Here is a 55,455-nt window from a genome sequence, read left to right as displayed (position 1 = left end):
CCTCGACGACCTCGAGCCCGGTCATGCGCTCGACGGCGACGATCACGTTCTCCCTGACGGCGCGCGCGGTGTCCGCGATCGACACGCCGTACTCGACGACGATCTCCAGATCGAGCGCCGTCTGTACTTCGCCGACCTCGGCCTTCACCCCGCGCGACACGGACTTGGCGCCGCCGGGGACCCGGTCGCGCACCGCGCCGAACGTGCGGGAGAGTCCGCTGCCCATGGCGTGGACGCCCTCGACGTCGCGCGCCGCGAGGCCCGCGATCTTCTCGACGACGCCGTCGGCGATCGTGGTCCGCCCGCGGTTCGCGGCGTCGCCGCCGCCCCGCTTGGTCACATTGGTCTTGGCTGCGGCCGGACCGGGCGTCTCGCCCGGCTTCTGCGCGGTGTCACTCATCGGGCCGTCCCCTCGGTGAGGTGGGATCTCGGTGGGGTGCTGCTTTCTTTTGCCCACATTAGGTCCAGTAACAGGAAGGCGCGCTCGCTATGGGGCAGCCTGGGGCAATGACGGGTGATCGATGGACACAGGCAGTGCGTACGCAGCTGGGGCTCGGCAGACTGCTGCCGCTCGGCGGGCCGCAGGACGGCGCGTGGCTGACGGAACCGGCGGCGGCGGAGGCGCTGCGCCGTGCGGTCCAAGGGGTGCACGGGGTGCGACTCGGCGCGCTGCGGCTCGGTCTCGCGGACCCCGACACGGCGCCCGAGCCCGCGGTGCCGGCCCCGCCGAGCGCGCTGTCGCCGGGGCCGTTGCGACTCACGGCGGACTGCGCGGCGACGGCGGAGGAACCGCTGCCGGTTGCCGCCGATCGGCTGAGGGAGGCGCTCGCGGGGGCGGCGGAGTGGGTCGGCCTGGAGCTGGCGGAGGTCGACCTCCAGGTCACGGCGCTGCTCGATGAGGCCGATCAGGTGGCGGACGCGGATCCCGGCTCCGTCGGGGAGCCGGATCCCCCCGCCCCGAAGCCGTCCGCTCCCACCGGGGACGCTGGCCGCGCCGCCGAGGCCGCGCTCGCGGTGCCGGGCGTGAGCCGGCTGACCGGGGCGCTCGGCGGCCTGGGGCGCGCGATCCACATCGAGGAGCAGTCCGGCGATGCGGCTCTGCCCCGTCCGCACGTGCGGGTGGAGCTCGCGGTGTCCGCTGGCACCCGCCCGATCGAGGTGACCGGGGCCGTTCGGGTGGCCGTGGCGAAGGCCCTCCCGAACAATCCGACCGTCGCGGTCCTGGTCACGGAGCTCACGACGTAACCGGACCCTCGTCCTCGCACGCCGGACGGGCCGGAGCGGCGCGTCAGTCGCCGATGCCTGCCAGGTCTCGCAGCCTGCGGCCCTGGGCCGCCCGCTCCGCGGCGCGCTGGTCGTCGAGAGTACGGTCGCCCGCCCCCTGGAGCAGCGCCTTCGTCTCGATCACGGCGTCGCGGGGCGCGGCGACGAGGGCCGCGACCAGGTCCTTGGTGGCGTCGGCCAACTCCCCTGCCGGTACGGACACGTTGGCCAGGCCGCTGCGTACGGCCTCGTCGGCGTGGACGTAGCGCCCGGTGACACAGATCTCGAGGGCGCGCGCGTATCCGACCAGCGAGACGAGCGGATGCGTGCCCGTCAGGTCCGGCACCAGGCCGAGGCTGGTCTCGCGCATGGAGAACTGCACGTCGTCGGCGACGACGCGCAGATCGCAGGCGAGGGCGAGCTGGAAGCCCGCGCCGATCGCATGGCCCTGGACCGCGGCGACCGACAGGATGTCGCTGCGCCGCAGCCAGGTGAAGCCGTCCTGGTACTCGGCGATCGCCGCGTCGAGGACGTCGTCGTCACCGCGTGCCAGGTCGATGAAGGACGGCTCGCCGTCGAAACCCTCGGGCGTGAACGCCTGACGGTCGAGGCCCGCGGAGAAGGACCTGCCCTCTCCGCGCACCACGACGACCCGCACGGACCCCGGCAGGGCGCGCCCGGCCTCGCCCAACGCCCGCCACAGAGCGGGACTCTGGACGTTGCGCTTGTCCGGGTTGGTCAGGCTGACCGTGGCGATCGCGTCGTCGACGGTGAGCCGGACGCCGTCCTTGTCGAGCAGCGGTGCGGGCAGGTTCATCTGGGCCTCCGGGTCTGCGCAGTCGTGAGCAACGCAAGAGCGTAAGTGACTGCACAGTAACCACCCGGCCGGACAGCGGACCGACCGGGTGGTCAGTTGGAGCCAGTGAGCCGGACGAGCCCAGCGAGGGTCAGGCCGACGTGGCCTTCTTGCCTCGCGTGGCCCCGCCGCGACCCCGCAGCGTGACCCCGGATTCGCTCAGCATCCGGTGGACGAAGCCATACGAGCGACCGGTCTCCTCGGCCAATGCCCGAATACTCGCACCGGAGTCATACTTTTTCTTCAGGTCTGCCGCGAGCTTGTCGCGCGCGGCGCCGGTTACCCGGCTGCCCTTCTTCAGAGTCTCGGCCACCCGTGCCTCCTCGTGGGAAGTGCGCTCTGGATTTCCCATGATCACCCCTTGCGGGCTTCCTGGCCACCCATTCGGCAAGGTCCATGGACCCCCAATTCCGGGTGCGACGGGGATCCACACGAGTGGAATCAAGAATTCCGGCAGGGTTTCGCGGCCCTGAAAAGTGCCTGCCCTGCAGAAGTGGCAGGTCAGCCACGGCCCAGGCGCCGCAAGGGCGCCATGGACGACGCGGCCCCGAATTCCGTGCACGACACACCTGGGTACGAGGCGATCTCACCCAGATGAAGGATCACGGATCGGCCGAATGATCCAGACGGAGTGGATCATTCAATGGATCAGCCGGCGAACGCCGACCGGATCACCGAGTCGATCACCGAGTCGATCACGCGAGGGCGACGAGATCCGCGTACGTCTGGCCCCACAGGTCCTCGATTCCGTCCGGAAGCAGAATGATCCGCTCCGGCTGCAGGGCTTCCACGGCGCCCTCGTCGTGCGTGACGAGGACGACGGCGCCCTTGTAGGTGCGCAGCGCGCCGAGGATCTCCTCGCGGCTGGCCGGGTCGAGGTTGTTCGTGGGCTCGTCGAGGAGCAGCACGTTCGCCGACGACACGACGAGCGTGGCGAGCGCGAGCCGGGTCTTCTCGCCGCCGGAGAGAACCCCGGCCGGCTTGTCGACGTCGTCGCCCGAGAACAGGAACGAGCCGAGCGTCTTGCGCACCTGGACCAGGTCGAGGTCGGGGGCGGCGGAGCGCATGTTCTCCAGGACCGTGCGCTCCGGGTCGAGGGTCTCGTGCTCCTGCGCGTAGTAGCCGAGCTTGAGGCCGTGGCCCTCGATGACCTGGCCCGTGTCGGGCTTCTCGGCGCCGCCGAGGAGCTTGAGCAGGGTCGTCTTGCCCGCGCCGTTGAGGCCGAGGATGACGACGCGCGAGCCCTTGTCGACGGCCAGGTCGACGTCCGTGAAGATCTCCAGGGAGCCGTACGACTTCGACAGGCCCTCGGCCATGAGCGGCGTCTTGCCGCACGGCGAGGGCTCGGGGAAGCGCAGCTTGGCGACCTTGTCGGACTGGCGGACCTCTTCGAGGCCCGCGAGGAGCTTGTCGGCGCGCTTGGCCATGTTCTGCGCGGCGACGGTCTTGGTCGCCTTGGCGCGCATCTTGTCGGCCTGCGCGTTCAGCGTCGCGGCCTTCTTCTCGGCGTTCTGGCGCTCGCGCTTGCGGCGCTTCTCGTCGGCCTCGCGCTGCTGCTGGTAGAGCTTCCAGCCCATGTTGTAGACGTCGATCTGGGAGCGGTTGGCGTCCAGGTAGAAGACCTTGTTGACGACCGTCTCGACCAGTTCGACGTCGTGGGAGATGACGATGAAGCCGCCGCTGTACGTCTTCAGGTAGTCGCGCAGCCAGATGATCGAGTCCGCGTCGAGGTGGTTCGTGGGCTCATCGAGGAGCAGCGTGTCCGCGTCCGAGAAGAGGATGCGGGCCAGCTCGATACGGCGCCGCTGACCACCGGAGAGCGTGTGCAGGGGCTGGCCGAGCACACGGTCGGGGAGGTTCAGGGCGGCGGCGATGGTGGCGGCCTCGGCCTCGGCGGCGTACCCGCCCTTGGTGAGGAACTCCGTCTCCTGGCGCTCGTACTGCCGCAGGGCCTTGGCCTGTGTGGCGCCCGAGCCGTTCGCGATGCGCTGCTCGTTCTCGCGCATCTTGCGGATCAAGGTGTCCAGGCCGCGGGCGGAGAGGATGCGGTCGCGGGCCAGGACGTCGAGGTCGCCGGTGCGCGGGTCCTGCGGGAGGTAGCCGACCTCGCCGGAGCGCGAGATGGTGCCGCCGGCCGGCATGCCCTCGCCCGCCAGGCACTTCGTGAGGGTCGTCTTGCCCGCTCCGTTGCGGCCGACCAGGCCGATGCGGTCGCCCTTGGCGACACGGAAGGTGGCGTTCTCGATGAGGATGCGCGCGCCGGCGCGCAGTTCGATGCCCGATGCGGTGATCAAGGGAGGTACTCCAGGACGGGATTAACGGCTGGTTGACAGGGCGGGGGCCAATCAGCGCCGCTAATGCACCCAGAGAAGGAACGTCATACGAACCAGTTTACCGGTGACGGGCAAGCGGTTTTCCCATGGCTTCGCGTCCCCCGTTCGGCCCTCGGATCCGACCCCGCTGACCAGGGGCGTAACAGGATGAAGGGTCGATGACCGGCGAGAAGGCGGTGCGCATGCAGTTCGACGACGACGCGCGTCTGGACACCTCCGAGGTCCAGGACGTACGCGGCAGCCGCCTTCCCGGCGGGAGGGCGACCATGGGCGGCGGCCTGGTCGGCGTGATCGCGCTCGTCCTCGGGCTGCTCTTCGGCACGGACCAGTTCGGGCTGTCCGCCGAGGACACCGGCGCCCCGGCGGCGACGATGTCCAGCGAGGCGCAGGTCCAGGAGCGGTGCCGCACGGGCGCGGACGCGAACAGCAGGCAGGACTGCCGGACGGTCGCCGTGGTCAACAGCGTGCAGGACTTCTGGGCCGCGGAGTTCGGGCGCAGGAGCGCCACGTACACGCCCGCATCGACGGTGTTCTTCACCAACCAGGTCGCCACCGCGTGCGGCTCGGCGACCTCGTCCGTCGGGCCGTTCTACTGCCCCGGGGACCGGCGGGTCTATCTCGACCTCGGCTTCTTCGACGAGCTGCGGACGAAGTTCGGATCGAGCGGCGGACCCTTCGCGCAGGCGTACGTCGTGGCGCACGAGTACGGGCATCACGTGCAGAACCTGATGGGCACGCTGACGCGCGCCCAGGACGGGCGTACGGGCGAGAACAGCAACGCGGTGCGGGTCGAGCTCCAGGCGGACTGCTACGGAGGCGTGTGGGCGCGGCACGCGACGAGGACGCCCACCGAGTCCACCGGCAGGCCGCTGATCACGAGCCTGACCGACGCGGACATCCGCGACGGCCTGGACGCCGCCGCGGCGGTCGGCGACGACCGGATCCAGGAGCGGTACCAGGGCCGGGTGACGCCCGAGACGTGGACGCACGGATCGGCCCAGCAGCGCCAGCAATGGTTCTACCGGGGTTTCCAGAGCGGCGACATGGCCCAGTGCGACACCTTCCGGTGAGGCCTGAGCCACTGGGCCGCTGACCTTTTACGCGCCGCCCGTGTGGACCTGGAAGGCCGCCCTGCGGACCGCCTTCGCGAGGGCCGGGTCGGGGTGCGCGGCGGCGAGCGCGACGAGCACCTGCACCGTGCGCGGGTGTCCGACGGCGCGCACCTCGTCGATCAGCGCGGGCACCGTGGGCTGCACCGCGGCCTCCAAGTGGCGTACGAGGAGGGGGGCTTCGCCGTGGTCGGCGACGGCGGCGGCGGTGTCGACCCACAGCCACGTCGCCTCCTCGCGGCTGAGCACCGTGTGCACGTCCTCGGGGTCGGCACCCTCGTGCTCGGCGAGCCACAGCAGCGCGTAGGGGCGCAGGTGCGGGTCGTCGGCGGCGCGGCGGACCTCGTGCTCGGCGGGGGCGCCGACGACGCGCAGCGCCTCGAAGGCGAGGCCGCGCAGCAGGGCGTCCTCGCCGCGGGCGGCGTCGAGGAGGTCGGTGACGGCGGTGCCGATGTCGCGGGCGGCGAGCCAGGCCCGGTACTCGTCGCGTGCGGCCTTCGGGCGCAGGCGCGCGCAGCCGCGCAGCATGTCCTCGGCGGACACCTCGATGTTCCCCGCCGGGGACTGGGCGGCGACGCAGATCTGCTCCAGCTTGACCCACACCGCCCAGCTGCCCAGCGGGGTGAGGGTGGCGTGCCCGTCCTCGTACGTGAGCGCTCCCACCGCTGCGAGGCCGCGCAGGGACCAGTCGAGCAGCGGGAGGAGCGGGGTGTCCTGCGGCGCGGTCGGTTCCGGCTGGGGCCCCGAGGGGATCTCACAGCGTTCCGTGCGCAGTTCCGTGACGCGCTGGTCGAGGAGGTCGAGGAGCTGGGTCGCGGCGACCCGGTCCGCCATCAGCTGGAGGAAGCTCAGCAGCTGCGGCACCGCCTCGACGACCTCGGCGACCGCGGCGGGGCCGACCTCCTCGGGCGCAGGGTGGACCAGGGACCAGGCGTCGAACAGGGCGACCCAGCCGCGCAGCACGGCGGTGTCGTCGCGGTCCCAGGCGCGCAGCCGCCAGCCGGGCCGGGCACTGGCTCCGTGCACCTCGACGAGGCCGGCGAGGCGGGCCGTGTCCCAGTCCGCGCGGACCTGATCGACCGTCAGCCCGAGCTCGTCCGCGGCCCGGAGGGCGGTCGCCTCGGAGAGGGTGCCCTTGCCGTCGCGGGCGGCCGTGTTGTTGCCGGGGCCGATCCTGGTGTCCGCCCAGCGGGCCACGCGGACGGCGTCGGCGAGGTCGCGGCGCGCGGCGCGGGCCAGCTCCGCGGGCGGCGGGGTGCCCTCCGGTGGGCGGGGTGCGGGACGGCGTGCGGCGACCGGCCGCGGGGTCGGGGCGGCCAGGGGCTGGCGGCGCGGGCTGACGAGTCGGAGCCGGGAGTCGCGCGGGGTACGGGACGTCACGAAGGGCAGTCTCGCGGTTGACCCCGCCAATTCCCAAACGGGCGCCCTGCGGAGCCGTTGCGACGGCGGCTACATCAACGGCGTCAGGAACCTTCTCAGCGCCTCCTCGTAGCCCTTCGGGTCCGCGTTCCACATCGCGTTGTGCGGGGCGTCGGCCACCTCGTGGAGGGTGACCAGATCCGGGCGGCGGTCCGCCAGGCGGCGGGAGAGCGCCCACGGGGACACCTCGTCGCCGGGCCCGTGGACCAGGAGCGTGGGGACCTTGAGGGAGCGCGGGTCCGCGGCCTCGGTGAGGCGGTCGCCGGTCAGGCCCGTGCGGCCCTGCGCGGCGCGGACCGCGAGCGGGAGCAGCGGGCCCGGGGTGCGGCGGGCGCGGGCCAGGGCGCGCAGCGTGGTCTCCCAGCTGAGCACCGGCGAGTCGAGGACGAGGCCCTTGATCCGGTCGCGCAGCGCCGAGTGGGCCGCCGCGTGCAGGGCCATCGCGGCCCCGGTCGACCAGCCGAGCACGATGACGTCGCGGGCTCCATAGCGCACGGCGTAGCGGATCGCCGCGTCCAGGTCGCGCCACTCCGTCTCGCCGAGGTGGCCGAGGCCGTCCGGGGAGCGGGGCGCGCCGAGGTCGCCGCGGTAGGCGAGGTCGAGCACCGGGAACTGGTGGTGGTGCAGGAACTCCATGAGGTTCATGGGGTGTTCGCGGGTGGTGCCGAGGCCGTGCACGGCGATCACCCACGTGTCGCGGGTGTCGGGCAGGAACCAGGCGGGCAGTGGGCCGAGTTCCCCGGGCACGTCGATGTCGGCGTGGTCGAGGCCGAGGGCGCCCTTGGGGTCGCCGATGTGCACCTTGGGCGTGAGCCAGGCCTTGGCGCCGGGTTCCAGGGTGCCGTGGGTGACCCGCTCCAGGCGGCGTACGACGGTGTCGGCGGAGGTCGTGGCCGATTCGACGACCGGGCCGACGACCGCGTGGTAGCCGTCGCCCTGCAGCCCGTACGTGCCGGGGCGCAGCGAGGCCAGGTCGCGGGTCAGGGTGACCTGGCCCGCGGCGGTGGCGTGGACGGTGAGCCGCGGCTCGGTGGGCAGTGGGCGGCCCGAGGGCGCCTTCAGCGCCGCGTCGCTGGCCAGGCGGCCCGCGGCGATCGCGGCGGCCGAGGCCCCTAGGACGGCGGTGACGGCAGCGGCCGTCGCTCTGGCGGTGCGCACCCGTCCAGTGTCGGGGCCCGCGCCCTCCCCGGCCAGTGGGGCGACGGCTACGGGTGACGCGAACGCCGAGGACCGGTCATCGGGCGCCCCGCTGCCCGTATCCGCTCAGCCGCTCCCCCACCTCCCGCAACTGCTCCTCGTCGAGCAGCGACGGGGTGAGGCCGGGGACGGAGTGGGCGGTGAGCCACAGGCGGCACATCCACTCCAGTTGGGCGGTGCGGTCGTAGGCGGCGGCGAGACTGTCTCCGTATGTGAGGGCGCCGTGGTTCTGAAGCAGGCATCCCGTGCGGCCGGACAGCGCGAGCAGCACGTTCTCGGCCAACTCCCGGGTTCCGTACGTGGCGTAGGGGGCGACGCGGACGGGGCCGCCGAGCGCCGCCGTCATGTAGTGCACGGGCGGGAGTTCGGGGACGAGCGTGGAGACCGCGGTGGCGTGCACGGCGTGGGTGTGCACGACCGCGCGGGCGTCGGTGTGCCGGTAGACCGCGAGATGCATGGGGAGTTCGCTGGTCGGCTTCAGGGTGCCGGCCCGCTGATTGCTGTCGAGGTCCACGACGACGAGATCGTCGGGCCCGAGCTCGTCGTACGGGACGCCGGTCGGGGTGACGAGAATCAGGTCGCCGTCGTCCCCGCCCACCCGTACCGAGACGTTGCCCGAGGTTCCGACGACCAGGCCGTCGGTCACCGTACGACGGGCCGTCAGCACCAGTTCCTGCCAGGCCTCGTCGAGTTCCTGAAGCTGTGTCATGGCGCGCATCCTGCCAGCCGCGCGGAGCGGCGGCCGGAGCGGATCGGTGCGGAGCGGATCGATACGGAGCCCGACCCTCCGGAATACCCCATATGGGGATTGAATACTCTCTGACGTTATTTGGCTGACCTTGACCGGGTAATTGATGATCTCCCGCTACTCTCTGGGAGTTCCCTGGGGATTTGTCATGCACGCCGTCACTTTCGGGGGTACATCATGGCTCGCAGCCGCACAGCGTCCCCGCGCCGCCACCGCGCCGCCGCACTCGCGTCCGTCGCCGCACTGACCATCGGCGGCACCCTGGCCGCGGAGCTCCCGGCCCAGGCCGCGGGCAAGCCGCGCGGGCACGACGTCTCGTCGCACCAGAAGAACGTGAACTGGCAGAAGGCCAGGAACAAGGGCGCCCGGTTCGTCTACGTCAAGGCGACCGAGTCGACCGATTACCGCAACCCCTACTTCTCCCGGCAGTACAAGGGCGCCCGCAACGCGGGCATCGTGCGCGGCGCCTACCACTTCGCGCTGCCGCAGAAGTCCTCCGGCAAGGCGCAGGCCTCGTACTTCGTGCGCAACGGTGGCGCCTGGCGGCGTGACGGCTGGACCCTGCCGCCCGCGCTCGACATCGAGTCCAACCCGTACGGCAAGGGCAAGCACCCCTGCTACGGGCTGCGAAAGTCGACGCTGGTGTCGTGGATCCAGTCCTTCAGCAACGAGATCCTGCGCAGCACCGGGCGCCGTCCGGTCATCTACACCAATGCGCGATGGTGGAAGCAGTGCACCGGCGACAGCAGGGCATTCGCCGCCAACCACGCCTTGTGGCTCGCCCGGTACGACGAGCGCGCCGGCGCACTTCCGGCAGGCTGGAGCTACTGGACGTTCTGGCAGTACGAGGAGAAGGGCCGGCTGCCGGGTGACCAGAATCTCTTCAACGGTTCGATGACCCAGCTCAAGCGGTTCGCGATGGGGTAGCCGAAGGCACGGAGCGACGGCCCTCCGGATCGGGTCACCGGGGCGCCCGACCCAGTTCATCTTCCGTTCACTCGGGCTCTTTACGTTCCAAGAACTACTGACGTCCAACCGAAGCCTGGGTAAATGGAACACATCACGCTGCTCCTAGCGATCGTGATCGTTACCGCGCTGGTTTTTGATTTCACCAACGGTTTCCACGACACCGCCAACGCGATGGCCACAACCATCTCGACCGGCGCTCTCAAGCCGAAGACGGCGGTGGCCATGTCCGCCGTGCTGAACCTCGTCGGAGCGTTCCTCTCCGTCGAAGTCGCCAAGACGATCTCCGGCGGCATCGTCAAGGAGGACGGCCTCAGAACAGAGGTCATCTTCGCGGCGCTGGTGGGCGCCATTCTCTGGAATCTGCTGACCTGGCTGCTCGGCCTGCCGTCCAGTTCCTCGCACGCCCTGTTCGGTGGCCTCATCGGCGCCGCGGTCATGTCGATGGGCTGGTCCTCGGTCAACGGCGGCACCGTCGTCACCAAGGTGCTGCTGCCCGCGGTGGCCGCGCCGCTCGTCGCCGGCATCGCCTCGATGCTGGCCACCCGCCTCACGTACCGCATCAGCAAGAAGACGGACGAGCGGGCGACCGCCAAGGGCTACCGCGCCGGGCAGATCGCCTCCGCGGGTCTCGTCTCCCTCGCGCACGGCACGAACGACGCGCAGAAGACGATGGGCATCATCACCCTCGCCCTGATCACCGGCGGCGTCATCGCGCCCGACGCCGACCCGCCGATGTGGGTCATCATCTCGGCCGGCATGGCCATCGCCCTCGGCACCTACCTCGGCGGCTGGCGCATCATCCGCACCATGGGCAAGGGCCTCACCGAACTCGCCCCGCAGCAGGGCTTCGCGGCGCAGACCAGTGCGGCGACCGCGATCCTCGCCTCCTCGCACCTGGGCTTCTCCCTCTCCACCACGCAGGTCTGCTCCGGCGGTGTGATGGGCGCGGGCCTCGGCCGCAAGGGCGGCGTGGTCCGCTGGTCGACCGCCACCCGGATGTTCATCGCGTGGGGCCTGACCCTGCCGGCCGCCGGTCTGGTGGGCGCGGGCGCCGAGTTCCTGACCAAGCAGGGCCCGTGGGGCGTCGGCCTCACCGCCGCGCTGCTCCTGGCCGGCTGCGCGGTGATCTGGAAGCTGTCGCGCCGCAACTCCATCGACCACACCAACGTCACGGCGGACGAGCCGCACGCCGAGCCCGTGCAGGAGGCTCCGGGTGTCGTGACGGCCGCGATCGCCTCGGTCACCCCGCCGCCGGCGGGCACGGTCGAGCCGGCCGGGTCCGAGGCGAAGATCCCCGCCCAGCCGAAGGCCGGAGCGGTGAGCGACCCCGCGCGCCCCGCCGGCGTCACGCTGTAGTCAGCGCTGTAGTTCAGAAGGAAGCAGGGCAGGAATGAACATCGACTGGGCGGCCCTCGGCACCGTCTTCGGCGTCTCTCTCGTGGTCACCGTGGCCCTCGTCGGCCTGTTCACCCTCGGCATCGTGGGACTCTCCAAGCGGGAGTCGGCGGGGCGTGACGGTGGCTCGGCGGCGGTCGCGACGTCCGGGGCGTATGTCTGCTTCGCGCTGTGCGCGGCGGCCGTGGCCTACGGGATCTATCTGATCGTGGCCTGACCCGGCACAGGGCACGGCGCACGGCTCACGAAGGCGGGGTGCGGGACGTTCGGCGTCCCGCACCCCGCCTTCGTACGTCTCAACAGCAAGTTGACGTGCCAACTCGGAGCGTGGTGGACTTCCCCCGCCATATACGGCAGCAGTTGAGGAAGCCGGTGCGAATCCGGCGCGGTCCCGCCACTGTGAACCCCCGGCCGACAGGCCTCGGGTGAGCCAGGAACTCTCGCTGCCGGTCTCGTCGAACCAGGGCGTGGACACCCTGAGTGAGGACACTTAACCGCCATGTTCGCCCCGCGCGGCGCCTGGCGGCACGAGCGCGTGTACGCGTGTGGTGCCGCCGCCGGAATGCTCGTCGACCTTCTTCTTGGCGATCCGCGCCGTGGGCACCCCGTCGCCGGATTCGGTCGCGCCGCCGCGGCCGTCGAGCGTGGGCTGTGGCGGGACCACCGTGGCGCGGGCGCCCTGCACACCGTCGTGTGTGCCGGTGGCGCCGCCGGCCTCGCGGCTGTCGCCTCCCGTCTCGTACGCCGCTCCCCCGCCGCCTCCGTCGCGCTGACGGCCGCCGCCACCTGGGCCGTCGTCGGCGGCACCTCGCTGGGTCGCGAGGCCCGTGGCGTGGCGGCCGCGCTCGAGGCCGGGGACGTGGAGCGCGCGCGGGAGCTGCTGCCCCGGCTGTGCGGCCGTGACCCGCAGGGGCTCGACGCCGACGGGGTCGCGCGCGGCGCCGTCGAGTCCGTCGCCGAGAACACCTCCGACGCCGTCGTGGGCGCGCTCGTGTGGGGTGCGCTCGGCGGGGTGCCTGGCCTGGTCGCGTTCCGCGCCGTGAACACGCTCGACGCGATGGTCGGGCACAAGTCCGTGCGGTACCGGCGGTTCGGCTGGGCCTCGGCCCGCCTCGACGACGTGGCCGGCTGGCCGGGGGCGCGGCTGACCGGCGCTCTCGCCGTGGTCGCGGGTGGCCGGCCCCGCGAGGCGCTCGCCGCGTGGCGGGCGGACGCCGGGCGGCATCCGAGCCCGAACGCCGGTGTCGTCGAGTCCTCCTTCGCGGGGGCGCTCGGGGTGCGGCTCGGCGGGACCTTGGCGTACGGCGGGCGGGTCGAGCACCGGCCGGTGCTGAACGCGGCGGGGCGGTCGGTCGAGGTGCGTGATGTGGATCGGGCCGTGCGGCTGTCACGGCGGGTGTCTCTGTTGGCGTTGGGAGTCTGTGTGGGTGCGCGACTGGTACGGGGCCGGGTTCTGGCTCGGGGGCGTCGATGACGGGCGGGGGGCTCCTCGTCGCGGGGACCACCTCCGACGCCGGGAAGAGTGTCGTCACCGCGGGGATCTGCCGGTGGCTGGTGCGGCAGGGCGTGAAGGTGGCGCCGTTCAAGGGGCAGAACATGTCCCTGAACTCGTTCGTGACCAGGGAGGGCGCAGAGATCGGGCGCGCGCAGGCGATGCAGGCGCAGGCCGCGCGGGCGGAGCCGAGCGCGCTGATGAATCCGGTCCTGCTCAAGCCGGGCAGCGACAGGAGCAGCCAGGTCGTCCTCATGGGCAAGCCCGTGGGCGAGTTGAGTGCGCGGGGGTATCACGGAGGGCGTCAGGCCGCCCTGTTGGACACCGTGGTCGGGTGTCTGGAGGAGCTGCGGGCCACCCATGACGCCGTGATCTGCGAGGGCGCCGGATCGCCCGCCGAGATCAATCTGCGGCGCACCGACATCGTGAACATGGGGCTCGCGCGGGCCGCGCGGCTGCCGGTGCTCGTGGTGGGCGACATCGATCGGGGCGGGGTCTTCGCCTCGTTCTTCGGGACGACCGCGCTGCTCGCTCCCGAGGATCAGGAGCTGCTCGCCGGGTATCTCGTGAACAAGTTCCGCGGCGATGTGAGTCTGCTGGAGCCCGGGCTCGACATGCTCAAGTCGCTTACGGGGCGCGCCACTTACGGCGTGCTGCCGTTCCAGCACGGGCTCGGGATCGACGAGGAGGACGGGCTCCGGGTGTCCCTGCGTGGCGCCGTGCGGGAGTCCGTCGTCGCGCCGCCGGTCGGCGAGGACGTGCTGCGGGTCGCCGTGTGCGCCGTGCCGTTGATGTCGAACTTCACGGATGTCGACGCGCTGGCCGCCGAGCCGGGGGTCGTCGTGCGGTTCGTCGACCGGGCGGAGGAGCTGGTCGACGCGGATCTCGTCGTGGTGCCGGGGACGCGCGGGACCGTGAAGGCCCTCGAATGGCTGCGGGAGCGCGGGCTCGCCGACGCGCTTGCCCGGCGGGCCGCGGAGGGGCGGCCGGTCCTCGGGATCTGCGGCGGCTTCCAGCTGCTCGGCGAGCGCATCGAGGACGAGGTGGAGTCGCGGGCCGGCGTCGTGGACGGGCTCGGGCTGCTTCCCGTACGGGTGCGGTTCGCGGCCGAGAAGACGCTCGCGCGGCCGGTCGGCGAGGCGCTCGGAGAGTACGTCGAGGGGTACGAGATCCATCACGGGATCGCCGAAGTGACGGGCGGCGAGGCCTTCTTGGACGGGTGCCGGGTCGGGTCCGTGTGGGGGACGCACTGGCACGGGTCGCTGGAGGCCGATGGGTTCCGGCGGGCGTTTCTGCGGGAGGTCTCGGCGGGGGCCGGGCGGCGGTTCGTGCCGGCGCCGGACACGTCGTTCGAGGCGTTGCGGGAGGAGCAGCTGGATCGGCTCGGGGATCTGATCGAGCGGCATGCGGATACGGGGGCGCTCTGGCGGTTGATCGAGGGAGGCGCGCCGGCGGGGCTGCCGTTCGTGCCGCCGGGGGCGCCGTGATGGGAAGTCGCCCCCGCCGCCCCTTCCCGTCCCGTCCCCGGGGGCTGCGCCCCCGGACCCCCCAACAGACTGCGCCCCTATCGATGGAGGTACGTTTTCGATGAGTGCTCCCTATCCGTTCACTGCCCTTGTCGGGCAGGACGATCTGCGGCTTGCTCTGCTGTTGAACGCTGTGTCGCCCGCTGTGGGCGGGGTGCTCGTGCGGGGGAGAAGGGGACCGCGAAGTCCACCGCCGTACGTGCCCTGTCCGCGCTCATGCCAGGCGTCGATGTCGTCCCCGGGTGCCGGTTCTCGTGCGAGCCGGGGGCCGTCGATCCGCAGTGTCCGGACGGGCCGCACGGGGACGCGCCCGGCGCCCAACGGAACGCGCGCATGGTCGAGTTGCCGGTCGGCGCGTCGGAGGATCGGCTCGTGGGGGCGCTCGACATCGAGCGGGCGCTCTCCGAGGGCGTGAAGGCCTTCGAGCCGGGGCTGCTCGCCGATGCGCATCGCGGGATCCTGTACGTGGATGAGGTCAATCTGCTGCATGACCATCTCGTCGATCTGCTGCTCGATGCCGCCGCCATGGGCGCTTCGTATGTCGAGCGTGAGGGTGTGTCCGTGCGGCACGCGGCGCGCTTCCTCCTCGTCGGGACGATGAACCCCGAAGAGGGCGAGCTGCGGCCGCAGTTGCTCGACCGGTTCGGGCTGACCGTGGAGGTCGCCGCGTCGCGTGAGCCGGAGCAGCGCGTGGAGGTCGTCAAGCGGCGGCTCGCCTACGACGACGACCCCGAGGGCTTCGCGGGCCGGTGGGCCGACGACGAGGCCGACGTACGGGCCCGGATCGTCGCCGCGCGCGAGCTGCTGCCCCAAGTGCGGCTCGGCGACCGGGCGTTGACGCAGATCGCGGCGACCTGCGCGGCCTTCGAGGTGGACGGCATGCGCGCCGACATCGTGATGGCGCGCACGGCGACCGCGCTCGCCGCCTGGGCGGGGCGCACGGACGTGCTCGCGGAGGACGTGCGGCAGGCCGCGCTGCTCGCGCTTCCGCACCGCAGGCGCCGGAACCCCTTTGACGCGCCGGGACTTGACGAGGACAAGCTCGACGACACCTTGGACGAGTTCGGGCCGGAGGACGAGCCGGAGGGGCCCGAGGGGGACGACGATCCCGATGGACCTGACGGAGGCCCGGACGGGGGTCCCGACGGGGGCGGACCCGGTGGCGGTGTGCCGCCGCAGGACGGCCCGCACGACGGCCCTCAGGAGACCAAGGACTCACAGGACCCGCAGGACCGGCAGGACGCTCCCGCCGGTGATGACCGGGAGGACTCCCCCGAGGAGCCCGCCGCCGCTCCCGCGGCCGGCGCCGGGGCCCCCGAGCAGAGGCCCGTGGCGGCCGGTGAGCCCTTTCGTACGAAGATGCTGAGCGTTCCCGGCCTGGGCGAGGGCGCGGCGGGGCGGCGGTCGCGGGCGCGTACCGAGCACGGCCGCACCACGGGGGCGACGCGGCCCCGGGGCGCCCTGACGAAGTTGCACCTCGCGGCGACCGTGCAGGCCGCGGCCCCGCACCAGCGTGCGCGCGGGCGTTCGGGCCGGGGGCTCGTCGTGCGCCGCGACGACCTGCGGCAGGCGACCCGCGAGGGGCGTGAGGGCAATCTCGTCCTGTTCGTGGTCGACGCCTCCGGTTCGATGGCGGCGCGGCAGCGGATGACGGCCGTCAAGGGCGCCGTGTTGTCGCTGCTGCTCGACGCGTACCAGCGGCGGGACAAGGTGGGGCTCGTGACGTTCCGGAAGTCGGCGGCCGAGGTCGCCCTGCCGCCCACGTCGAGCGTGGACGCGGCGGCGAGCCGCCTGGAGTCGCTGCCGACGGGCGGGCGCACCCCGCTGGCGGCCGGGCTGCTGAAGGCGCACGAGGTGCTGCGCGTGGAGCGGCTGCGGGATCCGGCGCGGCGGCCGCTGATGGTCGTCGTGACCGACGGACGGGCGACCGGGGGCCCTGAGCCCGTGAAGCTGGCGGGCCGGGCGGCCGGGCTGCACGCCGCCGAGGGGACGGCGAGCGTCGTCGTCGACTGTGAGACCGGCATGGTGCGGCTCGGGCTCGCCGGGGAGCTGGCGGGTCAACTGGGCGGCACCGCCGTCACGTTGGACGAGCTGCGGGCGGATTCGATCGCCGGGCTCGTGAAGGACGTACAGGGCGCACACGGAACGAAGAACACCATCAGGAGGGCCGCTTAAATGCCGCAGGGACAGCCGAGTGTCGTACCGAACGACGGGCTGACGACACGTCAGCGTCGCAACCGCCCACTGGTGTTCGTGCACACGGGCATCGGCAAGGGCAAGTCGACGGCCGCGTTCGGGCTCGCGCTGCGTGCCTGGAACCAGGGGTGGCCGATCGGGGTGTTCCAGTTCGTCAAGTCGGCGAAGTGGAAGGTCGGCGAGGAGAACGCCCTCAAGACGCTCGGCGCGAGCGGCGAGGGCGGCACCGTGGCCTGGCACAAGATGGGCGAGGGCTGGTCGTGGGTGCAGCGCGACGATCAGGCCGACAACGAGGAGAAGGCGCGCGAGGGCTGGGAGCAGGTCAAGCGGGACCTGGCGGCCGAGACGTACAAGCTGTATGTGCTCGACGAGTTCGCCTACCCGATGCACTGGGGCTGGATCGACGTGGACGACGTCGTCGAGACGCTGCGCGACCGTCCCGGGCAGCAGCACGTCGTCATCACGGGCCGCAACGCCCCTGAGAAGCTGGTCGAGTTCGCGGATCTCGTCACCGACATGTCGAAGGTGAAGCACCCGATGGACGAGGGCCAGAAGGGCCAGCGGGGCATCGAGTGGTAGGAAACCCGGCGCCGAACGTGCCCCGTCTGGTGATCGCCGCGCCGGCCTCCGGCACCGGCAAGACGACCGTGGCGACGGGCCTGATGGCCGCGTTCGCCGAGCGCGGGCTCGCCGTGTCGCCGCACAAGGTGGGGCCCGACTACATCGACCCCGGCTACCACGCGCTCGCGACGGGCCGTCCCGGCCGCAACCTCGACGCGTACATGTGCGGGCCCGAGCTCGTCGCCCCGCTGTTCGCGCATGGGGCGGCCGGGTGTGAACTCGCCGTCGTGGAAGGCGTGATGGGCCTGTTCGACGGCGCGTCGGGAGAGGGCGAGCTGGCGTCGACGGCCCATGTGGCCAAGCTGCTCAAGGCCCCCGTCGTGCTCGTCGTCGACGCCTCCTCGCAGTCGCGGTCCGTGGCGGCGCTCGTGCACGGATTCGCCTCGTTCGATCCCGAGGTGCGGCTCGCGGGCGTCATCCTCAACAAGGTCGGCTCCGACCGCCACGAGGAGCTGCTCCGCGAGGCCATGGAGGAGGTCGGCGTCCCGGTGTACGGGGCGCTGCGTCGTGCTCCGCAGGTGGCCACGCCGTCGCGGCATCTGGGGCTTGTGCCGGTGGCCGAGCGCAGTGCGGAGGCGGTGGAGTCGGTTCGGGCCGCGGCGGCGATGGTGCGGGAGGGGTGTGACCTGGAGGGGTTGCTCGGGCTTGCCCGTACGGCGCCGCCTCTGCCGGCGGAGGCGTGGAGCCCGGGTGGTCCGGGGGCGCTGAGCGGCATCGGGGTTGCGGCCGCGGGGCTCCGCCCCGGACCCCGCTCCTCAATCGCCGGAGGGGCTGATCTTGCCCGGCCCGTCGTCGCTGTGGCCGGGGGTGCTGCCTTTACGTTCTCGTATGCCGAGCACACGGAGCTGTTGCGGGCAGCAGGGGCGGAGGTGGTCGCCTTCGATCCGCTGCGCGACGAGACGCTGCCCGAGAACACCGCGGCCGTGGTGATCGGTGGTGGTTTTCCCGAGGTCTACGCTCCCGAGCTCTCGGCCAACGAGCGGCTCCGCAAGGCCGTGGCCGAGCTGGCCCGCGGCGGCGCCCCCGTGATCGCCGAGTGCGCGGGCCTGCTCTACCTCTCCCGCTCCCTGGACGGCAGTCCGATGTGCGGGGTGCTCGACGCGGACGCCAAGATGTCCGGCCGGCTCACCCTCGGCTACCGGGACGCCGTGGCCCTGTCCGACAGCCCGCTCACCCCGGCGGGGGCCCGGCTGCGCGGACACGAGTTCCACCGGACCGTGCTTGAACCGGGCGCCGGGCCCACGCCCGCGTGGGGCATGCGGCTGCCGACGCCGCGCGTCGAGGGCTTCGTACAGGGCGGTGTGCACGCCAGCTATCTGCACACCCACTGGGCGGCGCTGCCGGACATCGCGCACCGCCTGGTCGAGCGGTGCGCCGCGCCGTGAACGGTTCAGCCGGCGATGCCGACCACGAGCCAGATGAAGGCCGCGCCCGCGACGGTGCACAGCAGTGTCGAGCGGGCCGGGTGCTCGTGGTGCGCCTCCGGGAGGATCTCGGCGGCGGCCAGGTAGAGCAGCACGCCGCCGAAGAAGCCGAGATAGCCGCCGAGCAATTGCTCCGGAATGGTGAACAGGAGCGTGGACGCGGCGCCCACGATTGGCGCCACGGCGTCCGCGAACAGCATGATCAGCGCCTTGCGGCGGGCGTTCCCGTAGAGCCTGGTGATCGTGTACGTGTTGAAGCCGTCGGCGAAGTCGTGGGCGATCACGGCGAGCGCCACGGCCGCGCCCATGCCGCCGCCGATCTGGAAGGCGGCGCCGATCGCCATGCCGTCCATCAGGCTGTGCCCGACCATCGCGGACGCCGCGGTGAGGCCCACCTCGGGGGCCCGGCCGTTCGCCCCCTCCTCCGCCCCGTGGGCGGCCTGGCGGCGGGCCAGCAGGTGCTCCATGATGTGCGCCCCGAGGAACCCGGCCACGAACAGCAGCAGCGCCGCCGGCACCCCGTACACCTCGCCGCCCGCCGCCTCCAGGGCCTCGGGCAGCAGGTCGAGGCCGACCACGCCGAGCATCAGGCCACCGGCGAGGCCGAGCACCAGGTGGCGCCGGTCGGTGACCCGCTGCGCGGTCCAGCCGCCGACCAAAGTCATCAAGAAGGCGCTCAGCGCCACGATCACGGCCATGGCCCCTTGCTAACCCATCCGGGGGCATCCGCGCACATCCAGCGCCGGGGCGTGGTCGTCGGGGTGGGCGCCAGGGCGGGCGCGCCGGCGGCCGAGGTGCTGGGGCTCGTGCGGGCCGTTCTGGCCGAGGCGGGCGCGGCCGCGGCGGACGTCCTGGCGCTCGCGACGGTCGACGCGAAGGGCCGTGAGCCGGGCATCGTCGCGGCGGCGCGTGCGCTGGGCGCGCCCCTGGAGACGTACGACGCCGAGCGGCTCGCCGCCGTCCCCGTGCCGCATCCGTCCGCGCGGGCCCGCGCCGCCGTGGGCACCCCGTCGGTCGCCGAGGCCGCCGCGCTCGTACGGGGCGGTGAACTGCTCGTCGCGAAGCGGGCGTCGACCGGGGCGGGCGGGGGGCCCGGCCGGGTGACGTGTGCGGTGGCGCGGCCCGGGTAGGGGCCGCCCGGCTTCTCTCCCCTGGATCCACTTGGATCCACCTGGATCCCCCTGTCGACCTCCCGCAAGGAGCCCGTACCCATGCACACCCCTCCCCCGGCTCTGCTCGCCGCCCTGGAGCAACGGCTCGACGACGTTCTGGGCGGCGGCCCCCGCACACCCCGCGACCGGGCCGATGTGACCGTGCTGCTCGTCGGGGCCGGTTCGGCCGACTCCGCGGCCAACGCCGAACTCGCCGCCGCCGCACGGCTGTTGTGGGAGGGCAGCGGCTACGCGGGCGTGGAGCCGGCGTATGTGTCGGCGGCGCCGGACGTGCCCGCGGGGCTCGACCGGTGCGCGGCGCTCGGCGCGCGGCGGGTCGTCGTGCTGCCCTACGGAGCCCTGCCGTCGGACCGGTTCCACGCGCAGGCCGAGGGGTGGGCCGCGGCGCATCCGGAGGTGGACGTGCGCTGCGCGACCGCCCCGGACGTGGCGGATCCGGTCGGCGGGCCCGATCTGCGGCACCACGGGGACGCCGAAGTCCGGGACGACGGCGAGAAGTTGACGGATCTCGCGGTGAACGTGCGCACGGGCACGCCGCCGTCCTGGCTGCGGGAGCACATCGCCGGGTCCCTGGACGGGCTCGCGGCGTATCCCGACGGGCGGGCGGCGCGGGCGGCGGTGGCGGCGCACCACGGGGTGCCGGTGGAGCGGGTGCTCCTCACGGCCGGGGCGGCGGAGGCGTTCGTGCTGCTCGCGCGGGCGCTGCGGCTGCGCAGGCCCGTCGTCGTGCACCCGCAATTCACCGAGCCCGAGGCCGCGTTGGAGGACGCCGGGCATGCGGTGGGGCGGGTGCTGCTGCGGGCGGAGGAGGGGTTCAGGATCGATCCGGCGCTCGTGCCGCACGACGCGGACCTGGTGGTCGTGGGCAATCCGACCAACCCGACGTCGGTGCTGCACCCGGCGGACGCGCTGACCCGCCTTGCGCGGCCGGGCCGGTTCCTGGTGGTCGACGAGGCGTTCATGGACGCCGTGCCGGGCGAGCGGGAGTCGCTGGCCGGGCGGACGGACGTGCCGGGGCTCATCGTGCTGCGGAGCCTGACGAAGACGTGGGGCCTGGCCGGCCTGCGGGTCGGGTACGTGGTGGCGGAGCCGGAGGTGGTGGCGGCCCTCGAGCGGGCGCAGCCGTTGTGGCCGGTGTCGTCGCCCGCGCTTGTCGCCGCGCTGGCTTGTGTGTCGGCGCGGGGGGTCGCGGAGGCGGCGGACGCGGCGGTTGCCGTCGCGGCGGACCGGGAGTATCTGGTGGGCCTGCTGCGGGAGTTGGCGCCGTACGGGGTGTGGGTGGCCGGGCCCGCGGAGGGCCCTTTCGTCCTCGTACGCATCCCCGGTGCGCATGCCGTGCGGGAGCGCTTGCGGGGTGCCGGTGTCGCGGTGCGCCGCGGCGACACGTTCCCGGGCCTCGGCCCGGACTGGGTCCGCCTCGCGGTCCGGGACCGCGGCACCAGCGACACATTCGCTGCCGCGTTGACCGGGGTTTTGCACGCCGCTGGGTGAGCGCCGCGCACACATGCCCCTGCGACGGTTGGGCCAATTCAGCCCCTCCGGCGTTTGAGGAGCGGGGTCCGGGGCGGAGCCCCGTGCCCTCGACGCCGGAGGGGCGAAAAGATTGGGGCTCTGCCCCATGCCCCGCTGCTCAATCGCCGCAGGGGCTCAAAAATGACTACACCCGACTGCGGCCCCGGCGGGCCATCGCCACCGCCCCACCGCCGGCGGCAAGCAGCACGATCGCGCCGCCCGCGATGTACGGGGTCATCTCGTTGCCGCCCGTCTCCGCCAGGTCCTGCTTGTCGGCGGCGGGCCGCGCCTGCGTCTTCTGGACCGGGGCCTCACCCTTCTCGCCCTGAGGCTTCGGCGCGGGCGCCGGCGCCGCCTTCGGCGTCTCGCAGGTGGCTTCCGCGAGCGTGACCTCGCCGTCGACCTCCGCGACGTTGAGGTTCAACGGGTTGACGTGGACCTTGAGTTGGAGGGCGGAGGCGGCCGCCGTGGTGTCCGTCGTGGACCGGTTGGAGAGGCCGAGCGTCACCTCGCCGACCTCGGGGACCTTGATGGATGTCGTGCCGCCGGTCGACAGCGTGACCTTCTTGCCGAGGATGGTGACGCCGCCCAGCAGGTTCGACTCGGCGACCGGCTTCTCGCCCGCCACGCACAGCGCCCTGGAGGTGACCTGGTCGACCTCGATGAGGGAGAGCAGCGGAAGGCCGGGGACGTGCACCTTGGCGTGGGCGAGCCGGGTGAGGCCTTCCGCCTTTCCGCCCTCGACGGTGGCCTTCGTCCGCGCCACGTCCGCGCGCAGCACGCTGAACGGCTTTCCGCCGTCGACCCCGTCCAACTGGGCGGTCAGCGCGGTCCTGTCGGCACTCTTGGGCGCCTGCACCTCGTTCAGCGAGACCTTGAGCGGGACGTTCACGGTCTTGTTGAGGAGCGATACGTCGAGTCCCGTGCGGAGCACGACGGCGCCGGCCTTGCCGCCGCTGTGCTCGGTGGCCGAGGCCGGTCCCGCGGTCGCCAGCACGGCGGGGCCGAGGGCGAGCGCGGTGGCGGCGGCGGTCGCGGCGAGGCGGCGATACAGAAAGACGCGGCGGCGCGCAGCGCCTCCATGAGGGGCGGCGGTCGGGAGACGGGCGGGCGTGCGCAGGACGGTGGTCAGGGTGGAACTGGGCATGCTGGTGGGACCCCCATAGAGAGCTGAACCGGGACAGGGCCGGGACGGGACGGTCCCGACTGGTCATCGTTGAGGGAATCTTTACGCACTGAGGGTGAACGGTCAGCAACCAGGCGTGAGTTCACCCCAACGGGGCGTTTCCGCGCATCTCTTCGAATCTTCAGGCTCGCGCGTTCCCCTGCGCCCCACCGTTCTCGCCCACGGGTCGCCCGTACTGTCGATGCGCCGCTTGTGCGCGGGTTGACCGCGCGGGCGGCGCCGAGTGGTGTGCAACGAGCGGCGGGACGCGGGAGTCACGCTGCGTCAACCCACCACGTTGCCCCGCAGCACGATCCTGCGCGGCGCCGCCAGCACCCGTACGTCCTCGCGCGGGTCCGAGCCGTAGACCACGAGGTCCGCGGACGCGCCCTCCTCCAGGCCGGGGCGGCCGAGCCAGGACCGCGCGCCCCACGCCGTCGCCGAGAGCGCCTCGACGGGCGGGATGCCGGCCCGCACCAGCTCCTCGACCTCGCCCGCGACCAGCCCGTGCGCGAGGGAGCCGCCCGCGTCGGTGCCGACGTAGACCGGGATCCCGGCGTCGTAGGCGTCGCGGACGGTGTCGTAGCGGCGGTCGTAGAGGCGGCGCATGTGCGCGGACCAGTCGGGGAACTTGCTCTCGCCGCCCGCCGCGAGCTGCGGGAACGTGGCGATGTTGACGAGGGTCGGGACGATCGCGACACCGCGCTCCGCGAACAGCGGGATGGTGTCGTCGGTCAGGCCCGTGGCGTGCTCGATGCAGTCGATGCCCGCCTCGACGAGGTCCCGCAGCGAGTCCTCTGCGAAGCAGTGGGCCGTGACGCGGGCGCCGAGCCGGTGCGCCTCGGCGATCGCCGCCTCGACCGCGTCGCGCGGCCAGCAGGCGCCGAGGTCGCCCGTCCCGCGGTCGATCCAGTCGCCGACGAGCTTGACCCAGCCGTCGCCACGGCGTGCCTCCTGGGCGACGTACGCGACGAGTTCCTCGGGCTCGATCTCGTGCGCGAAATTGCGGATGTAACGACGGGTGCGGGCGATGTGCCGTCCTGCGCGGATGATGCGCGGCAGGTCCTCGCGGTCGTCGACCCAGCGGGTGTCGGACGGGGAGCCCGCGTCGCGCAGCAGCAGCGTGCCGTGGTCGCGGTCGGTCAGGGCCTGCTTCTCTGCGGTCTCGGCGTCGACGGGGCCGTGCGTACCGAGCCCGACGTGGCAGTGCGCGTCGACCAGGCCCGGCAGCGCCCAGCCCTCGACCGTGGTGACGTCGGTGCCCGCCGTCCGCGGCCGTTCGTATGCGATCCGGCCGTCCACCACCCACAGTTCGTCGCGTACGTCGTCGGGCCCGACCAGGACCCGCCCTTTCACGTGCAGTACCCCGCCAATACTCATGCACGCAGCCTATGAGGCGGTCGGTACGCTCGACACCGGCACCCGTACGAACCCGTGAGCGAAGAGAGCACCACCGTGACGCATCCGTTTCTCGACCTGGCCCCGCTGAGCGCCGAGCATTTCGCCTCCATCGAGGACCGCGTGGCCCGCCTGATGGACACCTCGCAGGACGTCGTGATCATGCAGGGTGAGGCGCTGCTTCCGCTGGAGGGCGCGATCCGTGCCGCCGCGGGCCCCGGCACGGTGGCGCTGAACGTGATCACCGGTCCGTACGGGCAGACCTTCGGCGACTGGCTGCGCGACTGCGGTGCCACGGTGCACGACCTCGCGGTGCCCTTCCACACGGCGGTCACCGCCGAGCAGGTCGGGCAGGCGCTCGCCGAGCACCCCGAGATCGACTTCGTGTCGCTGGTGCACGCGGAGGCCGCGACGGGCAATACCAACCCGGTCGCCGAGATCGGTGAAGTGGTGCGCGCGCACGGGGCGTTGTTCTACCTGGACGCGGTGGCGTCGATCGCGGCGGAGCCGGTGCTTCCGGACGCGTGGGGCGTGGACCTGTGCGTGATCGGCGCACAGAAGGCGATGGGCGGCCCGGCCGGCGTCTCGGCGGTGTCGGTGAGCGCGCGTGCCTGGGAGCGGATGGCCGCCAACCCGAACGCGCCGCGCCATTCCTACCTTTCGCTCCTCGACTGGAAGCAGCGGTGGGTGGACGGCGGGCGCAAGGCGCTGCTGCACGCGCCGGCGCAGTTGGAGATGCTCGCCCTGGAGGCGTGCGTGGAGCGCATCGAGAGCGAGGGCCTCGACGCGCTGATGGCGCGGCACGCCTCGGCCGCCGCCGCCACCCGCGCCGGAACGCTCGCCCTGGGCGGTGGACTTGAGCCATACGTCCACGAAGCCCGCGACGCCGCCCCCGTCGCCACTACACTGCGCGCGCCCGCCGGCACGGACGCCCGCGAGCTGGTGGCGCGGGCCCTGGCGGTGGACCCGGTGCTTCCGCTGGTCGCGGGCGGCGGCGCGCTCGCCCAGGAGATGATCCGCGTCAACCACTACGGCCCGCAGGCGACCCGCGGCGTCGTGCAGTCCTCGCTCGCCGCGCTCGGCGGGGCGCTCGCGGAGGCCGGGTTCGAGGTCGATCTGGAAGGGGCGCGAAAGGCGGTCGCGGCCGCCTGGCAATAAGCGCCCGGCGCGCGAACCGGCACACACATCACTAGGCGTCGCCCTTTTCAGGGCGGCGCCTTTCTCTTTATCCAGGAATTGTTCAGACAGAATTGTCCCGCGTTTATCCGGGCCATCCGGTGAGGCTTCCTGTTCTGCTTCTGCCCGCTCTCCCGCGACGTAAACACTCAGATTTCATCAACGGGAACCGCCGTAATTCGGACGCGTCTCGTAGTGATTACGGCGCTGTGACGTACTCCACACCAATTCAGATACGACCGTTTTGTCCGGATGAAACCGGGACATAACGCCGCGATCTCGTGCGCGCGCACACCTGCGCGCGATAACACACAACCCCTCGTTACGTAACCCCTTCTGCGGGTGCAATCCAGCAAATTGCTCGGTAAATTCAATTTGCATGACCGCCGCACAAGCGCAATTCCTGGAAGTCGCCGAAGTGGCCCCGGTTCCCGACGGACTGAAGATCGACCACCCGGAGGTGGCCGACGGAGCCGCGATCTGGCGTATCGCCCGCGACTCGAAGGTGCTCGACCTCAACTCCTCCTACAGCTACCTGCTGTGGTGTCGCGACTTCGCCGCCACGTCGGTGATCGCCCGCGACGAGAAGGGCGAGGTGGCCGGTTTCATCACCGGTTACGTACGTCCCGACCGACCCGACATCCTCGTGGTGTGGCAGGTCGCCGTGGACGCCGCGCACCGTGGGCGCGGCCTCGCCGCCGCGCTGCTCGACGGGCTGGCCGAGCGGGTCGCCGCGGCGCGTCCTGTCACCACGCTGGAGACGACGATCACGCCCGACAACGCCGCCTCCCAGGCCCTGTTCACCTCGTTCGCCCGTCGGCACCGCGTCGGTGTGGCACGCACGGTGCTGTTCGACGCGGGCCTGTTCCCGGACGACGGGCACCTGCCCGAGGAGCTGTACCGCATAGGCCCGCTGGCCTGAGCCGCGCCTCGACCCCACTCCCCCGGACCCCCCCTCAACTTTCCCTCCCTAGAGGAGTTTTCGCTGTGACCATCACCCAGCCGGACCTGAGCGTCTTCGAGACCCTTGAGTCGGAGGTGCGCAGCTACTGCCGCAGCTGGCCCACCGTCTTCGACCGGGCCCAGGGCAGCCGTATGTACGACGAGGACGGCCACGAGTACCTGGACTTCTTCGCAGGCGCCGGATCGCTCAACTACGGCCACAACAACCCGGTCCTGAAACGCGCCCTGATCGACTACCTGGAGCGCGACAGCGTCGTGCACGGGCTCGACATGTCGACCTCGGCGAAGCGCAACTTCCTGGAGTCCTTCCAGAACATCATCCTGCGCCCGCGCGACCTGCCCTACAAGGTCATGTTCCCGGGCCCGACGGGCACCAACGCCGTCGAGTCCGCGCTGAAGTTGGCCCGCAAGGTGAAGGGCCGCGAGTCCATCGTGTCCTTCACCAACGCCTTCCACGGCATGTCGCTCGGCTCGCTCGCGGTGACCGGCAACGCGTTCAAGCGCGCGGGCGCCGGCATCCCGCTGGTGCACGGCACGCCGATGCCGTTCGACAACTACCTCGACGGGCAGACGCCGGACTTCATCTGGTTCGAGCGCCTCCTTGAGGACTCCGGCTCCGGCCTGAACACCCCGGCCGCCGTGATCGTCGAGACGGTCCAGGGCGAGGGCGGCATCAATGTCGCCCGTGCCGAGTGGCTGCGCAAACTGGCGGATGTCTGCGAACGTTGGGACATGCTCCTGATCGTCGACGACATTCAGATGGGCTGCGGCCGCACCGGTGCCTTCTTCTCCTTCGAGGAGGCGGGCATCACACCGGACATCGTGACCGTTTCGAAGTCCATCAGTGGGTACGGGCTTCCCATGTCCCTGTGCATGTTCAAGGCGGAGCTCGACGTCTGGGAGCCGGGCGAGCACAACGGCACGTTCCGTGGCAACAACCCGGCGTTCGTGACGGCTGCCGCTGCCCTGGAGACGTACTGGACCGACGGCGCGGCCATGGAGAAGCAGACCCTGGAGCGTGGCGAGCAGATCGACGAGGTACTCGGCGCACTGCGCACGGAGTACCACGAGGAGATCGTCGAATACCGCGGCCGCGGCCTTGTCTGGGGCATCGAGTTCCGTGACAAGGACCGTGCGGGCAAGGTCGCCAAGCGGGCCTTCGAGCTGGGCCTGCTCATCGAGACCTCCGGCCCCGAGAGCGAGGTCGTCAAGCTGCTTCCGGCACTGACGATCACGCCCGAGGAGCTGGACGAGGGGCTTCGCACGCTCACCCGAGCCGTGCGCGAGACCGTCTGACCAGCACCACCATTTTACGAGGAAAGGCAGCAACTCACCGTGATTGTCCGTTCGTTCAAGGAGATAGAGAACACCGACCGGCACGTGAAGTCGGCGACCGGCACCTGGGAGAGCAAGCGCATCGTGCTCGCGAAGGAGAAGGTCGGCTTCTCTCTGCACGAGACGATCCTGTACGCGGGCACCGAGACCGACATGTGGTACGCCAACCACATCGAGGCCGTGCTGTGCGTGGAGGGCGAGGCCGAGCTCACCAACCGGGACACCGGTGAGACGCACTGGATCGAACCAGGAACGATGTACCTCCTGGACGGCCACGAGAAGCACACCCTGCGCCCGAAGACCGACTTCCGCTGCGTCTGCGTGTTCAACCCTCCGGTGACCGGACGGGAGGATCACGACGAGAACGGCGTCTACCCGCTGCTGACAGAGGACGAGGGGGCCTGATCCCGATGGCAGCCATGTCGTCGCATCCCGACATCACGGACCTGTATCCGACGCGAGGCACCTCCGAGGTGGCCACGCCGCGGGTCGACCCCGTCGTCTGGTCGGCGGAGGGAGCGCGGGGGCCGATCCGCCAGTCGGACCTCGCCTCCTTCGAGCGGGACGGCTTCCTCGCCATCGACGAGCTGATCGGCCCGGACGAGATCGGCACCTACCAGGCCGAGTTGAACCGTCTGGTCACCGATCCGGCGATGCGCGCCGACGAGCGCTCCATCGTCGAGAAGCAGTCGCAGGAGATCCGCTCGGTCTTCGAGATCCACAAGATCAGCGAGGTCTTCGCGAACCTGGTGCGCGACGAGCGCATCGTGGGGCGGGCCCGTCAGATCCTCGGCTCGGACGTCTACGTCCACCAGTCGCGGATCAACGTCAAGCCCGGTTTCGGGGCGCGAGGCTTCTACTGGCACTCGGACTTCGAGACCTGGCACGCCGAGGACGGCCTGCCGAACATGCGGACGGTGTCCGTCTCCATCGCGCTGACGGAGAACTACGACACCAACGGCGGCCTCATGATCATGCCGGGTTCGCACAAGACGTTCCTCGGCTGCGCGGGTGAGACGCCGAAGGACAACTACAAGAAGTCGCTGCAGATGCAGGACGCGGGCCTGCCCTCGGACGAGTCCCTGAGCAAGTTCGCCGACGCGCACGGCATCAAGCTGTTCACCGGCAAGCCGGGCTCGGCGACCTGGTTCGACTGCAACGCCATGCACGGCTCGGGCGACAACATCACCCCGTACCCGCGCTCGAACGTGTTCATCGTGTTCAACAGCGTGGAGAACGCGGCGGTGGAGCCGTTCGCGGCGCCGGTGCGGCGTCCCGAGTTCATCGGGGCGCGGGACTTCACGCCGGTGAAGTGACGTTCGTACGTACGTGAGGTGGGGCGGGGCCGTTCGCGGCTCCGCCCCGTCCTGCGTTCACCGGACTTCAGCCGGGCAGTGCGTCCAGGAGGCGGTCGACGTCGGCGGGCGTGTTGTAGAGGTGGAAGGAGGCCCGCAGGTTTCCCGCCCTGTTGGAGAGTTCGATGCCCGCGCGCCGCAACTCTGGCTGCCGTACGCCGAGTTCGGGCACGGAGACGATCGGGGAGCCGGGCGCGTGGACCGGCTCGTGACCCAGCCGGGCGAGGCCCGCGCGGAAGCGGACCGCGAGCGCCAGGTCGTGGGCCTGGATCGCCTCCGGGCCCAACTCCTCGATCAGGGCGAGGGATTGGCGGGCTCCGGTGTACGCGACGAGGCCCTGTGTCTCGTCGAACCTGCGGGCCGACCGGGCGGGTTCGGTGACGGGCCCGTAGCAGCTGTCCCAGGGCTTCTCCCCCGAGACCCAGCCGCCGAAGACGGGGGTGAGCGCGTCGAAGCCCTCGGGGTCCGGCGGTCCGACGAAGAAGGCGGCGCCGCGCGGGCAGGTCAGCCACTTGAAGGCGACGGAGGCCAGATAGTCGGCGTCGGCCGCGTGCGCGGCGAGCGGGTACCAGCCGGCCGCCTGCGAGACGTCGACGTAGAGCCGGGCGCCGTGCGTGCGGGTGGCGGCGCGCAGTGCGGGCACGTCGGCGACCCGGCCGTCGGCCGACTGGGCGGCGCTCACCGCGACGAGCGCGGTGCCGGGGCGCACGGCATCGGGCAGCGCGTCGAGCGGCACGGCGCGGACCTTGAGGTCGCCGCGCACGTGGAACGGGTTGACGGTGGAGCTGAAGTCGCCCTCCGCCGTGAGGACTTCGGCGCCCGCGGGCAGGGAAGCGGCGATGAGGCCGCTGTAGACGGCGACGGACCCGCCGGTCGCGACCCGGCCCACCGGGACGCCGGCGATCCGCGCGAAGGCCGCCCGGGCCTCCTCGACGTCGGCGAAGAGCGAGTCGGGGGAACGGCCCTCGGTCATGTCGACGATCGCGGCCCGCATCGCGTCCCCGGCCCTGGCCGGGAGCAGCCCGGAGCTCGCGGTGTTCAGGTAGGTGGTGGCGGGGGTGTACTGCGCGCGGACGAGCTCCGCGTCGAGGACCTGGTGCTCACCGGAAGTCTGCATGGCACCACTGTGCCCCGACGCCAACTACCCGTCCATTGCGGATATTTACCCAGTACGCCTAAGCAACGCTTATGCGCGCAGGTCAGGCGCCCGGCACGGCGCAGCCGTCCGGGCCGCAGGCGTCGGCGCCGTCCGCGCTGTCGATGACGGTGAGCGGGGAGCGGTCGGCCCACGCCTGGGTCAGCGCCTGTGTGAACACCTCGGCGGGCTGGGCGCCGGAGACGCCGAACTTGCGGTCCAGCACGAAGAACGGCACGCCGTTCGCGCCGAGCTCGGCGGCCTCGCGCTCGTCGGCGCGCACCGCGTCCGCGTACGCGTCGGGGTCGGCGAGCACCGCCCGGACCTCGCCCTCGTCGAGGCCGGCCTCGACGGCGAGCCGCACGACGGTCTCCTCGTCGCCGAAGACGGAGGTCTCCTCGGCGAAGTTGCCCCGGTACAGGGCGTCGATCATGGCGTCCTGTACGCCCTTGTCCTTGGCGAGGTGGAGGAGTCGGTGCAGGTCGAAGCTGTTGCCGAAGTCACGGCCCTCGGTGAGGTACGGCAGGCCGAGCGCGCCGGCCTGCTGCCCGAGTCCCTGCTCGTTGGCGGCGGCCTGAGCCTCGCTGATGCCGTACTTCTTGGCGATGTACGGGATCACGAGCCCGGTCTCCCCCGGCTTGGCGTTCGGGTCGAGCTCGAAGGACCGGTGCACGACCTCCACGTCGTCCTTGTGCGCGAACCCGTCGAGCGCCTCCTCGAAGCGGGCCTTGCCGATGTAGCAGAACGGGCAGTTGATGTCGGTCCAGATCTCGACGCGCATGGAGGGTCTCTCGGTCTCTCGCTCCGGGGTACGGAGCGTGTACGGGGCGTGTGCGGCTGCGCGGGGGCGGGTGACGCCCCTGCGCTCCGCTACAACCGGACGGACCCTCCGCTCATTCCCGCCCCGTCGTGGACCGCTTCCGGCGGGGGTCAGGACCCGTCCCGCAGGCCCTCCGGCCAGGTGGAGCGGTGTTCGATGTGGTCGTAGGTGACCACGCAGCCCTCCCCCACCGGGGACTGGGCCAGGAAGCCGACCAGGGCCGCCGAGGCGGACTTCTCGTCGCCCAGGGAGAAGATGCGGATGAACGTCCACGTCTCGCCGTCGGTCGAGGCGTGGAAGGCGAAGGCCGAGCCCGTGCGGCTGACGCGGAGCCACACCGACGAGCCCGGCACCACGAAGGCGTTCGCGTCGTCGGAGTGGCCGCGGGTGACGACCGTGCAGATGGTCGGCTCGTCCGGGGACCGCTCGAAGCAGAGCTTGGCCCACTCCCGGTCGCCCACGTGCACGTAGAGCACGCCCGCGTCGAAGGCGGCGGCGAAGCCGACCGTGACGCGGGCGATCAGCTGGAAGTCCCCCTCGGGAGCTCCGAGGAGGCGCGGCGCGTCCGACGCCGGTTCCAGCGCGGAACCGGTCGGCGGCACGAAGCGGTCCTGGCGGGGCCCCGCCCACCCGGTGAGCACCCCGTCCTCGTACGACCAGTGGCCGTCGGGTCCGTATGTGCGCAACGGGAAGGGCAGGGGCGGTATTTCGAGATCCATGCCGCCAGTCTCGCAGGGGCCCGCGGGCCCCGTCCGGTCAGAGCTCCAGGCGGCCGTTGAAGCGGCGCGGCAGACCCAGCGGGTTGTCGTCGCGCAGCTCCGGCGGGAGGAGCGCCTCGGGCGTCGTCTGGTACGAGACCGGGCGCAGCCAGCGCTCGATCGCGGTGCCGCCCACGGACGTGGACGTCGACGTCGTCGCCGGGTACGGGCCGCCGTGGTGCTGGGCGGGCGCGACGGCGACACCGGTCGGCCAGCCGTTGACGAGGACGCGGCCCGCGATGGGGGTCAGTTCGGCGAGGATCTCGGCGCCGCGGCCCTCACCGGCGGCCTCGCCCGACGACAGCTGGACCGTCGCCGTGAGGTTGCCGGGGAGGCGGTTCAGGACCGCCGTGATCTCGTCGGCCGTCTCGTAGCGGGCGACGACCGTCACCGGGCCGAAGCACTCCTCCAGGAGGAGGTCGTGCGCGCCGCCCTCGGTCGCGAGCCGGGTGGCCGGGACCGTGAGGAAGCCGGGCGCCACGGTGTGCTCGCTGCCCGCGCCGGGGGTGACCGGGGCGTCCACGTCCGGGAGCTCGGCCCGCTCGGCGACACCGGCGATGAAGTTGTCGCGCATGCGGTGGTCGAGCAGGACGCCGGAGGCGGTGTCGCTGACGGCGGCCGTGAGGGACTTGACGAGGCTGTCGCCCGCCTCGCCCTTCGGCGCGAAGACGAGGCCCGGCTTCACGCAGAACTGGCCGACGCCCAGCGTCATGGAGCCGGCGAGCCCCGTGCCGATCTGGTCGGCGCGCTCGGCGGCCGCGGCCTCGGTGATCACGACCGGGTTGAGCGAGCCCAGCTCGCCGTGGAACGGGATCGGCACCGGACGCGCGGCGGCGGCGTCGAAGAGCGCGCGCCCGCCGCGTACGGAACCGGTGAAGCCGGCCGCGGACACCAGCGGGTGCTTGACCAGCTCGACGCCCGCCTCGAAGCCGTGCACGAGGCCGAGCACGCCCTCCGGGATGCCGTGCTCGGCGGCGGCCCGCCGGATGGTGGCGGCGACCAGCTCGGAGGTGGCCGGGTGGTCGGGGTGCGCCTTGACGACGACCGGGCAGCCGGCCGCGAGCGCGCTCGACGTGTCACCGCCGGGGACGGAGAAGGCGAACGGGAAGTTCGACGCGGCGTAGACCGCGACGACGCCCAGCGGGATCTTGTAGCGACGCAGGTCCGGGATGGGCGGCGTCGCCGTGTCGTCCGGGTGGTCGATGACGACGCCGAGGAAGGCGCCCTCGTCGACGATGTCCGCGAACTTCCTCAACTGGAAGCAGCTGCGGGCGAGTTCGCCGGTGAGCCGGACCGGGCCGAGCGCGGTCTCCGCGTCCGCCGCCTCGACGAGGTGGTCCTTGGCCTCTTCGAGGCGGTCGGCCGCGGTGCGCAGGAACGCGGCACGGACGGCGCGGTCGGCGAGGGCGTCACGGGCGCCCTGCGCGGCACGCACCGCCTCGTCCACTTCCTGCGCCGTGGCCTCGTCCGCGACCTGCTCCCGCTGCTTCCCGGTTCGGGGGTCGACGCTCCAGACTGGTGTTGCTGCCACGGCACATTCCTCCAGCTTTTCTCGCCGCGCACCAGGGTGAGCAACGAGGATCGTTCGATATACTGAACGCTGTCTCTGATGATGAACTACTCACCGAGACTATTTCTCGTCGAACGAAGGGGTCAAGGGCGATGTCGGCAGACGAGACGGGGACCGCGGCGGGCGGCGGGCAGGTCAAGTCCGCGGTGCGGACCGTGGAATTGCTCGAGTACTTCGCGGGCCGGCCCGGGATGCACTCCCTGGCAGCGGTCCAGGAGGCCGTCGGGTACCCGAAGTCCAGCCTCTACATGCTGCTGCGCACGCTCGTCGACCTCGGTTGGGTGGAGACGGACGCGACCGGCACGCGGTACGGCATCGGCGTGCGCGCCCTCCTCGTCGGCACCTCGTACATCGACGGTGACGAGGTGGTGGCGGCGGCCCGGCCCACCCTCGACCGGCTCTCCGACGACACGACGGAGACCATCCACCTGGCCCGGCTCGACGGCACGAACGTCGTCTACCTCGCCACCCGCCAGTCGCAGCACTATCTGCGCCCCTTCACCCGCGTCGGCCGCCGGCTGCCCGCCCACTCCACGTCGCTCGGCAAGGCACTGCTCGCCACCCACACCGACGAACAGGTGCGCAAGCTGCTCCCGGAGACGCTCCCGGCGCTGACCGAGCACACGACCACCGACCGGGAGAAGCTCATCGAGGAGCTGGCCCAGATCCGGGAGCAGGGCTTCGCGGTGGACCGCGAGGAGAACACGCTGGGCCTGCGCTGCTTCGGCGTGGCGATCCCCTACCGCACCCCGGCGCGCGACGCGATCTCCTGCTCGGTCCCGGTGGCGCGCCTCACACCCGCGCACGAGCAGATGGTCAAGGACGCGTTGTTCGACGCCCGTGACCGGCTGACCCTGGCGACGCGGAGGCTTTGACACGATCGCGGGGGCTCGGTTGATGAACGTACGGTGAGAAATCGCACGGGCAGGAACGAATCGCTTCGGCCCACTCGTCTTTTCGTACGCAATGAACAAGACGATCAGGCGCGCCTCCGTCTTCACGCTGCTGCTCGTGTTCGCCCTGCTGGTCAGGGCGACGTGGGTGCAGTTCTACGACGGCCAGGCCCTCGCCAACAGCGACGACAACCGACGGAAGACGATCTCGCAGTACGCGAATCCGCTCGGCGACATCATCGTGGGCGGAAAGGCGGTGACCGGCTCGACGAAGACGGGCGAGTCCAGCGACCTGAAGTACAAGCGGACCTACACCGACGGTTCGCTGTACTCGGCGGTGACCGGCTACACCTCGCAGGTGTACGGCGCCACCCAGCTCGAGGGGATCTACCAGAGCGTGCTCGACGGCACCGACACGCAGCTGAAGAACCCGCTGGACACGCTCACCGGCAAGAGCACCGATCCCGGTGACGTGATCACGACGATCGACCCGGGCGTACAGAAGGCCGCGTACGACGCGCTCGGCGACAAGAAGGGCGCCGCCGTCGCCATCGACCCGGACTCCGGCAAGATCCTCGGCATGGTGTCGACGCCGTCGTTCGACCCGTCGAAGATCAGCGGCTCGGGTTCCTCGGACGCCGCGGCGTGGAAGAAGCTCGCCAAGGACAAGGACTCGCCGACCACGAACCGGGCGCTCAAGCAGGCGCTGCCGCCCGGCTCGACGTTCAAGCTGGTGGTCGCGGCGGCGGCGCTCGAGAACGGCCTGGTGTCGTCGATCGACGAGAAGACGAACACGCCGAACCCGTACAGGCTGCCGGGGACGAGCACGTACCTGAAGAACGAGACCACCTCGATGCCCTGCAAGGACGCCTCGGTCCGCACGGCGTTGCAGTACTCCTGCAACACCGTCTTCGGGAAGCTCGCCGCCGAACTGGGCGAGGACAAGGTCCGGGCGATGGCCGAGAAGTTCGGCTTCAACGACGAGAAGACCGACGTTCCGGTGCGGGCCGCCAAGAGCAATTACCCGTCGAAGATGGACGACGCGCAGACGGCCCTGTCCGGCATCGGCCAGTTCGACGTGACGGCCACGCCGCTTCAGATCGCGATGGTCTCCGCGACCATCGCCAATGGCGGCGAGCAGGCGTCCCCGCACATGGTGTCGCAGGTGACGGACGCCGACGGCGACGCGGTCAAGTCCTTCGACGACGGCGACGACACCCGCGTGATCAGCGCGTCGACCGCCTCGCAGCTGCAGTCCGCGATGCAGACCGTGGTCTCCAAGGGCACCGGTACGGTCGCGCAGATGGCCGGCGCGACGGTCGGCGCCAAGACCGGTACGGCGCAGCACGGCGAGAACAACAGCGAGACGCCGTACGCCTGGTTCACCTCGTACGCGAAGGACGACTCGACCGGCAAGAAGGTCGCCGTGGCGGTGCTCGTGGAGCAGTCGGACGCGGCCCGCTCCGAGGTCAGCGGCAGCGGCCTCGCGGGTCCTGTCGCCAAGGCGATGATGCAGGCGGCACTGAAGCACTGACGCCGCATCAATCTCAGCTCCACCGAAGGGTGTCCGGTATCACGGACACCCTTCGGTGCGTCGTACACAACGCTGGTACGCTCACGCCTCCCCCATCGGGCCGCCACTGTGAGGGAGGGATCGCGTGAGCACGGTTGTGGACACCCGGGACGATTCCGCTTCCGCCGAGTTCCATGCCTTCTTCGAACAGCACCACCGCGAACTCGCCCGCCTCGCCCACCTGTTGACGGGTGAGGCGGACGCCGCGGACGATCTCGCGGCGGACGCCCTGCTCGCGCTCTGGCACCGCTGGGACCGGGTGCGGGACGCCGAGCACCCGGTCGCGTACGCGCGCGGCGTCGTCGCCAACCTCGCCCGCACCCGGATCCGCAGCGCGGTCCGCGAGCGGCGGCGCGTGGCCCTTTTCTGGTCCGGCCGGCAGGACCGCACCGACGGGCCCGACGTACCGGCGGTCGTCGACATGCAGGGCGCGCTGCGCGAACTCCCGTTCCGCAAGCGGGCCTGCGTGGTGCTCCGGCACGCCTTCGACCTGTCGGAGAAGGACACCGCGCTCGCCCTCGGCGTCTCGGTCGGTACGGTGAAGAGCCAGACCTCGAAGGGCATGGCCGAGCTGGAACGACGCCTCGGCCACGGCGAACCGGACGGCCGGACGCCCGGGCGCGTACGCTCGGTCGGCGCCGCACTCGACGCCACGGAAGGAGGGCGTGGATGACCGAGGAGCACCTGCGGCAGCAGTTGCGCGAGGCCGCCGACGCGCACCGGCCCGACCGTGCGCGGATGCTGGCCCGCGTCGAGCGCGGCATGCACGAGCGGCCCGCGACGGACGAGCCCGAACGACGGCCCGCGGTGGGCTGGTTGCGGATCGCCGGGATCACCGCGGGCGTCGTGGGGGCGCTCGCCGTGGGCGGTTTCGCGGTCGGCTCGGCGCTGCGGCCCGACCCGGCGCCGCCGCGGCAGGTCACCGTGTCACCGGCCCGGTCGCCCCAGGGCGCCGACCCGCTGTGGGCGGACGGTTCGGTGGACCCCGGCTCCAACCGCTACTGGGCCCAGTCCAACGTCACGTTCAAGACAAAGAGCGAACTGGACGGGCTGACGGTCGAGTTGCGGGTGGCGCAGACCGGGAAGGTCAGCAGCACGGGTCACTGGCGTTCCCTGCCCGCCGCGGACTTCACGGAGTCCGTCACCGAGCGCGGCGGGTTCCTCGTGTACCGGTGGGTGCTGAGGCCCGGGCGTACGGTGCCGGTGGGTGAGCATGTGTTCGCCGGGCAGTACGACCACGCGGAGGGCGGGCGGGACGCGGGCGCGGACGACTACGTCGTGACCGGGCGGACGGGTGGGGGGCAACGGGTTTCTGTGGACGGGGACTTCGCTTAGGTTTCGGGCGGCGGGGTTGGCGTCTCGGGGCTCTGCCCCGGACCCCGCTGCTCAATCGCCGCAGGGGCTTGAATTGCTCAACCTGCGCCGGAGCTTGGATGGCTGAATCAGCGGCAACCCTTCTTCGGTCGGTGACCACTGGAGGGTATGACCAACACATCACGACACACTCATCGCCGTCGCACGAACCGTCGCAGAGCGCTGCTCGGGGGGCTCGGGGCGCTCACGCTGACCGGGGGCGCGCTCATGGCGAGCGGCATGCTCGGGACGGCGGGGGCCGCGTCCGCCTGGCCGTCGGCCACCGGCACCAAGGCCGTCAGCAGCTCCATCTCCGTCTCGGGCACGTACGACGGCGGGTACAAGCGTTTCTACGGCTCCGGGGACCTCGGCGGCGACGGGCAGGACGAGGGCCAGGACCCGATCTTCAACCTGAAGGACGGCGCCACCCTCAAGAACGTCATCATCGGCTCGCCGGCCGCCGACGGCGTGCACTGCGCGGGCAGTTGCACGCTTCAGAACGTGTGGTGGGAGGACGTCGGCGAGGACGCGGCCACGTTCAAGGGCACGTCCACCGGCTCCGTCTACACGGTGTACGGCGGCGGCGCGAAGAAGGCCGACGACAAGGTGTTCCAGTTCAACGGCGCCGGCAAGCTCGTCATCACCAAGTTCCAGGTCTCCGACTTCGGCAAGCTCGTCCGCTCCTGCGGCAACTGCTCGACGCAGTACAAGAACCGGAACATCATCGTGAACGACGTGGACATCACGGCGCCCGGCAAGTCGATCGTCGGCATCAACTCCAACTACGGCGACACCGCGGCCCTGCGCAACGTGCGCATCCACGGCGACAGCAGCAAGAAGATCAAGCCGTGCGTCCGGTACGAGGGCAACAACACCGGCGCCGAGCCCAAGGAACTGGGCAGCGGCCCCGACGGCACGTACTGCCGGTACACGGCATCGGACCTGACGTACGACTGAGCGGAGCGGCCGTCGGCCGTGGAGCGTGGTCGCCGCCGGACGGCCACGCTCCACGATCCCACCGACGTCACATCACGGCACGTCACTCCACGTAGTACGTCGGGTTCGGGAGCTTGTACGTCCTGTCCGCGTACCCGCCCGCCAGGTCCGAGTCCTGGTCGCCGAAGTTGCCGACGATGTCGTAGCCGCGGGACTCGATGTGCTTGCGCGTCCCCGACTTGTACTGCACCGTCGTGCAGTTCCAGGCGGCGGCCGTGGCGCAGTCGGCCAGATACGCGGGCGGGTCGGCCTTGTCCTTGAGGAAGACGTGGTCCGCGTCGAGGTTGACGTCGATGCCGACCTTCTTCAGGTTCTCCACGGCGGCGGAGCGCTGCGTCTCGCCGAGCCCCGAGTTGTAGAAGACCTCGACGCCCTTGGACTCGGCGTACCGGATGAGCGCGGGCGTGCCGAAGACGGCGGGCCGGTCCGCCTTGCCCACGTAGCTCTTCCAACTGGCGTCGTTGTAGACGTAGTTGGTCTTCTTCTCGTAGTCGAGGCTGAGCAGCAGCGTGTCGTCGATGTCGAAGACGATCGCGGGCTTGCCGTCCTTGCCGTGGTGCTTCTTCGCCGCCGCGGCGATCTGCCGCTTCGCACCCTTCTCGATGCGGGCGAGGTCATCGGCGTACGGGCTGTCGGGCGAGGCCTGCCACACTCCGTCGGCGTCCTGCTTCGCGCCGTAGTAGGAGTCGATCTCCTTGGTGAGGAGGCCGATGTTGTGCGGCTCCGCGGTGGCCTTGTCGCTCGCGGAGTTCGTTCCGCCCGCGTCGGCGGAGCCGGCGGTGACGACGCCGGCGAGTACCAGGGAAGCGACCGTCGCTGTGGCGGCGGCGAGATGGCGCTTACGCATCGGTGACGTGATCCAATTCTGGCCGTGACGGCTGTGACAGCCGTCGGGGACTGGGGACTCCGTGCAGGTGAATGCATGTCTACGCGCATCACATGAGCCCCGCGACCGCCTTTACCCGATCGATACCCGGCACCGATATGGCCGCACCATTGCTCCGGCATGGCGCCTTGTTGACCGTGCCTTGAAGAGCCCCCTTCTAGGGTCGAGGGAAGCGCTCGACCCACAGAATGCAGGCCCCCACCGTGACCGTGACCCCGACGAGTCTCCTTCCTCTCGCCGCCGGCGCCCGCGCCACCTCACCGGTCCTCCTCGGCTTCTTCGCCGTGGGCGGCGTCGTCGCCATGGCGGCCGGTCTGAGCTGGGCGTTCGACGTCCGCGGCCTGGCCCCGGTGGGTTACCTGCGTGTCCTGGGCGCCGCGCTGACGCTCGCGGGCCTGGTGCTGCTGTTCGTGACCTACGCGTTGTGGCACCTCGGCTGACGAGCGGCGCGGCTCACGCCCACGGTCGCCAGTCCCCGAGATACGCCTCCCGTGTCTGCACGGCCGCCTGTTCCGTGGTGAGTTGCGGGCGGTTCCCGGGGATCGGCGACGCGGCGCCGGGGCCGGTGTTCCGGTACTCCGCGAACCGCTGGCTCTGCCAGGGGAAGCTGTCCGACATGTTCGTGTAGGGCGCTGCCGCGTCGATGCCACGGCCGAGCCGGGACTCGCGGACGACGAGGGCGGGCCTGGCCGTCGTGTCGGAGCTGGGCACCCAGGGGCGGGCCAGCTTGTAGTACGCGTCCGGGGCGGTGGAGTCGATCCGGCAGCGGACGGCCAGGAAGCCGCGCGGGTTGGCGCCCGCCGTGGACGGCGCGAACACGAAGCCGTACGGCGCCGATGCCAGGTCGGTGCGGTTCAGCGTGCGGAAGCGGCAGCGCTCGAAGACCGCCGTGCCGCGTCCGAAGATGAAGTCGACGTCGCCCTCGGCGTAGCAGTCGTGGAAGTACTGGCGGGCGAAGGCGGTGAGCGCGGCCGAGTCGGCGTAGAGCGTGTCCTGGTGGCCGAGGAAGCGGCACTGGAAGAACGCCGAGCGGTCGCCCGTCGCCTTGACCGCGACGGCCTGCGTCCCGGTGATCTCCGGGTGGTCCGCGCGCAGCCAGTCGTTGGCGAAGGTGAGGCGGTGCGCGGTGAAGCCGTCGGGGCGCAGGGTGACGGTGGCGCTGCCGGTCGTGCCGTACGTGCCGCTGCCGTCGGGTTTCGGGGTGCCGGCGGCGTTGTCGTACACGATGACCGTGTCGCGGGGGTCGTCGGAGGCGCCGATCCAGGTCGTGCCGGTGGCGGTGGCCGGGACGGTGACCGTTTCCCGGTAGGTGGCGGGGGCGAGGACGAGGGTGTGGCCGGGAGTCGTCGCGGCGGACGCGGCTGCCTGCACGGTGGTGAAGTCGCCCGCGCCGTGCGGGTGTACGTAGAGGGTGGTCGGGGTGAGGCGGTTCTTGGGTGAGCCGTAGCGGCCGAAGGGGCGGTGGGGCGTGGCCTGGGCGGGGGCGGTGGTGGCGCTCAAGGCGAGCGCCGCCACCCCGCCTGCGATGAAGGTTCTTCTGCCGAGGCGGTGTGTCTGCATGGTGCGGCTCCTGGGAGGGTGGCCGGCGATTGGGGCACACGACGCGGGGCTCTGCCCCGGACCCCGCGCCTCAATCGCCGGCGGGGCTTAATTAGGGCCTGCGCCCCGCGCAACCACTCGCGGCACCGACTTCGCCGGGTCCACGTGCCCCCGCAGGGTCGGCTTCCAGCCGGCGCCCTCGCGGAGCGGGGCGTCCGCGTGGGTCGTGTTGTAGGCGGCCACGAGGTCGACCGCCTTGCCGTTGACCTGGTTGCCGGTGGCTGTCACCGGATAGTCGTTCCAGCGGTGCAGGACGGCGCCCGCGCCGATCGTCTTCGGCAGCGTGAACGCGTTCTTCTCCGCGTAGAGCTGCGACTCGAAGCCGATGCCGAACGAGTACGAGTAATCCGCGTTGCCCACATACGAGTTGTTGTAGACGTCGACCTGGCCGAACCGGACGCGCGGCGCCCGCTCGACGAGGTTCTTGAACAGGTTGTGGTGCAGGGTCACGCGCAGCTTGCCGCGGTCCGTGGCGGCCGCACCGTCGCTGTTGCCGATCATCAGGGTCTTGTCGTGGTCGGCGAAGACGTTCCAGGAGGCGGTCACGAGGTCGGCGCCCTTGACGATGTCGAGCTCGCCGTCGTGCTGTTGGTAGATGCGGCCGTAGTAGCTGGGCAGCGTGGAGTCCGGGTGGTCGCCGTCGGTGAACTCGTTGTGGTCCAGCCAGACATGCGTCGAGTTGTAGACGACGGCGGCGTCGTACTCGGAGTTCCAGTTGCCGGTGTCGCCGTCCGTCGGGTCCCACTGCGGGAAGCAGTCGAGCGGGGACTCCAGGGTGAGGCCGCGCACGATGACGTTGTCGACGCCGTTGATCTGGAGGCTGCCGCCGACGATTCCGGGGTTCCTGCCGACGCCGATGATCGTGGTGTTGGCGGGCACGTTCGCCTTGATGGCCTTGGCCTGGGCGGTGGCGGACGCGGCGCGCAGGTCCTCCTGTTCGCCGGTCACCTCCTTGTCGTAGCCCCAGGTGGCGGGGTCGTAATCGGCGAGGTACCGGTCGAGGTCGTAGCCGTCGGCTGCGAAGTCGGCGCAGGTCGCGCCGTCCGCGTCGAGGGTGCCCTTGATCTTGACGATCTTGGGCGCGGTGCCGCCTTCGGCGAAGGCGGCCTTCAGCTCGGCCCAGGTGGTGACGGTGTAGACGTGTGCGGCGTCGGCTGCGGCGCCGCCCATCGTGCCGGTGGTGGCGGAGGCCCAGCCGTCGCCCTTGGCGAGGGTCTGCCGGGCGAGGTCTCGGCCGTGGCTCTCCGCGGCGCCCGCGGTGGTGACCGTCCCGGTGACGGCGAGGACGACGGCGGTGCAGCCGGCGGCGACGACCGCGTATCTCTGCTTGCTCTTCCTGTGTGCTCTCACTGTGCGGCTCCTTGATGCGTGCAACGGGTGTGCGTGCAGCTGGGATGCGTTCAATGGGCGTGCGTCAGGGGGGAGTTGTGCCGTCCAACCACGTGAGGCGGGACTGCCATGCCGGGTCCAGTTCGTCGACGGCGTCGCCGAGACGGCGCGCGTCCCGGTCGGGCAGCACCTTCCGGCGGAGCAGTTCGGTGGCCACGAGGCGGGCCACCGCGATCGCTCCGGGCGGGTTGAAGTGCGTGTTGTCCTGCTCGGTCGCGGTCCAGTTGAAGTACGTCTTCGTGTCCTCGACGCCGAGCTTCTGCCACAGGGCGAGGGACAGCGCCTGGACGTCGAGCAGCGCGACGCCCTCCCGTTCGGCGAGAGCGCGCATCGCCGCCGGGTAGTCGCCGTGCGTGGGCTGGGAGTTGCCGCTCGCGTCGAACTTTCTGCGCTCGACGGCGGTGGCGAGCACCGGGCGGGCTCCCCTGGCCCGCGCCCCGTCGACGTACAGCTTCAGGAAGTCCTGGTACGTCGACCAGGGCTCGGTGTAGCGCGTGGGGTCGGCGCTCTTCTCGTCGTTGTGCGCGAACTGGACGAGGAGGAGGTCGCCGGGGCGGATCGCCGCGAGGATCGCGTCGAGGCGGCCCTCGTCGACGAAGCTCTTCGAACTGCGGCCGTTGACCGCGTGGTTGGCGACCCGGACGCGGTCGGCGAGGAAGAGCGGGAGGGCCATGCCCCAGCCGGTCTCGGGCTTGGCGTCGAGGTACTTCTGGGCGGCGGTGGAGTCGCCCGCGATGAAGAGGGTCCGCCGGTCGTGCCGGGCGGTGGCCGCCGGCACGGGGGATGCGAGGGCCGCCGCGAGCGGCAGGGACGCGAGGGCGGCCAGGGTGGCTCTTCGGGTGGTCGACACGTCGGTGTGCCGTCCTTTCAGGACCGGGTATTGGTGGGGCCGGCGGCGGGAGCCGCGGGGCACGAGGCGTCCCGCCGCCGGCCCGGTCTGGAGTGAACAGGCGGGCAGGTGCCGCTAGTTGGCCTGCTGCTTCCATTCGGCCTGTGCCTTGTTGAGCTGGTCGGCGAGCGAGTCCAGGAAGGCCTTGGCGGTCATCTTGCCGAGCATGACCTTCTGGAAGTCGTCCTCGTTGTCGGCCTTGGAGATGGTGTTCCAGTCCGGCAGGTAGTACGGCAGCTGCACGATCTTGGTGGTGCCGGACTGCAGCGCCTCGGCGGCGAGCTTCGTCGGCTCGGACTCCTGGACCCAGCTGTCCTTGGCGGCCTCGGTGTTGGCCGGGATCTGCTTGGCCGACTCGTTCCACTTGCTGTTCTCCGCGTGCGAGGCGGCGAACTCCATGAACTTCCAGGCGGCCTTCTTGTTCTTGCTCGCCTTGAACAGGCCGAGCCCGTCGACCGGGTTGGAGACCTGGACGCGGGTGCCGCCCGGGCCCGTCGGGTTGGGTATGCCGCGGAACTTGGAGCCGAACGCCTTCACGTGGTCGCCGTACGAGCCGAGGTTGTGGCTCAGCATGCCGATCTTGCCACTGTCGTACTGGGCGACCATCTTCGTGAAGTCGTTGTTGACGTCGGCGGACGGCGTCGCCTTCTTGTAGAGACCGGCGTACTTCGCCAACGCGGCAACGTTCTTGGGGTCGTTGACGGTCGTCTTCTCGTTGTTCTTGTCCCAGAACGAGGTGATGCCGCTCTGCCCGTACGACGCGTCGAGGGCCTGCGCGATGGAGCCCTCGCCGCCGCGGATGGTGTAGCCGAACTCGTTCTTGCCGGTGTCGGTGAGCTTGGACGCCGCGTCGAAGAACTTGTCCCAGGTCGTCGGCGCGCCGAGGCCGGCCTTCTTGAACAGATCGGTGCGGTAGTAGAGGACACCGTTGTTGGCGGAGGTCGGCAGCTCGAAGACCTTGTCCCCGGCGCCCGCGGACTTCACCGACTCCATGAAGGCGTCGTTGAGCTTCCCGTTGAGGGAGCTCGTGGCGATGCGCTCGTCGAGCGGTTCGAGGGCGTTCTGCGCGGCGACACCGGCGAGCATCGCGGTGCCCACGCCGCCGACGTCGGGCAGACCGCCGCCCTGGATGGCGGTGTCGTACTTGGACTGCACGTTCTCGGCGGGGATGCCGACGTACTTGACCTTGATGTTCGGGTTCTTCTTCTCGAAGTCCTTGATGATCTCCATCCAGACGTCGCGGCGCACGGCCGTGTTGTTGTCCCAGAAGGTGATCTCGCCCTTGCCGGAGCCCTCGTTCCCCTTGTCGCCGCCGGACCCGCTGCCGTCGTCGCCGCAGGCGGTGGCGGTCAGGGCGAGGACGGTGCCGATGGCGACGGCGGTGCCGGTGCGCAGCGTGGACCGGCGGATGCCGCTGCGGGTTCCTCTGCGTGCACTGATGGTCATGGTCGGCTCTCTTCTTCTGGATCCAACTGGAGGGTGGTGCTGCGGAAGTGCGTGAAGCGGGCGGTGCCGGCGGACGTGTCGCCGGGTGGCGCCGCCGCGAACAGGCCGAGCAGGGCGCCGACCCAGCGCCAGGGCTGCGCGGCGAACACCTGGCCCGAGCGCCGGAAGCCGTCTCCGGTGTCGACGGAGAAGCGGCAGCGGGCCCCGTCGGCGATGTCGACGCGCAGGCGCGCCGTCGCGTCGGGCGCCCCGCGGGGATGGGCCGCGTCCCGTTCGGCGTCGGCGGTGGTCTCGGCGAACCGGTGCACGACGTGGGCCGTGCCGTCCGCCCCGCGTTCGAGGCCGATCCACGTGTACGCGTCTCCGAGCACGGCAAGTCCCGCACGGGCACCGGGAGTTGTACTGTCGAGCCGCAGGTCGACCTCGATCCGGCTCGGCAGGAGCGGCAGCCGCTGGGTCAGCAGGTGCGGTACGCGGCGCAGGTCGCGCACCCCGTCGGCGGAGCGCACGCAGGCGAGCAGCAGTCCGTCCCCGTCGTGCGAACTCGTCCAGTCCGCCGCGGAGTTGGCCGCCCACTGCCACTGGAGCCCGAAGCGTCCACCGGGGAAGGTGTCGTCCGTCGCGGGCGCCGCCACCGGCTGCGCCGGCAGCGCGGGCTTCTCGTGTACGTCGACGGGGGCGCCGTCGTCGCCGATCACGGGCCACCCGGAGGCGTCCCAGCGCATCGGCTGCAAATGCACCACACGCCCGTACGGGCCGCGCTGCTGGAAGTGCAGGAACCAGTCGTCGCCCGCCGCTGTGCGCACCCATCCGCCCTGGTGGGGGCCGTTGACGTCGGTGTCGCCCTGTTCGAGCACGACCCGCTCCTCGTAGGGGCCGAAGAACGAGCGGGAGCGGAAGGCGCCCTGCCAGCCGGTCTCCACGCTGCCCGCCGGGGCGAAGATCCAGTACCAGCCGTCGTGCCGGTAGGCCTTGGGGCCCTCAAGGGTGAACCAGCCGGGGATGCGGTCCCCGTCGATCAACACCCGCCCCTCGTCGAGGAGTTCGGTGCCGTCGGGCGCCATGCGGTGTCCGGTGAGGCGGTTCTTGATGCCGGCGCGCGATTTGGCGTAGGCGTGCACGAGATACGCCTCGCCGGTCTCCTCGTCCCACAGTGGGCAGACGTCGATGAGCCCCTTGCCCGCCTTGAGCAGATGAGGCGGCGTCCAAGGGCCCTCGATCGACGGGGAGTTGACCTGGTACACGCCGTGGTCGGGGTCGCCCCAGAAGATCCAGAAGCGCCCGTCGTGGTGCCGGATCGACGGCGCCCACACGCCGCAGTCGTGCCGCGGGGTGGTGAACGCCTCGGCGGGTTCGAGCCGGTCCAGGGCGTGTCCGACGAGCGTCCAGTTGACGAGGTCGCGGGAGTGCAGCAGCGGCAGCCCCGGTACACGGCCGAAGCTGGACGCGGTCAGATAGAAGTCGTCGCCGACGCGGACCACGTCGGGATCGGACCAGTCGGCGGCGAGCACGGGATTGCGGTACGTCCCGTCGCCCAGGTCACCGGTGCGCGTCACCGTACTCATGCGGCCACCGCCTTGCGGACCAGTGCAGCCGCCCGTTTCCGGTCGAGGGTGCCGTCGGCGATGACGGTGACCACGCGGCGTACGGCGGTGGCGCCGGGGGCGATGGTCAGGCGGGTGGTGGAGGCGAGCGAGGAGCCGACGCCCGGGTATTCGCCGGTGCGGACGAACCACGGGTCGCGGCGGGTCTGCGCGGTGGCGCCCGCGAAGACGAGGGTCCAGCCGTCGCCCGCCATGGCCAGCCAGTCGGCGGGTCGGCCGTGGACCGCCGCCTCGCCCGCACCGTCCGCGGTGAACACGGCCGGGGCCGCGGTCTCCTTCGGCGCCCGCCAGAAGAAGCCTCCGTAGGCGGCGCCGGGGCGGCCGTTGGTGGCGGGGCTCCCGATGCCGAGCTCGTGGTCGGAGGGGTTGGTGAGCGAGAAGGTGAAGTCCAACGCCCAGGCGTTTTCCGCGAGTTGGGTGACGGCAACGGTGCGGCGCTCGCGCAGGAGCGGGACGCAGCCGTCCGCGACCCAGTCCAGGTCCTCCACGAACCCGTCCGGGTCGCACAGCTTGAACTCGCGGTGCCGCTGCTCGCCGTGATTGTCGAGCTCGGTCGGGCCCTGGTCACGGACGTAGGTGCGCCCGCCCCAGAAGTTGCGGCCCGCGACGTCCGGCACCGCGACGCTCACGCCGAGGTGGTGCGGGTGGTCGGCGGGCGCGAACTCGGTGACGGGGGTGCCGGCGAGCGTCGTCACCGGGTGCAGGAAGGGGCGCGGCGAGAGGCGTCGCCCGACGTCGGGGCGGATCTCGTAGCGGGCGACGGGGCGGCCCGCGCAGCTCAGCGTCAGCGGGGCGGTGGTCAGCCCGTGCACGGTTCGGGTCATGACGAGGCCTCCGCTCCCGGGCGGGCCCACGGCGCGCCGAGCCCGGCGAAGCCGGTGAGCGTGTCGGCGCTCGCCGCGACGAGCCCGTCGGCGCCGTGCACCACCCGGCGTACGGCGCCCGGCCGGTCGGCGGGCAGCTCGCTCCACGCGTCCGCGGGCAGCGCCAGCGGATCGGGGGCCCGCCGGATCGCCTCGACGACGCGCATGAACGCGCCGGTGGAGGCGGGCGGCACGAGCAGCGGCGTCTCCCCGTCCGTGGCGAGGTGCTCGATCAGGTTCGCCAGGAGGTCGGTGCGCCCGTGCACGGTCTCCTCCGGGCCGTGGTCCGCGCGCTGCACGAGGACGCGGTCCTGCTTGTACCAGAACGTGATCCGGCCCCGGCTGCCGTGCACGATCACGTACGGCTCGTCGGGCAGTTCCGCGCACAGTGTTGCGGCGACGGTGACGCGCGATCCGGTCCGGGTGGTCAGCTCGACGTACGAGGTGTCGTCGGCCTCGATGTCGTTGGCGCGGTACAACTCGGTGCGGATCGCGGTGAGGTCGTCGCCGCCGGTCGCGCCGTCGAGGGCGAGGGAGGTGGCGACGGCGTGGGCGAGGGGGTTGGTGAGCACGCCGTCGACGACATCGACCGTGCGGCCCGTGCCGCCGGCTTCGCCGGTCCCGCCGTCGGCGGGGAGGCGGCGGCGCCCGGCCCAGGGTGCGCGCCGGTAGTAGGCCTCGTCGCGGGCCCAGGCTCCGGCGGCGCCGATGCCGAGGGGCTCGCCGATGCGGCCGTCGCGTACGAGATCTCGTATATGAGACACCGCATGCGAGCCGAGCGACTGGAAGCCGACCTGGCAGGCGATCCCGGCCGCGGCCACCCCGGCCGCCATCCGCTCGTATTCCGTGTACGACGGCGCGGGCGGCTTCTCCAGGAGCAGGTGCACGCCCCGCTCGGCGGCGACCAGGGCCAGGTCCGTGTGCGTGGGGATCGGGGTGCAGATGATCGCGATCCGGGCGCCGGTGCGGTCGAGCAGCTCCCCGAAGTCGGCGGACTGCACGACGCCGTCCGTATCGAATCCGTCGAGCTCCGCCGCGTCCAGCGGCCGCAGCTCGCACACCCCGGCGAGCTTCACCCGGCCCGCCTCCGCCAGATTGCGCAGGTTGTTCAGGTGCCAGCGGCCGTGCCCGCGCGCCCCCGCGAGGACGACGGGGACGGGTTCGCGCACCGGGTCGCTGTCGCGTGTCTGCATGATCGACTTGATCTTCATAGTGCTTGTCATCCCTTCACCGCCCCCGCGCTGAACCCCGTGACGAGCCATTTCTGAATGAAGGCGAAGACGATCACGACGGGCAGCGCGGCCACGACACCGCCGGCGGCGAGCGCGCCCAGGTCGACGGAGTCGGCGCCCATGAGGGTCGCGAGGCCGACCGGGATCGTCTGCTTGTCCTGGTTGGAGAGGAACATGAGGGCGAACAGGAAGTGGTTCCAGCTGTGCACGAAGGCGAAGGAGCCGACCGCGATCAGCCCCGGCCGCAGCAGGGGCAGCACGACGGCGCAGAAGGCGCGGAAGCGTCCGCAGCCGTCGACCCAGGCGGCCTCTTCGAGCGAGTACGGCACGTTCTTGATGAAGCCGCTGATGAGAATCATCGTGAGCGGCAGCTGGAAGACGGTCTCGGCGATGATGACGCTGCCCAGCGAGTTGATCAGCCGCAGGTTGGCGAAGATCTGGAACAGCGGGACCAGCATCAGGGCGCCCGGAATGAACTGCGAGCACAGCAGCGCGAGCATGAAGCCCTGCTTGACGCGGAAGTTGAAGCGCGCGAGGGCGTAGCCGCCGGCGAGCGCCACGACCGTCGTCATCAGCATCGAGGCGAGGCCGACGAGCAGGCTGTTCTGGAAGAAGATCGCGAAGGACCGCTCGTTCCACACCTTGTCGAAGTGCTCGAAGGTGAGCGGCCACGGCACGAGGGACGTGGATCCGGTGGGCCGGAACGCGAAGAGCAGCATCCAGTAGAAGGGGATGAGCGTGAAGAGGAGGTAGACGCCGAGCGGTACGTAGATCTGCCAGCGCGGAACGTCCTCCCAGGAGGGTCCTGTGCGGCCCTTCTTGGCGGGGCGGAGTGCGGCGCGGTGCCGGCTGCCGCCCTCCGTGGCGGCGGGCGCGGTCGTGGTGGCGGTCAACTGGGCTTCCTTGACGGTCACTTGTCCTCGCCCCCGAACTTGCTCAGCCGGAGGTAGATCATCGAGCAGAACAGGAGGATCACGAAGGCGATGGACGTCAGCGCGGACGCGTAGCCGAAGTCGTGGCTGTCGACGGCGATGGAGGCGATGCGCAGCGGCAGGGTGGTCGTCTCACCCGCGGGTCCGCCGCCGGTGAGGGTGTAGAGCAGGTCGACGTTGTTGAACTCCCACACCGCGCGCAGCAGCGTGGACAGGATGATCGCGTCCTTCAGGTGCGGCAGCGTGATGTGGAAGAACTGCCGGAAGCGGCTCGCCCCGTCGACCTCGGCGGCCTCGTACAGGTCCTTCGAGACGGACTGCAGGTCGGCGAGGATGAGGATCGCGAAGAAGGGGACGCCGCGCCAGAGTTCGGCGGTGACGACGGCCGGGAAGACGGTCGCGGTGTCCGACAGCCAGGACGTGCCGTAGCTGCCGACGCCGATGGCTGCGAGTTGTAGAGCAGCATCCAGACCGCGGAGGTCAGCACGCCGGAGACGGCCCAGGGCGAGAAGACGAGGGCGCGGGCCATGCCGCGGCCGACGAACGTCTGGTTGACGACGAGCGCGAGCCCGAGGCCGAGCAGCAGTTGCAGCACGACCTGGACGCCGACCCATTGGAGGCTGAATCCCAGCGTCCGCCAGAAGTCCGGGTCGTTGGTGAACGCGGTGACGAAGTTGTCGAGTCCCGCGAACCCGTTGCGCCAGGGCTTGGTCGGGTTGAAGTGCTGCAGGCTGTAGTAGAAGACGCTGATGACGGGATACGCGATGAAGCCCAGCATCAGCAGCCCGGCGGGTGCGATCAGCAGATACGGGAGCCTGCGCGGGGTGGCTGACTTACGGCGCCGGGGCGGCGACGCGCCCCCCGGGGCTTTGGCCACGGCTGCGGCTTGGGCCATGACGGGAACTCCGTTCTCGGTGGCTCAGGTCGGTACTTTTTGCGGGTCCGTTACAGGTCGGCAGAAAGCGCTTGCACGACCCACACGTCGAAACGCTTCACAGACGGTGTTCGAGGTGGCTCAGCTCGCGTACGGGTCCGGTACCGTGCCGGGCCGCGCCAGGAAGGCGAAGTCGCAGCCGGTGTCGGCCTGGGTGATCTGCTCGTCGTAGAGCGCGCCGTAGCCGCGCTGGTGGCGCTCGGCGGGCGGGGTCCACTCGGCCCTGCGCCGCGCCAACTCCTCGTCGCTCACGTCGAGTTGGAGGGATCGTGCGGCGACGTCGAGAGTGATGGTGTCCCCGCTGCGGACCAGCGCGAGCGGTCCACCGACGTGCGACTCGGGGGCGATATGCAGGACGCACGCCCCGTAACTCGTGCCGCTCATCCTGGCGTCGGAGAGCCGCACCATGTCGCGCACGCCCTGCTTCAGCAGGTGGTCGGGGATGGGCAGCATCCCGTACTCGGGCATGCCGGGCCCGCCCTTGGGGCCCGAGCCGCGCAACACCAGGACACTGTCGGCGGTGATGCCCAACTCCGGGTCGTTGATGGTGCGTTGCATGGTCTTGTAGTCGTCGAAGACCACTGCCGTGCCGGTGTGCTTGAGCAGCCGCGGTTCGGCGGCGATGTGCTTGATGACGGCGCCGTCGGGGCAGAGGTTGCCGCGCAGGACGGCGACACCGCCCTCGGCCGCGACCGGGTTCGTACGGGTGCGGATCACGTCGTCGTCGTGGACCTCGGCGCTCTCGATCTGCTGGCCCAACCGTCCGTTGACCGTGGGCCGTTCGAGGTGCAGCAGATCGGGGATCCGGGAGAGGAACGCGGGCAGGCCGCCGGCGAAGTGGAAGTCCTCCATCAGGTACGTCTGCCCACCCGGCCGCACGTTCGCGAGCACGGGAACGGTGCGGGCGACGCGGTCGAAGTCGTCGAGCGTGAGCGACACCCCCGCCCGCCCGGCCATGGCGATGAGGTGGATGACGGCGTTGGTGGAGCCGCCGAGTCCGAGCACCGTGGTGACGGCGTCCTCGAAGGCCTCGGGGGTGAGGATCGCGGAGGGCCTCAGCGCGGTCCAGGCGAGTTCGACGGCGCGGCGCCCGGAGGCGGCGGCCATCCGTTCGTGCGCGGAGTCGACGGCCGGGATCGAGGAGGCGCCCGGCAGTGTCATGCCGAGGGCCTCGGCCGCCGCGGTCATGGTGGACGCCGTCCCCATGGTCATGCAGTGGCCGGGCGACCTCGCCAACCCGCCCTGGAGTTCCCGGAGTTCACAGTCGGTGAGGTTGCCCGCGCGGTGCTCGTCCCAGTACTTCCACATGTCGGTGCCGGAGCCGAGGGTCTCACCGCGCCAGTGGCCCGGCAGCATCGGCCCGGCCGGCACGAAGATCGACGGCACGTCGGCGGAGGTCGCGCCCATGAGCAGGGCCGGGGTCGACTTGTCGCAGCCGCCGAGCAGCACCGCCGCGTCGACCGGGTAGGAGCGGAGAAGTTCCTCGGTCTCCATGGCGAGCAGGTTGCGGTACAGCATCGGGGTCGGCTTCTGGTACGTCTCCGAGAGCGTGGAGACGGGGAATTCGAGCGGGAAGCCGCCCGCCTGCCACACGCCCCGCTTCACGGCCTCGGCGCGCTCGCGCAGGTGCACGTGGCAGGGGTTGATGTCGGACCAGGTGTTGAGGACGGCGACGACGGGGCGGCCCTCGTACTCCTCGGCCTCGTAGCCGAGTTGGCGCATCCGGGCGTTGTGCGACCAGGTGCGCAGCTGCCCCTCGGTGCCGTACCACTGGTGGGAGCGGAGCTCTTCGGGGCTCAGCCTGCGGCCGGCGGCCGGTCTCCGCTCGGGACCCGTGTCCGTGCTCATATGGACCACCTCGCTGCGATCTCGGCGACCTCGGCGCGTGCCGGTTCCGGCAGTTCCTTGCTCGGCGGGCGGACGTCGCGGCGGCACAGGCCGAGGGAGGCGAGTGCCTCCTTGACGACGGTGACGTTGTTGGCGGAGGCGTCGGCGCCGCGCAGCTCCTCGAAGCGGCGGATCTGCTCCCACACCTTCATGGCGGCCGCGTAGTCGCCCGATCGAAGCGCTTCGATCATGGACAGCGAGACGTCCGGCGCGACGTTCACGAGCCCCGAGGTGAACCCCGTGGCACCCGCGGAGAAGTAGGAGGGCGCGTACGGCTCGGCGAGCCCGGCCACCCAGACGAACCGGTCGAGGCCCGCGTCCCGGGCGAAGCCGGCGAAGCGCGCGGCGTCCGGCACCGCGTACTTCACGCCGATCACGTTCGGGCAGTCCTCGCCGAGTTCGGCGAGCCGGGCGCCGGGGAGCGCCGCGTTCCTGAGGTACGGGACGACGCCGAGTTCGGGCACGGCCCGCGCGATCGCCCGGTGGTAGTCGACCCAGCCGACGTCGGAGACGTACGGGTGCACGGGCTGGTGGACCATCACCATGTGGGCGCCGTGCTCGCGGGCGTGCCGGGCGGCCCCGATCGCGGTCGGCACGTCGTGGCCGACGCCGACCAGGACGACGCCCCGCTCCCCCACCTCGTCGAGGGTCAACTCCGTGACGAGGCGGCGCTCTTCGGGGCCGAGGGCGTAGAACTCGCCGGTGTTCCCGTTCGGCGTGAGGGTGCGCACCCCGCTGTCGAGGAGGCGCCGGAGCAGGGCCCGGTACTGGCCCGCGTCGACGGAGCCGTCCTCGGCGAACGGGGTCACCGGGATCGCGACCACGTCGGCGAGCGCGGCGCGCTGGGTCTCGAACGTGGCTGACGTGACGGACGTGGCGCTCATGAGTGGTGCTCACCCTTTTCTTCCCGGTCTTCCCGCACTTCGGGGAAGGCCCGCTCGACGAACGACGCGATGTGGTCGCGCAGCGCGCGCGAGGCGCCCTGGGCGTCGCCGGCGAGGGCGAGCTCCAGGATCTCCCGGTGCTCGGTCGCCTCCCGGTCCCACGAGGGGTCGGCGGCCCACGCCACCGCGGACACCAGGGCGGCCTGGTCGCGGACCTCGTCGAGCATCTTGCCGAGCAGCGGGTTGCCGCACGGGAGGTAGAGGGCGCGGTGGAACTCCCGGTTGGCCAGGGAGCGCTGGGCCGTGTCGCTCGCGGTGGCGGCGCGGTGGAGCGCGTCGCGGGCGGCGTCGAGGGAGGCGTGGCGGCACACGGTGCGGCGCAGCGCCTCCGGTTCGAGCAGCAGCCGCACGTCGTAGACCTCGCGGGCCATGTCGGCGTCCACCATGCGCACCGTGACGCCCTTGTACTGGCTCATCACGACGAGCCCGGTCCCGGCGAGGGTCTTGAGCGCCTCGCGCACCGGCGTCTTGGAGACCCCGAACTGAGCGGCGACATCGGTCTCCACCAGGGCCTGACCGGGTCGCAGCCGCCCCGTCAGGATGCGGTGCTTGATCTCCTCCAGGACGTACTGGGTGCGGGAGGGGATCGGCGTGGGCACAGAGGTCATGCGAGCCTCTCGTATGGCGTATCGCGTCTCATATATGACGTACGGAGTACGACGCGTTGAAGCTAGAAGCGCGGTCTCGTTTCGTCAACGCTTCCTGCAAAAGAACTTCACCGAACTTCCATTGATCTTGGCGGAGTTGCTGAAATGGGGCCATGCCCCGATCCGCACACGGTCGCCGTACCGCCGCGTCCGCTCTGGCCTGCGCCGCCGCCCTGCTGCTCGCGTCCTGCTCGGGGAACGGCGAGGAGGAGGCCGAGGCGCGCCACAACCGCCCGGGGTCCTGCGCGCTCGCACCCGAGGCGAGCCCGACCCCGGCAGTCGCGGACGGCGACGCACGCAAGCGGTCGGTGTCCGGGGCGGCGGACGACTTCGACGGCGACGGGCACGCCGATCTGCTCCTGAACGGCTGGTTCAAGAAGCGTGGCTCTCCGTGGGCGCCGAACCGCGCGCTCGTCCTCGGCTCGGCGAACGGCGTCGCGTCCGGCGGCCGGGTCTCGCTCACCGACCGCTTCCCCGACATCGACGGCAAGCAGATCGGCAATCCCGGCACCCAGGGCGGCGCCGTTCGCCCGCTCACCGGAGACTTCGACGGGGACCGGCGGACCGACATCCTCTACGTCATCGAGCGCGACAAGCGGAACGGCGAACTGGACCACTACGAGGAGCAGTTCATCTGGGGCGGCAAGGGCGGGGTCGACGGCTCCAGGAAGCGGCTGACCGTGCGCAGGGAGCCGTACTTCGCCAAGGGCGACTTCGACGGCGACGGGGCGATCGACCTGGTGGCGGGCCCGTACCACGCCACCCGGGACAAGAAGAACAAGGTGCGCTGCGTGGCCCTGGAGTTCGGCCCGTTCGACCGGGACGGCAGGCCGAAGGAGCGCCGTTACGTCGACATCACCCAGCACGGCCGTGTCTATACGGAATCCTTCACCCCGGGTGACTTCGACGGCGACGGCCGCGACGAGTTCGTCACGACGGGCTACCGCGCGGGCGGGGCGACCGAGGAGGGCTGGCCGAAGGTGTACGCCGACGCCTCGTACTACCGGGTCGGCGCCGACCGCGCGACCGTGCGCGCGGGCGGCCTCAGGGCGCTCGGGCACGGCGCCCCCGTCCCGTACAACCCGGAGGGCGACGAGGCCCAGAACGAACCGAGCCTCGCCCCGCACGACTCCCTGGCGACCATGGCCACCGCCGACTTCGGCGGCAACGGCCGCGTCGACCTGATCCACGAGCGCGAGCTCTTCTACCAGGGCGGGGACGAGGACAAGGACGAGGTCGTGTACGGCGGCCCGGCGGGCCCCGGTACCGGCCGCGCCTCGACCCCGCTCCCGGAGGACCGCGACAACTCCGCGACGGGCGACGTGAACGGCGACGGCCGCGACGACCTGGTCACCTCCGCGTACCGGTCGCGCGTGTACCAGGTCGGCCTCGTGTCGGTGTATCTCGGCGGCCCGCACGGCCTCGCGGCGAAGCCCGCGCACACCCTCGACCGGGAGGCCGTCGGCATGCCGGGTACGGCCGAGCACGACTACGAGCGCGACTACTTCGGCACGGACCTGGCCCTCGCCGACCTGAACGGCGACGGCAGCTCCGAACTGGCCGTGGCGACCCAGGACTTCGGCGTCGCCCCCTACGAGGGCGTGTACTGGCTCGTGCCGGGCAGCCGGGGCGGCCCGGTCGCCGGGAAGGCGGTGCGCATGGACGCGTGGAGCATCGGGCGCGGCTGAGCGGGAGGGGCGCCCGGCCGCGTTGCGCCGGGCTGCCGCGCCACCACCCCTCAAGCTGCGGTGCCACTCCCCCTCAAGCTGCCGCGTCATCGCCCCCTCAAGCTGCCCGCGCCACTCCCCCTCACAGTGCCGCCAGCGCCCCCTTCACCGCCTCCAGGTCCGCGTCCGACGCGAGGCCCGCGTGGTACAGGCGCAGCTCGGTCGCGCCCAGGTCGCGCGCGGCCCCGGCGTCCGCCGCGAGGGTGGCGGGGCTGCCGCCCATGCCGCGTACGACGGTGAGGTTCGCGGCGATGGTGGCATCCCTCCCCTGGTCCGCGAAGGGGCGCACCAGGCCCGCGCCGCCCGTGCAGGGCACGACGACGCCGTCGGCGACGGAGAGGATGTGCTCCGGGTCGACGCCGGCGTTGGCGCCGCAGTGGTAGGAGACCGGGTCGGCGTGCAGCAGCACCCGGAACCCGGCGGGGGCCGCGGCCCGCACCGCCGCGACGGCCTCCTCCTGGAGGGTGCGGGCCGTGGTGTCGCGGTACGCGCGCGTGGCGGCAGCCGTCTCGGCGCCGAGCAGCTTCTCGACCGTCGCCCAGCCGTCGTCCGCTCCACCTCCCCGCCACAGGGGTTCCAGGGCGGACCGGACGAAGATCGCCAACTCGTCGGCGTCCAGGCCGAATCGGCCGTATCCCTCGCGGCACGAGGGGCAGAAGCACAGCGACATCAGGTACTGCCCGGCCTCGCCGAGCCCGACGCCGCCGATCTTGTCGTGGGCGTGCAGATGCGCGAGGCCGTACCAGCCGAGCGA

Annotated in this window: 51 protein-coding genes, 1 pseudogene and 1 riboswitch (2 of these 53 only partly in view); of the genes and pseudogenes, 24 read left to right on the top strand and 28 right to left on the bottom strand. The window is 71.5% G+C overall.

From position 1 onward, the window contains the following. Positions 1–400 carry the 5' portion of an Asp23/Gls24 family envelope stress response protein gene (locus ACP4E5_RS33900; protein WP_425835442.1) on the bottom strand. Its footprint begins 71 nt before the window's first position, so only the first 400 of its 471 coding nucleotides appear in the window; its start codon is at positions 398–400; its stop codon lies off the left edge, out of view. 107 nt (positions 401–507) lie between these two features. Between ACP4E5_RS33900 and ACP4E5_RS33895 the strand changes: the two genes are divergently transcribed. Beyond that, entirely contained in the window at positions 508–1,245 is a 738-nt protein-coding gene (locus ACP4E5_RS33895) for a nucleopolyhedrovirus P10 family protein (protein WP_425835440.1), read from the top strand. 43 nt (positions 1,246–1,288) lie between these two features. On the opposite strand, the gene ACP4E5_RS33890 is transcribed toward ACP4E5_RS33895, so the two are convergent. The 3 genes from ACP4E5_RS33890 to ACP4E5_RS33880 all read right to left on the bottom strand — a co-directional run bounded on the left by ACP4E5_RS33890 (position 1,289) and on the right by ACP4E5_RS33880 (position 4,413). Next, positions 1,289–2,080: an enoyl-CoA hydratase/isomerase family protein gene (locus ACP4E5_RS33890; protein WP_425835438.1), complete on the bottom strand. Its 792-nt coding sequence runs from the start codon at positions 2,078–2,080 to the stop codon at positions 1,289–1,291. Positions 2,081–2,210: 130 nt separating this feature from the next. Then, entirely contained in the window at positions 2,211–2,432 is a 222-nt protein-coding gene (locus ACP4E5_RS33885) for a helix-turn-helix domain-containing protein (protein WP_009337982.1), read from the bottom strand. Between the two features lie 382 nt (positions 2,433–2,814). Beyond that, a complete protein-coding gene (locus ACP4E5_RS33880) occupies positions 2,815–4,413 on the bottom strand; it encodes an ABC-F family ATP-binding cassette domain-containing protein (protein WP_425835435.1) in 1,599 nt (532 codons plus the stop codon). A 221-nt stretch (positions 4,414–4,634) separates the two neighbouring features. Between ACP4E5_RS33880 and ypfJ the strand changes: the two genes are divergently transcribed. Beyond that, complete coding sequence (ypfJ, locus tag ACP4E5_RS33875; protein WP_425841858.1) at positions 4,635–5,522, top strand: KPN_02809 family neutral zinc metallopeptidase; 888 nt, start codon at positions 4,635–4,637, stop codon at positions 5,520–5,522. 27 nt (positions 5,523–5,549) lie between these two features. On the opposite strand, the gene ACP4E5_RS33870 is transcribed toward ypfJ, so the two are convergent. From ACP4E5_RS33870 to ACP4E5_RS33860, 3 genes are all read right to left on the bottom strand, one after another. Continuing rightward, positions 5,550–6,941 (bottom strand): hypothetical protein, encoded by a 1,392-nt coding sequence (locus tag ACP4E5_RS33870; protein WP_425835433.1) that lies wholly within the window; start codon positions 6,939–6,941, stop codon positions 5,550–5,552. Positions 6,942–7,010: 69 nt separating this feature from the next. Further along, positions 7,011–8,138 (bottom strand): alpha/beta hydrolase, encoded by a 1,128-nt coding sequence (locus ACP4E5_RS33865; RefSeq protein WP_425835431.1) that lies wholly within the window; start codon positions 8,136–8,138, stop codon positions 7,011–7,013. Between the two features lie 76 nt (positions 8,139–8,214). After that, positions 8,215–8,886 carry a class II aldolase/adducin family protein gene (locus ACP4E5_RS33860; RefSeq protein ID WP_425835429.1) on the bottom strand — a complete coding sequence of 224 codons (672 nt, stop codon included), beginning with the start codon at positions 8,884–8,886 and terminating at the stop codon, positions 8,215–8,217. A gap of 216 nt (positions 8,887–9,102) precedes the next feature. Here ACP4E5_RS33860 and ACP4E5_RS33855 point away from each other — a divergent pair, with 216 nt between their 5' ends. The 8 genes from ACP4E5_RS33855 (at position 9,103) to ACP4E5_RS33820 (ending at position 18,509) form a co-directional block, all read left to right on the top strand. Further along, positions 9,103–9,852, top strand: a complete 750-nt coding sequence (locus tag ACP4E5_RS33855; RefSeq protein ID WP_425835427.1) for a lysozyme — start codon at positions 9,103–9,105, stop codon at positions 9,850–9,852. A gap of 123 nt (positions 9,853–9,975) precedes the next feature. Further along, complete coding sequence (locus tag ACP4E5_RS33850; RefSeq protein ID WP_425835425.1) at positions 9,976–11,250, top strand: inorganic phosphate transporter; 1,275 nt, start codon at positions 9,976–9,978, stop codon at positions 11,248–11,250. 34 nt (positions 11,251–11,284) lie between these two features. Beyond that, entirely contained in the window at positions 11,285–11,506 is a 222-nt protein-coding gene (locus ACP4E5_RS33845; RefSeq protein ID WP_425835423.1) for a hypothetical protein, read from the top strand. A gap of 98 nt (positions 11,507–11,604) precedes the next feature. Continuing rightward, positions 11,605–11,750: riboswitch (cobalamin riboswitch) on the top strand. Between the two features lie 38 nt (positions 11,751–11,788). Next, positions 11,789–12,763: a cobalamin biosynthesis protein gene (locus ACP4E5_RS33840; RefSeq protein ID WP_425835421.1), complete on the top strand. Its 975-nt coding sequence runs from the start codon at positions 11,789–11,791 to the stop codon at positions 12,761–12,763. Then, a complete protein-coding gene (locus ACP4E5_RS33835; protein ID WP_425835419.1) occupies positions 12,760–14,268 on the top strand; it encodes a cobyric acid synthase in 1,509 nt (502 codons plus the stop codon). The genes ACP4E5_RS33840 and ACP4E5_RS33835 overlap by 4 nt, the downstream gene beginning before the upstream one ends. Before the next feature lie 255 nt (positions 14,269–14,523). Further along, positions 14,524–16,482, top strand: coding sequence for a magnesium chelatase subunit D family protein (locus ACP4E5_RS33830; protein ID WP_425835417.1), 1,959 nt, complete (start codon positions 14,524–14,526; stop codon positions 16,480–16,482). After that, positions 16,483–17,082: a cob(I)yrinic acid a,c-diamide adenosyltransferase gene (gene cobO, locus ACP4E5_RS33825; RefSeq protein ID WP_425835415.1), complete on the top strand. Its 600-nt coding sequence runs from the start codon at positions 16,483–16,485 to the stop codon at positions 17,080–17,082. A gap of 17 nt (positions 17,083–17,099) precedes the next feature. Continuing rightward, entirely contained in the window at positions 17,100–18,509 is a 1,410-nt protein-coding gene (locus ACP4E5_RS33820) for a cobyrinic acid a,c-diamide synthase CobB (RefSeq protein WP_425835413.1), read from the top strand. A gap of 5 nt (positions 18,510–18,514) precedes the next feature. On the opposite strand, the gene ACP4E5_RS33815 is transcribed toward ACP4E5_RS33820, so the two are convergent. Beyond that, the gene (locus tag ACP4E5_RS33815; protein WP_425835411.1) at positions 18,515–19,246 is read right to left on the bottom strand and encodes a ZIP family metal transporter; all 732 of its coding nucleotides are present in this window, start codon (positions 19,244–19,246) and stop codon (positions 18,515–18,517) included. A 6-nt stretch (positions 19,247–19,252) separates the two neighbouring features. Here ACP4E5_RS33815 and ACP4E5_RS33810 point away from each other — a divergent pair, with 6 nt between their 5' ends. Further along, positions 19,253–19,678 (top strand): cobalamin biosynthesis protein, encoded by a 426-nt coding sequence (locus ACP4E5_RS33810; RefSeq protein WP_425835409.1) that lies wholly within the window; start codon positions 19,253–19,255, stop codon positions 19,676–19,678. A gap of 81 nt (positions 19,679–19,759) precedes the next feature. After that, complete coding sequence (gene cobC, locus ACP4E5_RS33805) at positions 19,760–21,211, top strand: Rv2231c family histidinol phosphate aminotransferase CobC (RefSeq protein WP_425835407.1); 1,452 nt, start codon at positions 19,760–19,762, stop codon at positions 21,209–21,211. A gap of 166 nt (positions 21,212–21,377) precedes the next feature. On the opposite strand, the gene ACP4E5_RS33800 is transcribed toward cobC, so the two are convergent. Then, positions 21,378–22,379 (bottom strand): SCO1860 family LAETG-anchored protein, encoded by a 1,002-nt coding sequence (locus tag ACP4E5_RS33800; RefSeq protein ID WP_425835405.1) that lies wholly within the window; start codon positions 22,377–22,379, stop codon positions 21,378–21,380. A gap of 303 nt (positions 22,380–22,682) precedes the next feature. Next, positions 22,683–23,777: an amidohydrolase family protein gene (locus tag ACP4E5_RS33795; protein WP_425835403.1), complete on the bottom strand. Its 1,095-nt coding sequence runs from the start codon at positions 23,775–23,777 to the stop codon at positions 22,683–22,685. A 75-nt stretch (positions 23,778–23,852) separates the two neighbouring features. On the opposite strand from ACP4E5_RS33795, the gene ACP4E5_RS33790 reads away from it, so the two are divergent. The 5 genes from ACP4E5_RS33790 to thpD all read left to right on the top strand — a co-directional run bounded on the left by ACP4E5_RS33790 (position 23,853) and on the right by thpD (position 28,585). Beyond that, positions 23,853–24,953, top strand: coding sequence for a pyridoxal-phosphate-dependent aminotransferase family protein (locus tag ACP4E5_RS33790; RefSeq protein WP_425835401.1), 1,101 nt, complete (start codon positions 23,853–23,855; stop codon positions 24,951–24,953). A gap of 397 nt (positions 24,954–25,350) precedes the next feature. Continuing rightward, the gene (ectA, locus tag ACP4E5_RS33785) at positions 25,351–25,893 is read left to right on the top strand and encodes a diaminobutyrate acetyltransferase (RefSeq protein WP_425835399.1); all 543 of its coding nucleotides are present in this window, start codon (positions 25,351–25,353) and stop codon (positions 25,891–25,893) included. Positions 25,894–25,958: 65 nt separating this feature from the next. Beyond that, the gene (gene ectB / locus ACP4E5_RS33780) at positions 25,959–27,230 is read left to right on the top strand and encodes a diaminobutyrate--2-oxoglutarate transaminase (protein ID WP_425835397.1); all 1,272 of its coding nucleotides are present in this window, start codon (positions 25,959–25,961) and stop codon (positions 27,228–27,230) included. 39 nt (positions 27,231–27,269) lie between these two features. Then, positions 27,270–27,674 carry an ectoine synthase gene (locus ACP4E5_RS33775; RefSeq protein ID WP_425835395.1) on the top strand — a complete coding sequence of 135 codons (405 nt, stop codon included), beginning with the start codon at positions 27,270–27,272 and terminating at the stop codon, positions 27,672–27,674. 14 nt (positions 27,675–27,688) lie between these two features. After that, positions 27,689–28,585 carry an ectoine hydroxylase gene (gene thpD, locus ACP4E5_RS33770; protein WP_425835393.1) on the top strand — a complete coding sequence of 299 codons (897 nt, stop codon included), beginning with the start codon at positions 27,689–27,691 and terminating at the stop codon, positions 28,583–28,585. Positions 28,586–28,652: 67 nt separating this feature from the next. On the opposite strand, the gene ACP4E5_RS33765 is transcribed toward thpD, so the two are convergent. The 4 genes from ACP4E5_RS33765 to ACP4E5_RS33750 form a co-directional block, all read right to left on the bottom strand. Next, positions 28,653–29,741 (bottom strand): aminotransferase class V-fold PLP-dependent enzyme, encoded by a 1,089-nt coding sequence (locus ACP4E5_RS33765; RefSeq protein WP_425835391.1) that lies wholly within the window; start codon positions 29,739–29,741, stop codon positions 28,653–28,655. Between the two features lie 82 nt (positions 29,742–29,823). Beyond that, positions 29,824–30,540, bottom strand: coding sequence for a DsbA family oxidoreductase (locus ACP4E5_RS33760; protein WP_425835389.1), 717 nt, complete (start codon positions 30,538–30,540; stop codon positions 29,824–29,826). Positions 30,541–30,689: 149 nt separating this feature from the next. Further along, a complete protein-coding gene (locus tag ACP4E5_RS33755) occupies positions 30,690–31,298 on the bottom strand; it encodes a DUF1349 domain-containing protein (RefSeq protein WP_425835387.1) in 609 nt (202 codons plus the stop codon). A 37-nt stretch (positions 31,299–31,335) separates the two neighbouring features. Beyond that, on the bottom strand, positions 31,336–32,868 hold the full coding sequence (locus ACP4E5_RS33750) for an aldehyde dehydrogenase (NADP(+)) (protein WP_425835385.1): 1,533 nt from the start codon (positions 32,866–32,868) through the stop codon (positions 31,336–31,338). 131 nt (positions 32,869–32,999) lie between these two features. Here ACP4E5_RS33750 and ACP4E5_RS33745 point away from each other — a divergent pair, with 131 nt between their 5' ends. The 5 genes from ACP4E5_RS33745 to ACP4E5_RS33725 all read left to right on the top strand — a co-directional run bounded on the left by ACP4E5_RS33745 (position 33,000) and on the right by ACP4E5_RS33725 (position 37,683). Beyond that, positions 33,000–33,782 (top strand): IclR family transcriptional regulator, encoded by a 783-nt coding sequence (locus tag ACP4E5_RS33745; protein ID WP_425835383.1) that lies wholly within the window; start codon positions 33,000–33,002, stop codon positions 33,780–33,782. Between the two features lie 91 nt (positions 33,783–33,873). Beyond that, positions 33,874–35,334, top strand: a complete 1,461-nt coding sequence (locus tag ACP4E5_RS33740; protein WP_425835381.1) for a peptidoglycan D,D-transpeptidase FtsI family protein — start codon at positions 33,874–33,876, stop codon at positions 35,332–35,334. Between the two features lie 124 nt (positions 35,335–35,458). Then, on the top strand, positions 35,459–36,046 hold the full coding sequence (locus tag ACP4E5_RS33735; protein WP_425835379.1) for a SigE family RNA polymerase sigma factor: 588 nt from the start codon (positions 35,459–35,461) through the stop codon (positions 36,044–36,046). Next, positions 36,043–36,708 (top strand): anti-sigma factor, encoded by a 666-nt coding sequence (locus ACP4E5_RS33730; RefSeq protein WP_425835378.1) that lies wholly within the window; start codon positions 36,043–36,045, stop codon positions 36,706–36,708. The genes ACP4E5_RS33735 and ACP4E5_RS33730 overlap by 4 nt, the downstream gene beginning before the upstream one ends. A gap of 147 nt (positions 36,709–36,855) precedes the next feature. Beyond that, positions 36,856–37,683 carry a pectate lyase gene (locus ACP4E5_RS33725; protein WP_425835376.1) on the top strand — a complete coding sequence of 276 codons (828 nt, stop codon included), beginning with the start codon at positions 36,856–36,858 and terminating at the stop codon, positions 37,681–37,683. 82 nt (positions 37,684–37,765) lie between these two features. On the opposite strand, the gene ACP4E5_RS33720 is transcribed toward ACP4E5_RS33725, so the two are convergent. Next, positions 37,766–38,569 (bottom strand): HAD family acid phosphatase, encoded by an 804-nt coding sequence (locus ACP4E5_RS33720; protein WP_425835374.1) that lies wholly within the window; start codon positions 38,567–38,569, stop codon positions 37,766–37,768. Between the two features lie 248 nt (positions 38,570–38,817). Between ACP4E5_RS33720 and ACP4E5_RS33715 the strand changes: the two genes are divergently transcribed. Further along, positions 38,818–39,048 carry a hypothetical protein gene (locus ACP4E5_RS33715; protein WP_425835372.1) on the top strand — a complete coding sequence of 77 codons (231 nt, stop codon included), beginning with the start codon at positions 38,818–38,820 and terminating at the stop codon, positions 39,046–39,048. A gap of 13 nt (positions 39,049–39,061) precedes the next feature. Here ACP4E5_RS33715 and ACP4E5_RS33710 read toward each other — a convergent pair whose 3' ends face one another. The 12 genes and pseudogenes from ACP4E5_RS33710 to ACP4E5_RS33655 form a co-directional block, all read right to left on the bottom strand. Further along, positions 39,062–40,168, bottom strand: a complete 1,107-nt coding sequence (locus ACP4E5_RS33710) for a pectinesterase family protein (RefSeq protein WP_425835370.1) — start codon at positions 40,166–40,168, stop codon at positions 39,062–39,064. A gap of 87 nt (positions 40,169–40,255) precedes the next feature. Further along, the gene (locus ACP4E5_RS33705) at positions 40,256–41,557 is read right to left on the bottom strand and encodes a pectate lyase family protein (RefSeq protein WP_425835368.1); all 1,302 of its coding nucleotides are present in this window, start codon (positions 41,555–41,557) and stop codon (positions 40,256–40,258) included. Between the two features lie 64 nt (positions 41,558–41,621). Continuing rightward, the gene (locus ACP4E5_RS33700) at positions 41,622–42,446 is read right to left on the bottom strand and encodes a rhamnogalacturonan acetylesterase (RefSeq protein WP_425835366.1); all 825 of its coding nucleotides are present in this window, start codon (positions 42,444–42,446) and stop codon (positions 41,622–41,624) included. Between the two features lie 114 nt (positions 42,447–42,560). Then, on the bottom strand, positions 42,561–43,931 hold the full coding sequence (locus tag ACP4E5_RS33695) for an ABC transporter substrate-binding protein (protein ID WP_425835364.1): 1,371 nt from the start codon (positions 43,929–43,931) through the stop codon (positions 42,561–42,563). Then, complete coding sequence (locus ACP4E5_RS33690; RefSeq protein WP_425835362.1) at positions 43,928–45,496, bottom strand: glycoside hydrolase family 43 protein; 1,569 nt, start codon at positions 45,494–45,496, stop codon at positions 43,928–43,930. Before ACP4E5_RS33690 ends, ACP4E5_RS33695 begins: the two co-directional genes overlap by 4 nt. Beyond that, the gene (locus ACP4E5_RS33685) at positions 45,493–46,359 is read right to left on the bottom strand and encodes a DUF6807 domain-containing protein (protein ID WP_425835360.1); all 867 of its coding nucleotides are present in this window, start codon (positions 46,357–46,359) and stop codon (positions 45,493–45,495) included. The genes ACP4E5_RS33690 and ACP4E5_RS33685 overlap by 4 nt, the downstream gene beginning before the upstream one ends. Continuing rightward, positions 46,356–47,591, bottom strand: coding sequence for a Gfo/Idh/MocA family protein (locus ACP4E5_RS33680; RefSeq protein ID WP_425841856.1), 1,236 nt, complete (start codon positions 47,589–47,591; stop codon positions 46,356–46,358). The genes ACP4E5_RS33685 and ACP4E5_RS33680 overlap by 4 nt, the downstream gene beginning before the upstream one ends. A 26-nt stretch (positions 47,592–47,617) precedes the next feature. Then, positions 47,618–48,544: a carbohydrate ABC transporter permease gene (locus ACP4E5_RS33675; protein WP_425835358.1), complete on the bottom strand. Its 927-nt coding sequence runs from the start codon at positions 48,542–48,544 to the stop codon at positions 47,618–47,620. Beyond that, positions 48,541–49,457 (bottom strand): annotated as a pseudogene (locus tag ACP4E5_RS33670) (carbohydrate ABC transporter permease). The gene ACP4E5_RS33675 and the pseudogene ACP4E5_RS33670 overlap by 4 nt, the downstream one beginning before the upstream one ends. A gap of 120 nt (positions 49,458–49,577) precedes the next feature. Further along, on the bottom strand, positions 49,578–51,344 hold the full coding sequence (gene araD / locus ACP4E5_RS33665; RefSeq protein WP_425835356.1) for an L-arabinonate dehydratase: 1,767 nt from the start codon (positions 51,342–51,344) through the stop codon (positions 49,578–49,580). Next, positions 51,341–52,267 (bottom strand): dihydrodipicolinate synthase family protein, encoded by a 927-nt coding sequence (locus tag ACP4E5_RS33660; protein ID WP_425835354.1) that lies wholly within the window; start codon positions 52,265–52,267, stop codon positions 51,341–51,343. The genes araD and ACP4E5_RS33660 overlap by 4 nt, the downstream gene beginning before the upstream one ends. Beyond that, positions 52,264–52,935, bottom strand: coding sequence for a GntR family transcriptional regulator (locus ACP4E5_RS33655; RefSeq protein ID WP_425835352.1), 672 nt, complete (start codon positions 52,933–52,935; stop codon positions 52,264–52,266). The genes ACP4E5_RS33660 and ACP4E5_RS33655 overlap by 4 nt, the downstream gene beginning before the upstream one ends. A gap of 152 nt (positions 52,936–53,087) precedes the next feature. Between ACP4E5_RS33655 and ACP4E5_RS33650 the strand changes: the two genes are divergently transcribed. Further along, a complete protein-coding gene (locus tag ACP4E5_RS33650) occupies positions 53,088–54,662 on the top strand; it encodes an FG-GAP and VCBS repeat-containing protein (protein WP_425835350.1) in 1,575 nt (524 codons plus the stop codon). A 121-nt stretch (positions 54,663–54,783) separates the two neighbouring features. On the opposite strand, the gene ACP4E5_RS33645 is transcribed toward ACP4E5_RS33650, so the two are convergent. After that, positions 54,784–55,455 carry the 3' portion of a hypothetical protein gene (locus tag ACP4E5_RS33645; protein ID WP_425835348.1) on the bottom strand. 492 nt of this gene lie beyond the right edge of the window, so the window shows 672 of its 1,164 coding nt (coding positions 493–1,164); its start codon lies off the right edge, out of view — the gene reads right to left on this strand; the stop codon is at positions 54,784–54,786.

The organism is Streptomyces fractus (assembly GCF_049844455.1).
GTDB classification, from domain to species: domain Bacteria; phylum Actinomycetota; class Actinomycetes; order Streptomycetales; family Streptomycetaceae; genus Streptomyces; species Streptomyces fractus.
The sequence above is the reverse complement of the archived record's forward strand: the minus strand, read 5'-3'. Positions and strand labels throughout refer to the sequence as shown.

Bases quoted from the DNA above. Each gene is read 5' to 3' on its own strand.
- ACP4E5_RS33895 (WP_425835440.1), top strand. From the start codon at position 508: ATGACGGGTGATCGATGGACACAGGCAGTGCGTACGCAGCTGGGGCTC.
- ACP4E5_RS33890 (WP_425835438.1), bottom strand. From the start codon at position 2,080: ATGAACCTGCCCGCACCGCTGCTCGACAAGGACGGCGTCCGGCTCACC.
- ypfJ (WP_425841858.1), top strand. From the start codon at position 4,635: ATGCAGTTCGACGACGACGCGCGTCTGGACACCTCCGAGGTCCAGGAC.
- ACP4E5_RS33860 (WP_425835429.1), bottom strand. From the start codon at position 8,886: ATGACACAGCTTCAGGAACTCGACGAGGCCTGGCAGGAACTGGTGCTG.
- ACP4E5_RS33855 (WP_425835427.1), top strand. From the start codon at position 9,103: ATGGCTCGCAGCCGCACAGCGTCCCCGCGCCGCCACCGCGCCGCCGCA.
- ACP4E5_RS33850 (WP_425835425.1), top strand. From the start codon at position 9,976: ATGGAACACATCACGCTGCTCCTAGCGATCGTGATCGTTACCGCGCTG.
- ACP4E5_RS33845 (WP_425835423.1), top strand. From the start codon at position 11,285: ATGAACATCGACTGGGCGGCCCTCGGCACCGTCTTCGGCGTCTCTCTC.
- ACP4E5_RS33840 (WP_425835421.1), top strand. From the start codon at position 11,789: ATGTTCGCCCCGCGCGGCGCCTGGCGGCACGAGCGCGTGTACGCGTGT.
- ACP4E5_RS33835 (WP_425835419.1), top strand. From the start codon at position 12,760: ATGACGGGCGGGGGGCTCCTCGTCGCGGGGACCACCTCCGACGCCGGG.
- ACP4E5_RS33830 (WP_425835417.1), top strand. From the start codon at position 14,524: ATGCCAGGCGTCGATGTCGTCCCCGGGTGCCGGTTCTCGTGCGAGCCG.
- cobO (WP_425835415.1), top strand. From the start codon at position 16,483: ATGCCGCAGGGACAGCCGAGTGTCGTACCGAACGACGGGCTGACGACA.
- ACP4E5_RS33815 (WP_425835411.1), bottom strand. From the start codon at position 19,246: ATGGCCGTGATCGTGGCGCTGAGCGCCTTCTTGATGACTTTGGTCGGC.
- cobC (WP_425835407.1), top strand. From the start codon at position 19,760: ATGCACACCCCTCCCCCGGCTCTGCTCGCCGCCCTGGAGCAACGGCTC.
- ACP4E5_RS33800 (WP_425835405.1), bottom strand. From the start codon at position 22,379: ATGCCCAGTTCCACCCTGACCACCGTCCTGCGCACGCCCGCCCGTCTC.
- ACP4E5_RS33795 (WP_425835403.1), bottom strand. From the start codon at position 23,777: ATGAGTATTGGCGGGGTACTGCACGTGAAAGGGCGGGTCCTGGTCGGG.
- ectA (WP_425835399.1), top strand. From the start codon at position 25,351: ATGACCGCCGCACAAGCGCAATTCCTGGAAGTCGCCGAAGTGGCCCCG.
- thpD (WP_425835393.1), top strand. From the start codon at position 27,689: ATGTCGTCGCATCCCGACATCACGGACCTGTATCCGACGCGAGGCACC.
- ACP4E5_RS33765 (WP_425835391.1), bottom strand. From the start codon at position 29,741: ATGCAGACTTCCGGTGAGCACCAGGTCCTCGACGCGGAGCTCGTCCGC.
- ACP4E5_RS33760 (WP_425835389.1), bottom strand. From the start codon at position 30,540: ATGCGCGTCGAGATCTGGACCGACATCAACTGCCCGTTCTGCTACATC.
- ACP4E5_RS33755 (WP_425835387.1), bottom strand. From the start codon at position 31,298: ATGGATCTCGAAATACCGCCCCTGCCCTTCCCGTTGCGCACATACGGA.
- ACP4E5_RS33745 (WP_425835383.1), top strand. From the start codon at position 33,000: ATGTCGGCAGACGAGACGGGGACCGCGGCGGGCGGCGGGCAGGTCAAG.
- ACP4E5_RS33740 (WP_425835381.1), top strand. From the start codon at position 33,874: ATGAACAAGACGATCAGGCGCGCCTCCGTCTTCACGCTGCTGCTCGTG.
- ACP4E5_RS33730 (WP_425835378.1), top strand. From the start codon at position 36,043: ATGACCGAGGAGCACCTGCGGCAGCAGTTGCGCGAGGCCGCCGACGCG.
- ACP4E5_RS33725 (WP_425835376.1), top strand. From the start codon at position 36,856: ATGACCAACACATCACGACACACTCATCGCCGTCGCACGAACCGTCGC.
- ACP4E5_RS33720 (WP_425835374.1), bottom strand. From the start codon at position 38,569: ATGCGTAAGCGCCATCTCGCCGCCGCCACAGCGACGGTCGCTTCCCTG.
- ACP4E5_RS33710 (WP_425835370.1), bottom strand. From the start codon at position 40,168: ATGCAGACACACCGCCTCGGCAGAAGAACCTTCATCGCAGGCGGGGTG.
- ACP4E5_RS33695 (WP_425835364.1), bottom strand. From the start codon at position 43,931: ATGACCATCAGTGCACGCAGAGGAACCCGCAGCGGCATCCGCCGGTCC.
- ACP4E5_RS33690 (WP_425835362.1), bottom strand. From the start codon at position 45,496: ATGAGTACGGTGACGCGCACCGGTGACCTGGGCGACGGGACGTACCGC.
- ACP4E5_RS33685 (WP_425835360.1), bottom strand. From the start codon at position 46,359: ATGACCCGAACCGTGCACGGGCTGACCACCGCCCCGCTGACGCTGAGC.
- ACP4E5_RS33680 (WP_425841856.1), bottom strand. From the start codon at position 47,591: ATGCAGACACGCGACAGCGACCCGGTGCGCGAACCCGTCCCCGTCGTC.
- araD (WP_425835356.1), bottom strand. From the start codon at position 51,344: ATGAGCACGGACACGGGTCCCGAGCGGAGACCGGCCGCCGGCCGCAGG.
- ACP4E5_RS33660 (WP_425835354.1), bottom strand. From the start codon at position 52,267: ATGAGCGCCACGTCCGTCACGTCAGCCACGTTCGAGACCCAGCGCGCC.
- ACP4E5_RS33655 (WP_425835352.1), bottom strand. From the start codon at position 52,935: ATGACCTCTGTGCCCACGCCGATCCCCTCCCGCACCCAGTACGTCCTG.
- ACP4E5_RS33650 (WP_425835350.1), top strand. From the start codon at position 53,088: ATGCCCCGATCCGCACACGGTCGCCGTACCGCCGCGTCCGCTCTGGCC.